This window comes from Caballeronia sp. RCC_10, from assembly GCF_041360715.1.
Taxonomy (GTDB): Bacteria; Pseudomonadota; Gammaproteobacteria; order Burkholderiales; family Burkholderiaceae; genus Caballeronia; species Caballeronia grimmiae.
The window spans coordinates 1-57,671 of the sequence record NZ_JBFUPT010000023.1 but is presented as its reverse complement, the minus strand read 5'-3'; the positions used below and the strand labels follow the sequence as shown (position 1 = coordinate 57,671).

At 65.4% G+C, this 57,671-nt stretch carries 46 protein-coding genes (1 of these 46 running past the window's edge); 28 read left to right on the top strand and 18 right to left on the bottom strand.

Going from position 1 to position 57,671, the window contains the following annotated elements; all coding sequences use genetic code 11:
- Nucleotides 1-364 carry the final stretch of a glutamate/aspartate ABC transporter substrate-binding protein gene (locus tag AB6804_RS26365; protein WP_370888948.1) on the top strand. It extends 542 nt beyond the left edge of the window, so 364 of the gene's 906 nt are visible here — the last part of the coding sequence; its start codon lies off the left edge, out of view; the stop codon is at nucleotides 362-364.
- Between the two features lie 35 nt (nucleotides 365-399).
- On the opposite strand, the gene AB6804_RS26360 is transcribed toward AB6804_RS26365, so the two are convergent.
- The 3 genes from AB6804_RS26360 to AB6804_RS26350 form a co-directional block, all read right to left on the bottom strand.
- Entirely contained in the window at nucleotides 400-954 is a 555-nt protein-coding gene (locus AB6804_RS26360; protein ID WP_370888947.1) for a carboxymuconolactone decarboxylase family protein, read from the bottom strand.
- Nucleotides 955-1,021: 67 nt separating this feature from the next.
- Nucleotides 1,022-2,365, bottom strand: coding sequence for an aspartate aminotransferase family protein (locus AB6804_RS26355; protein WP_370888946.1), 1,344 nt, complete (start codon nucleotides 2,363-2,365; stop codon nucleotides 1,022-1,024).
- Nucleotides 2,366-2,463: 98 nt separating this feature from the next.
- A complete protein-coding gene (locus AB6804_RS26350) occupies nucleotides 2,464-3,363 on the bottom strand; it encodes a MurR/RpiR family transcriptional regulator (RefSeq protein ID WP_370888945.1) in 900 nt (299 codons plus the stop codon).
- 669 nt (nucleotides 3,364-4,032) lie between these two features.
- On the opposite strand from AB6804_RS26350, the gene AB6804_RS26345 reads away from it, so the two are divergent.
- The 4 genes from AB6804_RS26345 (at nucleotide 4,033) to AB6804_RS26330 (ending at nucleotide 6,725) form a co-directional block, all read left to right on the top strand.
- Complete coding sequence (locus AB6804_RS26345; RefSeq protein ID WP_370888950.1) at nucleotides 4,033-4,524, top strand: phosphate-starvation-inducible PsiE family protein; 492 nt, start codon at nucleotides 4,033-4,035, stop codon at nucleotides 4,522-4,524.
- A gap of 496 nt (nucleotides 4,525-5,020) precedes the next feature.
- Nucleotides 5,021-5,596 (top strand): HdeD family acid-resistance protein, encoded by a 576-nt coding sequence (locus tag AB6804_RS26340; RefSeq protein WP_370888944.1) that lies wholly within the window; start codon nucleotides 5,021-5,023, stop codon nucleotides 5,594-5,596.
- A 119-nt stretch (nucleotides 5,597-5,715) separates the two neighbouring features.
- Nucleotides 5,716-6,069 (top strand): PRC-barrel domain-containing protein, encoded by a 354-nt coding sequence (locus tag AB6804_RS26335; protein WP_370888943.1) that lies wholly within the window; start codon nucleotides 5,716-5,718, stop codon nucleotides 6,067-6,069.
- A gap of 77 nt (nucleotides 6,070-6,146) precedes the next feature.
- Nucleotides 6,147-6,725: an Hsp20/alpha crystallin family protein gene (locus AB6804_RS26330; RefSeq protein WP_370888942.1), complete on the top strand. Its 579-nt coding sequence runs from the start codon at nucleotides 6,147-6,149 to the stop codon at nucleotides 6,723-6,725.
- A gap of 36 nt (nucleotides 6,726-6,761) precedes the next feature.
- Here the strand turns inward: AB6804_RS26330 and AB6804_RS26325 are convergent, their stop codons facing one another.
- Nucleotides 6,762-6,905: a hypothetical protein gene (locus AB6804_RS26325; protein WP_370888941.1), complete on the bottom strand. Its 144-nt coding sequence runs from the start codon at nucleotides 6,903-6,905 to the stop codon at nucleotides 6,762-6,764.
- Between the two features lie 457 nt (nucleotides 6,906-7,362).
- Between AB6804_RS26325 and AB6804_RS26320 the strand changes: the two genes are divergently transcribed.
- The 3 genes from AB6804_RS26320 (at nucleotide 7,363) to AB6804_RS26310 (ending at nucleotide 9,427) form a co-directional block, all read left to right on the top strand.
- Entirely contained in the window at nucleotides 7,363-8,577 is a 1,215-nt protein-coding gene (locus AB6804_RS26320; RefSeq protein WP_370888940.1) for an alkene reductase, read from the top strand.
- Between the two features lie 7 nt (nucleotides 8,578-8,584).
- A complete protein-coding gene (locus tag AB6804_RS26315; RefSeq protein ID WP_370888939.1) occupies nucleotides 8,585-9,022 on the top strand; it encodes a host attachment protein in 438 nt (145 codons plus the stop codon).
- Nucleotides 9,023-9,211: 189 nt separating this feature from the next.
- Complete coding sequence (locus AB6804_RS26310) at nucleotides 9,212-9,427, top strand: hypothetical protein (RefSeq protein ID WP_370888938.1); 216 nt, start codon at nucleotides 9,212-9,214, stop codon at nucleotides 9,425-9,427.
- A 479-nt stretch (nucleotides 9,428-9,906) separates the two neighbouring features.
- On the opposite strand, the gene tssC is transcribed toward AB6804_RS26310, so the two are convergent.
- The 8 genes from tssC to AB6804_RS26270 all read right to left on the bottom strand — a co-directional run bounded on the left by tssC (nucleotide 9,907) and on the right by AB6804_RS26270 (nucleotide 24,019).
- On the bottom strand, nucleotides 9,907-11,424 hold the full coding sequence (gene tssC / locus AB6804_RS26305; protein WP_370888937.1) for a type VI secretion system contractile sheath large subunit: 1,518 nt from the start codon (nucleotides 11,422-11,424) through the stop codon (nucleotides 9,907-9,909).
- 19 nt (nucleotides 11,425-11,443) lie between these two features.
- Nucleotides 11,444-11,977 carry a type VI secretion system contractile sheath small subunit gene (tssB, locus tag AB6804_RS26300; protein WP_035966667.1) on the bottom strand — a complete coding sequence of 178 codons (534 nt, stop codon included), beginning with the start codon at nucleotides 11,975-11,977 and terminating at the stop codon, nucleotides 11,444-11,446.
- 60 nt (nucleotides 11,978-12,037) lie between these two features.
- Nucleotides 12,038-12,226 (bottom strand): hypothetical protein, encoded by a 189-nt coding sequence (locus AB6804_RS26295; protein ID WP_370888936.1) that lies wholly within the window; start codon nucleotides 12,224-12,226, stop codon nucleotides 12,038-12,040.
- Between the two features lie 7 nt (nucleotides 12,227-12,233).
- On the bottom strand, nucleotides 12,234-12,701 hold the full coding sequence (locus tag AB6804_RS26290) for a DUF6484 domain-containing protein (RefSeq protein ID WP_370888935.1): 468 nt from the start codon (nucleotides 12,699-12,701) through the stop codon (nucleotides 12,234-12,236).
- A gap of 59 nt (nucleotides 12,702-12,760) precedes the next feature.
- The gene (gene tssA, locus AB6804_RS26285; RefSeq protein ID WP_370888934.1) at nucleotides 12,761-13,786 is read right to left on the bottom strand and encodes a type VI secretion system protein TssA; all 1,026 of its coding nucleotides are present in this window, start codon (nucleotides 13,784-13,786) and stop codon (nucleotides 12,761-12,763) included.
- An 11-nt stretch (nucleotides 13,787-13,797) separates the two neighbouring features.
- Nucleotides 13,798-19,806 (bottom strand): filamentous hemagglutinin N-terminal domain-containing protein, encoded by a 6,009-nt coding sequence (locus AB6804_RS26280; protein WP_370888933.1) that lies wholly within the window; start codon nucleotides 19,804-19,806, stop codon nucleotides 13,798-13,800.
- Between the two features lie 225 nt (nucleotides 19,807-20,031).
- Nucleotides 20,032-21,783: a ShlB/FhaC/HecB family hemolysin secretion/activation protein gene (locus tag AB6804_RS26275; protein ID WP_370888932.1), complete on the bottom strand. Its 1,752-nt coding sequence runs from the start codon at nucleotides 21,781-21,783 to the stop codon at nucleotides 20,032-20,034.
- A 52-nt stretch (nucleotides 21,784-21,835) separates the two neighbouring features.
- Nucleotides 21,836-24,019 (bottom strand): CHAT domain-containing protein, encoded by a 2,184-nt coding sequence (locus AB6804_RS26270; RefSeq protein WP_370888931.1) that lies wholly within the window; start codon nucleotides 24,017-24,019, stop codon nucleotides 21,836-21,838.
- A gap of 151 nt (nucleotides 24,020-24,170) precedes the next feature.
- Between AB6804_RS26270 and tssJ the strand changes: the two genes are divergently transcribed.
- From tssJ to AB6804_RS26230, 8 genes are all read left to right on the top strand, one after another.
- Nucleotides 24,171-24,677, top strand: a complete 507-nt coding sequence (gene tssJ / locus AB6804_RS26265) for a type VI secretion system lipoprotein TssJ (RefSeq protein ID WP_370888930.1) — start codon at nucleotides 24,171-24,173, stop codon at nucleotides 24,675-24,677.
- A 127-nt stretch (nucleotides 24,678-24,804) separates the two neighbouring features.
- Nucleotides 24,805-26,145 (top strand): type VI secretion system baseplate subunit TssK, encoded by a 1,341-nt coding sequence (tssK, locus tag AB6804_RS26260; protein WP_370888929.1) that lies wholly within the window; start codon nucleotides 24,805-24,807, stop codon nucleotides 26,143-26,145.
- 11 nt (nucleotides 26,146-26,156) lie between these two features.
- A complete protein-coding gene (locus AB6804_RS26255; protein WP_370888928.1) occupies nucleotides 26,157-27,479 on the top strand; it encodes a DotU family type VI secretion system protein in 1,323 nt (440 codons plus the stop codon).
- A 2-nt stretch (nucleotides 27,480-27,481) separates the two neighbouring features.
- A complete protein-coding gene (gene tssM, locus AB6804_RS26250) occupies nucleotides 27,482-31,120 on the top strand; it encodes a type VI secretion system membrane subunit TssM (protein ID WP_370888927.1) in 3,639 nt (1,212 codons plus the stop codon).
- A 25-nt stretch (nucleotides 31,121-31,145) separates the two neighbouring features.
- The gene (gene tagF / locus AB6804_RS26245) at nucleotides 31,146-31,928 is read left to right on the top strand and encodes a type VI secretion system-associated protein TagF (protein ID WP_370888926.1); all 783 of its coding nucleotides are present in this window, start codon (nucleotides 31,146-31,148) and stop codon (nucleotides 31,926-31,928) included.
- On the top strand, nucleotides 31,925-33,805 hold the full coding sequence (locus AB6804_RS26240) for a serine/threonine protein kinase (protein WP_370888925.1): 1,881 nt from the start codon (nucleotides 31,925-31,927) through the stop codon (nucleotides 33,803-33,805). Before tagF ends, AB6804_RS26240 begins: the two co-directional genes overlap by 4 nt.
- Before the next feature lie 1,005 nt (nucleotides 33,806-34,810).
- On the top strand, nucleotides 34,811-36,241 hold the full coding sequence (locus AB6804_RS26235) for an MltA domain-containing protein (protein ID WP_370888924.1): 1,431 nt from the start codon (nucleotides 34,811-34,813) through the stop codon (nucleotides 36,239-36,241).
- 60 nt (nucleotides 36,242-36,301) lie between these two features.
- Nucleotides 36,302-37,006: a response regulator transcription factor gene (locus tag AB6804_RS26230; RefSeq protein WP_035966645.1), complete on the top strand. Its 705-nt coding sequence runs from the start codon at nucleotides 36,302-36,304 to the stop codon at nucleotides 37,004-37,006.
- Nucleotides 37,007-37,034: 28 nt separating this feature from the next.
- Here AB6804_RS26230 and AB6804_RS26225 read toward each other — a convergent pair whose 3' ends face one another.
- Nucleotides 37,035-38,810, bottom strand: coding sequence for a hybrid sensor histidine kinase/response regulator (locus AB6804_RS26225; protein ID WP_370888923.1), 1,776 nt, complete (start codon nucleotides 38,808-38,810; stop codon nucleotides 37,035-37,037).
- Between the two features lie 173 nt (nucleotides 38,811-38,983).
- On the opposite strand from AB6804_RS26225, the gene AB6804_RS26220 reads away from it, so the two are divergent.
- From AB6804_RS26220 to AB6804_RS26210, 3 genes are all read left to right on the top strand, one after another.
- Entirely contained in the window at nucleotides 38,984-39,760 is a 777-nt protein-coding gene (locus AB6804_RS26220) for a hypothetical protein (RefSeq protein WP_370888949.1), read from the top strand.
- A gap of 157 nt (nucleotides 39,761-39,917) precedes the next feature.
- On the top strand, nucleotides 39,918-41,879 hold the full coding sequence (locus AB6804_RS26215; RefSeq protein WP_370888922.1) for a PhoX family phosphatase: 1,962 nt from the start codon (nucleotides 39,918-39,920) through the stop codon (nucleotides 41,877-41,879).
- Between the two features lie 501 nt (nucleotides 41,880-42,380).
- A complete protein-coding gene (locus tag AB6804_RS26210) occupies nucleotides 42,381-44,624 on the top strand; it encodes a filamentous hemagglutinin N-terminal domain-containing protein (protein ID WP_370888921.1) in 2,244 nt (747 codons plus the stop codon).
- A gap of 19 nt (nucleotides 44,625-44,643) precedes the next feature.
- Here the strand turns inward: AB6804_RS26210 and AB6804_RS26205 are convergent, their stop codons facing one another.
- On the bottom strand, nucleotides 44,644-46,455 hold the full coding sequence (locus AB6804_RS26205; RefSeq protein ID WP_370888920.1) for a ShlB/FhaC/HecB family hemolysin secretion/activation protein: 1,812 nt from the start codon (nucleotides 46,453-46,455) through the stop codon (nucleotides 44,644-44,646).
- A 316-nt stretch (nucleotides 46,456-46,771) separates the two neighbouring features.
- Here AB6804_RS26205 and mdcA point away from each other — a divergent pair, with 316 nt between their 5' ends.
- From mdcA to mdcH, 9 genes are read left to right on the top strand one after another with little or no spacing between them, the layout of a single operon-like run.
- Entirely contained in the window at nucleotides 46,772-48,433 is a 1,662-nt protein-coding gene (gene mdcA, locus AB6804_RS26200) for a malonate decarboxylase subunit alpha (protein WP_370888919.1), read from the top strand.
- The gene (locus tag AB6804_RS26195) at nucleotides 48,433-49,323 is read left to right on the top strand and encodes a triphosphoribosyl-dephospho-CoA synthase (protein ID WP_370888918.1); all 891 of its coding nucleotides are present in this window, start codon (nucleotides 48,433-48,435) and stop codon (nucleotides 49,321-49,323) included. The genes mdcA and AB6804_RS26195 overlap by 1 nt, the downstream gene beginning before the upstream one ends.
- Before the next feature lie 8 nt (nucleotides 49,324-49,331).
- Nucleotides 49,332-49,640, top strand: coding sequence for a malonate decarboxylase subunit delta (locus AB6804_RS26190; RefSeq protein ID WP_370888917.1), 309 nt, complete (start codon nucleotides 49,332-49,334; stop codon nucleotides 49,638-49,640).
- Nucleotides 49,641-49,643: 3 nt separating this feature from the next.
- Nucleotides 49,644-50,495, top strand: a complete 852-nt coding sequence (locus AB6804_RS26185; protein WP_370888916.1) for a biotin-independent malonate decarboxylase subunit beta — start codon at nucleotides 49,644-49,646, stop codon at nucleotides 50,493-50,495.
- Entirely contained in the window at nucleotides 50,492-51,307 is an 816-nt protein-coding gene (mdcE, locus tag AB6804_RS26180; RefSeq protein ID WP_370888915.1) for a biotin-independent malonate decarboxylase subunit gamma, read from the top strand. The genes AB6804_RS26185 and mdcE overlap by 4 nt, the downstream gene beginning before the upstream one ends.
- A gap of 59 nt (nucleotides 51,308-51,366) precedes the next feature.
- Nucleotides 51,367-51,762, top strand: a complete 396-nt coding sequence (gene madL / locus AB6804_RS26175) for a malonate transporter subunit MadL (RefSeq protein ID WP_035966631.1) — start codon at nucleotides 51,367-51,369, stop codon at nucleotides 51,760-51,762.
- Between the two features lie 14 nt (nucleotides 51,763-51,776).
- Nucleotides 51,777-52,544: a malonate transporter subunit MadM gene (madM, locus tag AB6804_RS26170; protein ID WP_370888914.1), complete on the top strand. Its 768-nt coding sequence runs from the start codon at nucleotides 51,777-51,779 to the stop codon at nucleotides 52,542-52,544.
- A gap of 18 nt (nucleotides 52,545-52,562) precedes the next feature.
- On the top strand, nucleotides 52,563-53,225 hold the full coding sequence (locus tag AB6804_RS26165) for a malonate decarboxylase holo-ACP synthase (RefSeq protein WP_370888913.1): 663 nt from the start codon (nucleotides 52,563-52,565) through the stop codon (nucleotides 53,223-53,225).
- Nucleotides 53,222-54,160, top strand: coding sequence for a malonate decarboxylase subunit epsilon (gene mdcH, locus AB6804_RS26160; protein ID WP_370888912.1), 939 nt, complete (start codon nucleotides 53,222-53,224; stop codon nucleotides 54,158-54,160). Before AB6804_RS26165 ends, mdcH begins: the two co-directional genes overlap by 4 nt.
- Nucleotides 54,161-54,164: 4 nt before the next feature.
- Here mdcH and AB6804_RS26155 read toward each other — a convergent pair whose 3' ends face one another.
- The 4 genes from AB6804_RS26155 to AB6804_RS26140 form a co-directional block, all read right to left on the bottom strand.
- A complete protein-coding gene (locus AB6804_RS26155) occupies nucleotides 54,165-55,076 on the bottom strand; it encodes a LysR family transcriptional regulator (RefSeq protein ID WP_370888911.1) in 912 nt (303 codons plus the stop codon).
- Nucleotides 55,077-55,350: 274 nt separating this feature from the next.
- A complete protein-coding gene (gene tssG, locus AB6804_RS26150; protein ID WP_370888910.1) occupies nucleotides 55,351-56,412 on the bottom strand; it encodes a type VI secretion system baseplate subunit TssG in 1,062 nt (353 codons plus the stop codon).
- Nucleotides 56,413-56,465: 53 nt separating this feature from the next.
- The gene (locus AB6804_RS26145; protein WP_370888909.1) at nucleotides 56,466-56,723 is read right to left on the bottom strand and encodes a PAAR domain-containing protein; all 258 of its coding nucleotides are present in this window, start codon (nucleotides 56,721-56,723) and stop codon (nucleotides 56,466-56,468) included.
- Nucleotides 56,724-56,832: 109 nt separating this feature from the next.
- Nucleotides 56,833-57,591 carry a hypothetical protein gene (locus AB6804_RS26140; protein ID WP_370888908.1) on the bottom strand — a complete coding sequence of 253 codons (759 nt, stop codon included), beginning with the start codon at nucleotides 57,589-57,591 and terminating at the stop codon, nucleotides 56,833-56,835.
- Between the last annotated feature and the right edge of the window lie 80 nt (nucleotides 57,592-57,671).

Genomic DNA, 57,671 nt, shown 5'->3' with positions numbered 1-57,671 from the left:
CAGCGCGAAGGACTACGGCGAAGGGCGCGTGACGCTCGAGACCGGCCGCGCGGTCGCCTACATGATGGACGACGTGCTGCTCGCGGGGACGCGCTCGCTGACGGCAAGGCCTTCGGACCGGGTGCTGGTCGGCACGCCGCAGTCTTCGGAGGCGTACGGTTTCATGTTGAGAAAGGACGATCCGGAGTTCAAAAAGCTCGTAGACGACGCGATGAGCAAGGTGATGAAGAGCCCCGAAATCGCCGCGATGTACGACAAGTGGTTCGTAAAACCCGTGCCGCCGAAGAACATCAACTTCGATTTTCCGATGAGCGACACGGTGAAGAAGCTCTACGCGGACCCGAACGACAAGGCGCTCGAATGATGACCGGGGCGGGCGCGAAGCTGCGCCCGGCTTTTTCAATCCGCGAAAGGCAGTTCCGCTTGTCCTTCCGCGCGCATTCCGAACGTATTGAGCGTCATTGCAACGAGCGCGTAGTACCCGAGCAGTCCGACGAGATTCACCACGACCGTATGACCGAAGCGCGCAACGGCGGCGTCGTAGGTGGCATCGCTTACGCGCTTCGTGTCGTAGAGCTCCGTCGCGAAATCGAAGATGAGCTTGTCGTCGGCGTCGGCGAAAGTCGGCGTCTGACCTGTGCGCAGCGCTTCGGCGACATCGGCGGGCAGGCCCGCATCGAGCGCGATCGGATGATGAATATGCCATTCCGCCTGCGAGCGCCAGCGCGCCGCCGTCACGAGGATGGCAAGTTCCGAAAGCCGCAGCGGCAAGCCCGTCTTGTAGCGGCAGAACGCACCCAGTCGTTGCGCATTCTGTGCAAGTTCCGGACTGAAAATCCAGCCGAGGAACGGGCCATTGAGATTGCCACGCGGACGGTTCAGGATGTCTTGCAACACGGCTTTCTGTTCGTCGGAAGCGGTGGCGATCTGAAAATCGGGAAGTCTCTGGTTCATGATTCGATCGATGTTCGTTGGGTGAGCCGCGCCCCGGCAACGGCGCGGCCTCGTTCGGCAATGACCATCAAGCCGCCTTCACGCCGATGGCCGAGAGCGCGCCTTCGATGGCGTCGGAGAGCCGCTCGACGATCGTTTCTATCTGCGCGCTCGTCGTGATGAACGGCGGCGCGATGAGCACGTGATCGCCCTTCCTGCCGTCGACGGTGCCGCCCATCGGATAGACCATCAGGCCGCGTTTCATCGCCTCGCTTTTGATCACCGCGTGCAGCTTGTGGTTCGGATCGAACGGCATCTTGCTCGCCCGATCCTGCACTAGCTCGACGCCGGTGAAGAGACCGCGCCCGCGCACATCGCCGATGAACGGATGATTCATGTGCCGCTCGCGGAGCGCCGCGCGCAGTTGCTCGCCGCGCGCCTTCACGTTGCCGAGAAGTTTGTCTTCGACGATGACCTTCTGCACCTCGAGCGCGGCCGCACACGCCGTTGCGTGACCGATGTACGTATGACCGTGCTGGAAAAACCCCGAGCCACCGACGATCGTATCGAAGATCTCGTTGCTCACGAGCGTCGCGCCGATCGGCTGGTAGCCTGCGCCGAGTCCCTTTGCGATCGCGAGAATATCGGGCGCCACGCCGTCTTCCTCGCACGCGAAGAGGTAGCCCGTGCGGCCCATGCCGGACATGACTTCGTCGAGAATAAGCAGCACGCCGTACTTGTCGCAGACCGCGCGGATCTTGCGGAAGTATTCGCGCACCGGCGGCACCGCGCCCGCTGTCGCGCCGACGACCGTTTCCGCGACGAATGCTGCAACCGACTCTGCACCGAGTTCGAGGATTTTCGCTTCGAGTTCGTCGGCGAGACGTTGCGCGAAGGCTTCTTCGGTTTCCCCCGCTTGCTGCTCGCGATACGCGAAGCAGGCCGAGACGTGATGCGCTTCGATCAGGATGGGCAGAAACGGCTGCCGGCGCCACGCGTTGCCGCCGATCGCCAGCGCGCCGAGCGTGTTGCCGTGATAGCTCTGCCGGCGCGCGATGTAATGCCGGCGCTCGGGCTGACCTTTTTCGACGAAGTACTGGCGCGCGAGCTTGAGCGCGGCTTCCATTGCCTCCGAGCCGCCGGAAACGAAATACACGTGACCCAGATTCTTCGGCGCGGCTTCGACGAGCAGGTTCGCGAGGTCCTCCGCAGGTTGCGTCGTGAAGAAGGACGTGTGCGCGTAGGGCAACTGCTCCACCTGGCGCTGGATGGCTTCGATCACGCGGGGATGGCTGTGACCGAGGCACGAGACAGCCGCGCCACCGCACGCGTCGATGTAGCGCTTGCCGGTCGAATCGACGATTTCGATGCCCTCGCCCCGCACGGCGATCGGAAGCCTCGCGCGCGGCGCGCGATGAAATACCGTGGTCATGGTCCCTGCCCCGTTGAGTGCGTGCAACACGCGATGTTTTATAATATCACCAAAACAACATATGTTGTGCGTGCATCCGCGCGTTGCGGCGCGGCGGGTCAGCTTGCTGCATAGGCGCCGTGCGAGTGCAGCGCGGCTTCAGCCTGCTCCAGATTCGTGATCGCGTCCTTGCCTTCGAGCGCGAGCAGGTGCGCGACGAGCATCTCGGCGAGCGCCGATGCAGCAACGAGCGACGGGAAGAACGACGGCGATTCATGCGAGAAGATGAGCGTGTGATCCGCGTTCAGGGCGATGGGCGACACGGCGCTATCGGTCAGCGCAATGAGTTTCGCGCCACGCTCGACGGCCGCCTGCGCGACGCGCACCGCTTCGACGGAATACGGCGCGAAGCTGACGACTACGACGGCGTGCTTTTTCTCGATGCCGCGCAACTGCATTTCGAGCGTGCCGGCCTCGCCACTGACGAGGCTCACCGAGGGACGAAAGAGGCGATATCCGTAAAGCAGGCTGAACGCAACCGGATAGCACGACCGGAAACCCGCTACGTGGACTTGCGGCGCCTTCTTCAACGTCTTCGCCGTTTCGACGACACTCGCAGCGTTTTGCGCGAGCGTGAGTCCGAGACTGTGCAATTGCGCCTGCGCGAGATCGCGGCTCAGGTGATTGTCGGCGCCGCCTTTCACTAGAGAGCGCGCTCGCGTCGTCAGCGGTTCGGGACGGGTGCGCACCCGGCTCACGAAAACGTCGCGCAACTCGTTCCAGCCGGGGAAGCCGAGTTGCTGGGAGAGACGGACCATCGCGGCGGGCTGGACCCTGGCGCGCTCGGCGACCTTGCGCATCGAGAGGACGGCGACTTCGTCGGGATAGTCGAGAAGGAACGCGGCGCCGGCCTGGAATTGCGGGCTCAAATCGGGGAAGCGGTCGCGGATGGCGGCGGCGAGTTGGTCGAAGGTGGGCACGTTGCGATCTGAAGGAAGGCAGATTCGATATTTAAGCATGAGTCGGGCGCTGCCTCATGAAGATGAGGCCAGGAACCGCTGGTGTTACGGGCCGCAGGTCACCCTTTCGCTCTACAGTCAGGACCAACTGGAAGCCATCGCGGACAGTCTGAACAATCAACCTTGTACGACTCACAACGTCCATTCACCATTCGAAATCATCGCTGCGACCCTTGCATGGGCAAGGCAAGCTCAACGCTCCAAACATCAATCTCGCTGATGCGCTTCACCCTTGAAACCGCCTATTAAGTATCGCCGTGACCTGGTGTCGGATGGACGCCCGGTCACCGCGTAGATGCGGCGACCATCGCCTCCCTGCGGCGGCAATTTGTATCGCACCAGCCGCATCAGCCGCCCCGGCTGGCGGACGTGGCGGCGCAAGCCGAATCGCCTATGACGCGTTGCGGGCCCATGCCCGCAACGCAGGCGTCAACACGCCGAACAAAACGGACTCTGCGCCTTCTGCGAGTGAGGCGCATTGTGCACAGCAGATAAAGAAAAAGAATCAGCACGAAAGCGAAAGAAACGGCCGCACGCCTGGCTCAACATCACGGGGGCTGAACTGGGCGTTCGTTGCCGCCGCAACTCCGCGTCCACGCCTTTAACGGCGTCACTCCGCGCTCGAGCCTTCCTGCGAACCGTCCCATGAGCAAACCAAGCCCATTTCGCATGAACGTCGACGAGTTCCGGCTGCAATGGCGCGTGCTGACCTTCTACGAACGCTTCGAGCAAATCATCGCCCATATTCTGAGCGTCGTGATCTCGGTGATCATCGTCGTATCGCTGTGGCAGTTGATTCGGGCGGTCGTGGCGCTATTGCTGTCCGGCGCGCTCAGTCCGCTGGATCATGGGATCTTCCAGGCCGTTTTCGGAATGGTGATGACGCTACTGATCGCGATGGAATTCAAACATTCGATTACCCGCGTCATGTTAAGACGCGATCACATCGTGCAAGTCAAGACAGTCATCCTCGTGGCGATGCTCGCGATAGCACGTAAATTCATCATCCTCGATCCCGCCACGGACCCTGCGCGCATTGCCGCGCTCGCGGCCGCGCTGGTCGCGCTTGGCAGCGTTTACTGGTTGATGCGGCAGCGCGACGATCCCGTCGATGCCGCGATCGCTGCGCGCGCCGCGCGGGATCGCGAAGAGCGCGCTTGATTCACCTACTTTCTCTCGGAGAATATCGAGTACTTGCAGGTTCGTGCTCGATCTTCGCGCGGGCCTGCAGGTCCCGGTCCGGCGCAGCCTCGCTCAACGCCTGGTCAACATGCATACCCGCAGATGCGCCCGTCTAATTTTGCGTGGGCCTTTAAGAGCGCGACGGGGCATCCGCCCCACTTCTACCTGACTACCGAAGAGTTGCGGCTAGCGCAGTCGATGCTTTCTGAAGGAAGCCTCTCGGTAACCGGTATCGCGACGCGCGTGGACGTTCAGACGCCGCCGCATTTCACCGCATTGCGCGTTGAGCACCGCCCTTACGACCCGTCGATGCGTTCTCGACCGGATCGACGAGCGACGTACAAACGCAGGAATCCGACGCCTTTGGGCAGGAACTCGAAAGACGAGCGCGCCTCACGGACGTACGCTTGACGAAATATGAAGTGCACGCGCTGTGTTGGCGCACTACCCGCGATCTGGCTGAGGAACCCAACCAATGGACGCACTGCTCGGACGCGCATGGTGGATGCTCGCGCTGCGTGGCGCCGCGGGGATCCTGTTCGGCCTCCTCGCGCTCTTCTGGCCGGGTCTCACGCTGCTGCTTCTCGTCGCGATGTTCGCGGCGTATGCACTCATCGGAGGCATCGCGGCGGTCAGCGCGGCGATACGACATCGTTCCATCCGCACCGACTGGTGGATTCCCTTGCTGCTCGGCCTGTGCATGATCGCTTCGGGCCTAATCGCCCTCGCGGCGCCGGGCGTCACGGCGCTCGTGCTGATCACCTTGATGGGAGCGAACGCAATCGTTACCGGCGTGTTCGACCTCATCGCCTGGGTTCGGCTGAAAAGGCGCGGCCGCACGCAGTGGCTGCTGTTGTGCATCGGTAGCCTGTCCGTTCTGTTCGGCATTTTCGTGCTGGTCTACCCGGGTGCGGGAGCGCTTGCCCTCGTCTGGATGATCGGCACCTACGCGATCGTGACCGGCGCACTTCTGCTCGTCCTGGGGCTCGGCGCACGGAACTGGCGCGGCGCCGACCTTCGCGACAAGCAAAACGCGCCGCTGCACTCATGAGCGTCTGCGCCTGGCGTTCTCGTATCCCGTTGCACATTCTGGAGAACGCTACGAAGACTAACCTCGCATCGGCCGCAAGGCACTCGACATCCATCTTTGCGCCATCCGCTGGCGGCCTCGTGGCCAACAGCGCGACCGCGCAGGATGCGCGCATCGCCGGCAAGGCGACGCTCGGCACGACCATCACCGAAATGCGGGCGGTCGCAACGTGCTGGCGCGCATCGAAGATGATTCACGCTGGTGTCTACAACGAAAAGAACGAAACGATCGGCCGCGTCGACGGCCTGTTCGTCACGCCCGATGGCTCGCTCTCGACCGCGATCATCGACCTCGGAGGCTTTCTCTTGATGAAGGCGCTCCGTGTCGCCATCCCTCATTCAGCAGTTCAAGCAGATAGTGCCGAAGCAAACGTGGTCGGCGCAAACAAGGATGCCCTGAAAAAACTGCCGGAGTCCGAATATGGCAAGGGCTGACATCGGCCGCGGACATCGGCAGGAGTCACTGAAGATTCGGGCCGCTCTGACGGCTCACTGGAGCAAGGAGCATAGCGATGCTACTGGACCTCGAGAAATGGAACCCCTTCCGCTTCCTGCGCAAGAGCCCCGAGGAAAAGGGCGCGGGCGCGGAGCCGAACGCCTCGCCCTCACAGCAAGCCCCCGCGTCCTCGGCCGCGTCCGCATCGCTGGATGCGGCGCGTTGGCCGCTGCCCGACCCCCTGCATCTTCTCACCGACCTGATACGGGATCCGTTCGGCGGGATAGGACCGCTTGGCAACTGGTTCGGCGACTTCAGTCCCAGCCGCTTTGAGCCGCGCGTCGACGTGATCGACGACGGCGACGCGCTTCGCATCGTGGCCGAGTTGCCAGGTCTGTCGCGCGAGGACGTGGAACTCGAAGTCGTCGAGGACATGCTGGTGCTGACCGGCGAGAAGCGCATCGAATCGAAAAGCGACGAGAAGGGCTGCTACCGGGTGGAGCGGGCGTTCGGAGAGTTCCAGCGCGCGATTCCGCTGCCCTCCGGCGTCGATCTCGATCGTGCCGAAGCCAGTTTCGAGAACGGCGTGCTCACCGTGCGGGTGCCCAAAGCGGCGAATGAACCCGCAGCGAAGCGGCGTCTCGACATCAAATAGTGCGGTGCGCACACGGCGACACCGTGAAACTGCTCGTCAGCTCGCTTGGCCCTCGACGATATCCCGCATGAAGGCGTCGAAGACTGGATCGCGGAACGGGGCGCGCATCAATTCAAGCGACACTTGCGGTACTTCGCGACGCACCTCGTCAGGCTGCGCGCGCGTGGCGAGAAAGACCATCCTTTGCCCACCCTATGGAGAACGTCACGCCCGCTTGCAGCGTTTGTGGCAAACGGGCTCGTTCCCGGATCACGGTCGCCGAATACGGCCAGCGCCGGCAGCTGATGCTGTGCGACGAGCATTACATGGAGCTCATGGCCCGCGATCAGGGCGGTCTGTCGCCGCTTGGGCCCCTCTTTCACGGCGGACTATTCGACGGTTTGTCCGGCGACCTGTGGCCGCAGATAGAAAGCGGCCGCGATAGCCGGTCCAATCGGACGCTCACCCCGGCTTGCATCGCCTCCCGATGGCGCGATGGACCGGTAACCGCAGGATCGTGACACAACGGAGCAGCAACCAGAAAGAAACGCGCGCCGGGTCATGGCTAAACTTCGCGAAGAGCGGGGTCTGTTGATGTCATTCGACGTCGACCCCTGGCAGCACTGTTCGGGCCGAGTCACAAGCACAGGGAACGAATATGCCTGATACAGAAATCGCAGCCGGAGAAGCACGGCAGCGCGACGAGCAAGTTCCCCTACGCAAGCTGTTCGAACCCGTAAGGGTGGGACCATACAACCCGCGTCATCGTGTCGTTATGGCGCCGCTGACGCGTTCGCGGGCGAGCCGGCCAGGCAACATTCCGTCGCAGCTCAACGCCTGCTACTACGCGCAACGCGCAGCGGCCGCGCTAATCATCAGCGAGGCGACCCAGGTGTCCATGCAAGGACAGGGCTACGCATGGACGCCTGGGATACACACCCTGGCGCAGGTCGAAGGCTGGCGGCTCGTGGCGGACGCCGTGCACGAGGCGGGCGGGTTGCTGTTCATGCAACTGTGGCACGTAGGACGCATATCGCACCCCTCATTGCAGCCCGATGAAATGCTGCCGGTTGCTCCCTCAGCGGTCCAGCCGAAAGCAGAGGCGTTCATTGAGAACGAGCGGGGCGAAGGCGTCGTCGCGCCTTGCGTCAAGCCTCGCGCGCTGCAGGTGGAAGAGATGCCGTATCTCGTGCGGCAATACTTCAGGGGTGCGCGCAACGCAAAGGCTGCCGGTATGGACGGTGTCGAAGTACATGGCGCGAACGGATATCTGCTCGACCAGTTCCTGTTGTCCGGCACGAACCGCCGCACGGACGAATATGGCGGATCGATCGAGCGTCGGGCCAAGCTGCTGATCGAGGTGATCGAGACGGTTTGCGAAGTGTGGGGGCCAGAGAAGGTCGGCGTACGGATCTCTCCTCTTGGCACCTTCAACGACATGCATGACGACGATCCCGAGGCGACCTTTTCTTACGTCGTCGAGAAGCTCAACCAATACCGACTAGCTTATTTGCATATCGTCAATCCCGCGCTGGCGGCGACCGGTGAGGATGAGGCTTTCCTCGAGCGCGCGAAGCGCATGAGCGAGATGATACGCCGCACTTATCGTGGTGTGCTGATGGTTGCGGGTGGGTTCGACGGCGGCAGTGCGGAAAGATGGCTCGAGGGCGGCAACGCGGACCTGATCGCGTTCGGACGCTTGTTCATCGCCAATCCCGACCTGCCGGAACGCCTGCGGTCGCACGCCCCGCTCAATTCGCCGGACCCCTCCACGTTCTACGGAGGCGGCGAGCGCGGGTACACCGACTATCCATCGCTCGCGCAGGAGCGTGGGGAGACCCCGCGGTCCGTCATCGATGGGCGTTGGAGATAGAGTGTCGTTGACCGGCGAGTTCGCTGAAGTCATGCGACGATTTGCGATGGCCGCCGAGCCGGCGTCCGATCACCCTGAGAGGCGCACCATGGCTGTCACTACCTGGGTTGTCGTTGCCGACGGCAGCCGCGCTCGAATCTTCGAGACACCGGGACTAAAGTTGGAGTTGCGGGAAAGCGAAGACCTCGTCAATGCTGCCCCTAGTGGGCCGGCGCTGAGCGAGAAGGAGCGCGAAAAATTTGCGAAGACCGTCGCCGACCGTGTCGAAGAGGGAAGGCTTCATCATCGGTATCAGCGATTGCGATTGGTGGTGGAGCCGAAATTTCTCGGGATGCTTCGCGAGCGTCTGAGCGAGGAGACGCGTCGAATGATTTACGAAGAGATCAACGAAGATCTCTCGGCCCTCAATACGCGCGAAATCGAAGCGCACCTGCAAAGGCATTGACGGCGGACTGGCCGGTCGTGGCCCGCGTCAAATGTGTCGCCCGCCGCTCCCTAGCAATTCAGGCTGACGAACCGCAGTAGTCAACTTTGCTCGCAGTCGAATTAAATGAAACCGTCGGCAGCAAAAAACCGTCGGGGTCGCGCCGGTGAGCGTCGAGATATCTGTCAGGGCGCATCATCGGCGGGGAACATGGTCAGATTCAAATGCTTGGATGCTGGCGACGACAAGCGGTGGCGTGGTCGCAATAACGCGTCGGGTATTGTGTGCCGTGACAAGGCGAACGATTGGACGCCTGATGAAGACGCAAGACTAAGTCAGTTTGAAACCACAAGCAGAGCAAAGGACAAGAACAACAGCGGGAATAAGAACAGCAACAGCACCGATGAGGGCAACAGCCGCGAATGACAAACGAATGCGGCCTGTTTGCGGGCGAGAAAAATCGTTGGCGACTGCATGAGTTTGTCGCGTGCCGTCGAAGGTCTCTTGTGGGCTTTCCTTTTGCGTGGCGCGCAGTGCTCCACTGGTGTTAACGAGCCAAGGGGCTCGCAGGACGTTAGTAGTCAGTGGGCGCGGAAGGTGATTCAAGGCTGTGTCAAGCTGAGTGCCACTGATGTTCTACGAAGTGGCCACACGAGTCAGTGCTTCGGGCCTAAAAAAGCTGCTTTCTTTGGTTACTTTCTTTGCAGCGGCAAAGAAAGTGACCCCCGCCCCGGGGAGGGGCGCACTAATAGACCGACACGAATTGAAGCAAAGCGATGCAAAGACACTAAAGCGCAAACATCGCCAAACCGCCGAGCGAGTCGCTCGCCCCGCGCAGGGGCGAGCAAACAAACCACCGCGAATAAAAGCCGAACAAAAACGCACCCCTACCGCAAGCGCAACACTCATGCAGCCTGCTTAGCAGAAGGCAACCGCGAGACCAACCGCAAAGAAACCGTCAACCCTTCCAACTGATAATGCGGGCGCAAGAAGAACTGCGAAGTGTAGTACCCGGGCGCCCCGGGCACTTCCTGCACCTTGACTTCCGCCGCAGCGAGAGGCTTCTGCGCCTTGGTGTGCTCGGACGAATTGGCCGGATCGCCATCCACGTACTGTGTGATCCACTTGTTGAGCCAGCTCTCCATGTCCGAGCGTTCCTTGAACGTCCCGATCTTGTCCCGCACGATGCACTTCAGATAGTGCGCAAAGCGATTGCACGCAAATAGATACGGCAGACGCGCGGCCAAAGCAGCATTCGCCGTAGCATCAGGATCTTCGTATTCGAACGGCTTCTGCAAAGACTGCGCCCCAATGAAAGCCGCGAAATCCGAGTTCTTGCGATGTATCAACGGCATGAAACCGTTCTTCGCGAGTTCGGCCTCGCGCCGATCGGAAATCGCGATCTCAGTCGGACACTTCATATCGACGCCGCCATCGTCGGTAGGAAAGCTATGCACGGGCAAACCTTCGACAGCACCGCCCGACTCCACGCCGCGAATGCGCGAGCACCAGCTATACAGCTTGAACGAGCGATTGATATTCACGGCCATCGCGTATGCCGAATTCGCCCACGTATAGCGCGTATGATCGGCAGAACCGGTGTCCTCCTCGAAGTCGAATTCATCGACGGGTTCGGTCCGCGCCCCATACGGCACGCGCGCCAGAAAGCGCGGCATCGCAAGGCCGATGTATCGCGAATCTTCCGACGCGCGCAGCGAACGCCAGCTCGCATATTCCGGCGTGCCAAATATCTTGGTCAGATCGCGCGGATTGGCAAGTTCCTGCCACGAGTCCATCTGTAGAAGACTCGGATCGGCGGCGGCGATGAACGGTGCATGCGCCGACGCCGCAATCTTCGATATCTCGCCGAGCAATTCCACATCGGGCGGCGTCTGGTTGAAGTAGTAATCGCCGATCATCACGCCAAACGGCTCGCCGCCGAGCTGGCCGTACTCGTGCTCGTAAATCTGCTTGAAGAGCGGGCTCTGGTCCCACGCAATGCCCTTGAAACGCTTGAGCGTCTTGCCGAGATCCTTCTTCGAGATGTTCATCACGCGAATCTTGAGCATCTCGTCGGTTTCGGTGTTGTTGATCAGATAATGCAGCCCGCGCCACGAACCTTCGAGCTTCTGAAAGTCCGGGTGATGAATCACTTCGTTAACCTGATCGGTCAGTTTCGTGTCGATCTCGGCGATCATCGCCTGAATCGAGCGGATGGCGTCGCCGGAAATGATCTGCGTCTGCGCGAGCGCCTGCTGCGCAAGCGTCTGCACGGCCGTCTGCACGGCGGTCTTCGCCTCGTCGCTCTTCGGACGAAACTCGCGGTTCAGGAGCGCGGCGAGGTCGTCGCCTTCGAGCGTCGCGCCTTGCAATGCGGACGGCGCTTCCCCTGACGACGCGGCGGTTTGCGGAATATCGGACATGGTCGTTTCCTTTCAGGGCTCATTCAGCGGCTGCGGCGGCCGGCGGCGTGACGGCTGCATCAACGGGCGGCGTGGCCTTGGCGAGCGTGCTGAGCAACGCGGGATCGTCGAGCACGCGTGCGATCAGTTCTTCCGCGCCATTCTTGCCGTCCATGAAGATGACGAGATTGGCGAGCTGCGTGCGCGCTTCGAGCAGTTTGGCGAGCGCATCGACCTTGCGGGCGACGGCGGCTGGCGAGAAGTCGTCCATATTTTCGAACGTGATGTCGACGCTCAGATTGCCCTCGCCCGTCAGCCTGTTCGGCACCTGGAACGAGACGCGCGGATGCATCGCCTTCATGCGGCTGTCGAAATTGTCGACGTCGATTTCCTGAAACTTGCGCTGTTCGACGGGCGGAAGGGCCTCGGCCGGCTTGCCCGACAGATCGGCCAGCACGCCCATGACGAACGGAAGCTGGATTTTCTTCTCGCTGCCGTAGGTCTCGACGTCGTATTCGATCTGCACGCGCGGTGCGCGATTGCGGCCGATGAACTTCTGACTGCTGGTTGCCATGACGACTCCTTCGCGTGAGCATGAGATCACGCTTTCAAGACGATCCAGCGATGCGCAGATTTAAAGCATCGCGAGACTGCGTTGCTGCCGCCACGAGGGCGCGGCGCAGTTGAAGAGCGCCGTGCCCGGATCGAGCAGACAGAGATGGCGCGCGGCGGCCATGCGCTGACGTCGATAGCCGTCCTTCAGCACGCCGATGCAATGCACCTTCGTGGCCATGCGGGTGGCGTCGATCAGTTCCGTCGTCATCGGCCGGTCAATTGAGCTGCACCGATCCGCCCTTGATGCGGTTCACGCCCGACGACCGGCTCGACACATACGTGCCGCGTATCAGCACCTTGCCGGCCTTCGTCAGCGTGATGCTGGCCTGCCCGCATCGCAGCACGATCTCCTCCTTCGCGGTCACGACGAGCCGCTCGCCATCGGCATCCGCTTCGACTTGCGCGGGCGCTTCATCGAGCGGCCACGCGCGGTCTTCACGCAAACACCCGATGATGACTGGCCGCTCGGGATCGCCGCCATCGAACATCAGGAGCACGTCGCTTCCGATATGCGCGCCGCGCACATCGGGAATCGTGCGCGCGGGCAACGCCGCGCCGCCGGGCTGGCCGGGATAGACGACGAGCGGGCGCGCGCCGTCGCCGCTGAAGCCGATCAGCGCCCCGATCCGCACGCCATCGATGACCTGCATCGGCGCAGGCTGGAGGAAATCTCGTCCGCTCATCGCGTTCTCCTTCTCTCTGACGTTGGAAAGACGAACGGCGCGCGTGCGGTTTCAACGCGTCACTGCGGCCTCGTTCCGGCGATGAGATGAATCTGCGCAAGGCTGTCGGGCGCAAGGTCCTGCATCACCGCGAGAAAGTCCTTGCCGATGAGCCCGCGCGCGCGGCGAATCAGCAGCGGCGCGGGACTCGTGGGCTCGGTGCGTTCAAGGAACGCGCACACGGCGTCGAGCGCCGCGACGGCCTGCTCGCGCGTGGCGATCTCGCCGGGGCTCGCCACACCGCGATGCATCGCCGGGGCGGGCGAAGCCTGCGCAATCGTCACGGCGGGTTCGTCATGGGCATCCACCGGTGCGACGGCGCGGAACTGCGCGGCGATCTGGCGCGCGGCCATCGTCAGCGCGGTCATCGACGGGGCGCGCTCGGAGCCGAGCTTCTGCGCGGTGCAGTCGGCGAGCGCCTGCACCGCTTGGGCTAAATCGAGCGCATCGGCGAGCATCGCGGGATCGTGCGCAATTGCGTTCGCCAGCATGCCTTCGACACGCGGCAAACTCGCCGCAGCCGCGCCTTCCTGCGGCGCGAGCCTGCCCTGCGCGACGAGGATGTCCCGCACGGTCAGCCGCTCGCCATGCACGCGGCAGACTTCGCATTCGCGCAGATCGTGCAGGAGCGTCTCGGCTTCCGCAAACGGCGTGTAGGCGTCCGCGAGCGGGGCAAGCGCGTTGATGCGCAGCGCGGCATCGTTGTCATCGTCGGGATCGAGTTGCGGGTACAGGCCGTCCCAATACCGTTCCAGCAAGCCGGTCAGCAGGCGCATGCCCGCGAGAAAGCCGCCAAGACCGTGCACATGCGACGCGGCCCGCGTCCACGCAACGGCCACCCGCACGTCCTTGGAACGCGCGAGCAGCGCCTGCGCCTGTTCGAGCACGTCGGTCCACGGTGGCGGCTCGGCGGGCGCGTCGAACTGGCGCGTGGGGCCTTCGCGCGCAAGGGCTTCGAAGGCGAGGAACGCGGCGTCGTATTCCAGATCGATGCCTACGGGCGGCATCGATTCGGTCGGCGCGAGCAGCGGTTCGATGTCGATCATCGCGGCCCCGCTCAGAATTCGCCGCAACCGTGCTGCCCGTTCACGACGAGGCAGTTGTTGAGATTCGGCCGCGAGCGCACGCGCTTCCATTCCGCCGCGAGCGTGTCCGCTTCGCTCTCGGCTTGCTGCATCGCGAGGATCGGCTCGTTCGTGCCGACGCAAATATTGATGCCGCCCAGATTGCTCTCGTAGACGAAGGTCTGCTCCTGCGCCGTGAAAAGCGGCTGCAGGCCGCTGCGATTGAAAACGGCGCCCTGAAGCTGCATCGGCGTGACGGTGAGCGTGCCCGGCTGCACGACGACCTCGTAGCCCACTGGCGACGAAAACGCGCCGTCGATCGGATACTTGCCCGCCGGAGAACTGGGCGTCGCGGGTGAGCCGTGCACGCCGCCGGCAAGGCTCGAGCCGCGCGAATCGCCACCGAGCAGGCCGGTCACGTCGAACGTGAACGGGCCGTTCGGTGTGCCTTCGATGCGCGCCTGATCGCCGATCGTGACGGTCACTGTTGGCCGATCGGCATACACGAAGTGATTGCCGGTCGCCGGGACGACGTTTTGCGATAGTTGGCCGTTCCAGCTGCAGGTCCCGCCGTAGACACAGCCGTAGAAGTTCGGCAGCGCGCCGCCCGGGTCGATGCCGTTGCGGTTCTCGCCATTGCGCGTCGCGGCCCATATGCGCCATGCGTTGCCGGCGGCCAGCGTACCGCCCGCATCGTTCTGAAATACGCCCTGTTGCATCACGAGGTCGATGTCGCCGCCCGCGCTCAGTTGCGAAGGCGCGCCGGGTGTGCCGAGCGCGATCGCGCCGGTATCGGCGATGGCGGTCAGGTTGCGCGTCACGTTGGGTTGCTGTGCGCCGATCGCGGCGACGCTGCCCGCCACGCCATCGAAGCCGTTCGCGCTCGCCGTGCCGATGATGAATCCGTGCGAGTTGGAGACCCGGACATCGTGCGCCCCGGCGAGCGCGACCACGCCGACGTCGTTGCCCGCATCGACGAGCTGGAAGTCGCCGTTGCCGCCTCCGAGCAACAACGTCTGCGCTTGAATGCCGCCCGGATCGGTGACAGGACCGGAAGACAGGAGCGCGAGCGTCTTCCCGGGCAATGCGATGCCGGACGGAAGGTCGATGCCCTGGCTTCCCGCACCCGTGTTCTGAAGCGTGAGATTCGTCGCGACGGCGGGACGCGGCACGCAGCCCGTGCCGCCCGCGCACGCGCCTTGTACCGTGATGCGCCCGCTCTGCGTCGACGATCCGAGCACGAGTGTCGAAATCGCGGGCGAGAACGCCTGATAGCTCGTGGCGTCGATCGAGAGGCCCGGTGTCGCGCTCGTGCCGAAGAGCGTAATCGGGATGCTGACCTGCGCGATCACGGCGAAGCTCGACGGATCGACCGAGCCCGGCGCGATGGCGAGCGTGCCGCCCGGCGCGGCGATGGACGCAGGTCCGCTGCGCACGGCGAGACTGCTGTCCGTGCCGTTGTTCGCCGGACGAAGGATCACGGCGCCGCCCGTGCCTGCATTGATTGCAAATCCCGGCGCGGCGAGCTGCGCGTTCGGCGGCAGGCTCACCCCGCCGATGCCGATGCCCGGCGTGTCCGTACTGGTCGACCCGGCGACGCGCACGTTCGCCGCCGCGATCGATCCGGACCACAGCAGCGCGCCATAGCCATCGGCGGCCGCGCCGGTCGTCGCGCCGCGTACATCGACGGTCCCGTTCGGCGCTTCGATCGACGCGCCGTCGAGGACCGCGACGCCGTGGTTGCCCGCGCCGCTGCCCGTGCCGTAGATGCGTATCGCGCCGCCGCTCGCGGAGTCGGCCGCCAGCGAGACGAGCCGCGTCGGGCCGGGCGTCACGCTGGCGGGGTTGCCCGCATTGCGAAGGATCACGCCGCCGCCCGCGTTCGCTGCGGGATTCAGGCTCTGGCCTTGCACCTCGATGCTTCCCGTGCCCGATGAAACCGTCGCGTCGTTCAGGTCGACGCCGTAAGGCGTGCCGAAGGCCGGGAACGATCCGACGCCATCGCCGAGAGAAATCTGCTGCGGCGCGACGCCATGCAGCGTGACATTGCCGCCGCCCGCGCCGCCGCGCGTGTCGATGTCCGTGGACCGGATTTGCAGCGTCGCGCCGTCGAAACCGGTGGCGCCGCCGTCGAGCGTGCCCATCGTGACGTTGCCGCCGCTGGTCGCGAAGCGGATGCGATACTCCGCGCCCTCGCCCGCATTGCCGAGCGCGATGATCGCGTTGCGCGCATCGGCGACGATGTCGAGCGGCCCGCCCGTCGACGTGATGTCGTTCTGCAGGTTCAGCACATCGCTCGAATGAAAAGCGAGCGTGGAAGCGCCGCTTGCGGTTTCGACGATCGGCACCGGCACGAAGATGGCGCCCGGACCGCTTTCGCCGCCATCGGTCGTGCGCAGATCGACACTGCCCGCCAGCGTCGCGCCGGCGCCGCCGGGCGGCACGACGCGCGCCGTTGCGCCATCGAACGTGTAACCGCTCGGATCGGCGATGCTGATGTTCCCTGCGCTCGTAAGCCTGACGTCGCGCGTGCCGGAGAAGCTGACCGAGCCGACGCTGTTGGGCGCGGTCGCCAGTTCGAAGACGCCCGGCCCGACCAGATTGAGCGTCGACGCCTGGATGCCCGCGCCGTTTTCCGTCACCGTGCCGGCTGAATGCAAGGTCAGCGTATCGCCCGAAAAGCCGACCGGCAGCGCGATCCCCTGACTGCCGTTGCCGCCGTTCGCGAGCGTCAGCGCCTCTGCACCCGTCGTCGGCGCGTTCACGTTGAGCGTGATCGGCCCGGTATGCGTCGACGATCCGACGATCACGTTCGAGACATTCGGCGAAATCTGGCCGAGCACGGGCTGCGTGACCGTGAAGCCGTTGCCCGCGCCGCCGACGCTGATCGGTGTGTCGTTCCGGGCGACGAGGTCGAACGTGTCCGGCGCGAGTCCGCCCGGTACGAACACGAGGTTGCCGCCCGGCGCGAACAGCGACGATGCCGCAGCGGTCGACACCGTCGTGATCGTGATGGGCACGGCCGCGCCGCTCGTCGCGCGCAACACGAGCGTGCCGCCCGTGTCGGAAATTTCATAGGCGTCCGGGTCGCGTCCCGCCGAGACGACCGCGTCGTTGAGCGCGATGGCCGGCGAGACGCTGGGCGTCTGCCCGGTGATCGACAGCAGATGGCCGTTGCCCTGCGCGGTCACGGACGCGTTGTTTATTTGCACGCCGGGAAAGAGCACGCCGTCGTCGGGCTGATTCGTCGTGTAACCGCGAATGTCGATATCGCCGTTGGCCGCGCGGACATCGACCTGCCGCACGTTGCCGCCGCCGGGCCCGCCCTGCAACGACACGCCCGGCAGCGCGTTGCCGCCGCCGTAGATGCGTATGTCCGCGTTGGCCGAGGTGATCGTCGTCGATGCACTCGCGCCACCGGTGACCGAAACGCCCGTTCCCGGCACGCCGGCAGGCACGCCTGGCGCGGGCTGAACCGTGCCTTGCACGAGCATGCGCCCGCCCGCCGCGAGATTCGCACTGACCACTTCGACGCCGTCGACGAGACTCGTCCCGGTGTTCACGTTCGCCGGATACGCGGGCGCGCGGCCCGTGACCGATACATCGCCGCTCGCGGTGCTGATCGTCGCGCGTTCGAGGCGCACGCCCGCGCCATTGACCGCTGTCGATGCCTGCACGTTGGGCGCGGTGCCGTCGATGACGATATTGCCCGAACCCGCCAGCACGCTCGGCGCTACGGTGCTGCCCGACGTTGGAATCAGCGCGACGCCGACAGCCGATACGCCCGTCGACAAACTCGGCGACGAACCCGGCACGGTCTGCGCGACGCCCCGGATGCCGATATTCCCGCTGCCGGAACTGATGGCGGTGTTGTCCATGATCCGCACGCCGCCCAGCGCGAGCGGCGGCGCGTTGCCGCTCTCGCCGTTGATCGCAATCGCGCCGACGGAGGTCGCGAGCGTCGAATCGATCATGTTGACGGCGGCGAGCGGCGTGCTGGTCGGGAATTGCGTCGGCGTCTGGCCCGAGCCGTCCGGCGGAATCGGGATGGTCAGCGCGCCGCGACCGTTGATCGTGACGGAGCCGGTCTGCGTTCCCGGCGATGCAATCTGCACGGTCGTATCGATGGTCGCGCCGGACAAACCGATGGCCGCGCCATCGAAAGCGGTCGCGGCGGCGGGCGTGCTCGCGAGCGCGGCTGGCACGCCGATCGTCACGAAACCGCCGTTGGTGCTGATCGACGCGCCGGACAGCACGACCCGGTTCGCGCCGTCCGCCGCCCTGCTTTGATTCGCGTCGAGCACGACGTTCAGGCGTCCCGCGGGCGACGCTTGCCCCGCATCGCCGCCGATCTGCCCCGACACGATGATCGACCCGGCCGCGCTCAGCGTGAGCGTCGCATCGGGAACGGGCGTCGGTCCCGCCTTCGTGATGACGACGCCACGGTTCATCGTGATGTCGCCGTTGCCGGGCGTCGGGTCAGTGGCCGTGGTCGAGACCGTCACCGAGACGCCCCCGCTCAACTGGTCGCTGACGGTGTTCGCGAGCACGTAGCTGTTGCCGGTGCCCGGCGTGAAGGTAACGGTGTTCGTCCCGGCATCCACGCTGGACTGCGGCGCACTGAGCGTCGACGGCGCGGTGGTGACGATCTCGATGTTCGCGGGATCGAGCAGCCATTGCCCGCCGTGGCCCATCGGTGCGCCGAGATGAATTTGCGCGCCGTCCGTGTCGAGATACTTTCCGGACGTTTCCACGAGTCCGCCGTTCCCGCCTTGCGCACCGCCTCGCGCCGACAACGTTCCGTAGACGCGCGCCGCCTCGGTCCCGTACATGACGATGTTGCCGCCGTCGCCGGCGACGAGCGCATCGGCCAGCACGTGCGCATTCGGGCTCATCCACAGCGCATCGGCGTTGCGGATATCCGTCTCCTGTCCCGCCGCGCCGCCGCCCACGCGCACGCGCCCGCCGCCCGCCGCGCCGCTCGCGTCGATGCGCGCGCCATCGTTCACCGCGACGTGGTGTCCTGTCACGTCGATACGCCCGCCCGCTCCGCTATTCGGCGCGCTGGCGTCGATAGTGCCGGCGATGCCGGTCACGCCCGACGTCCCGCCATCGAGCACGATGCGTCCGTTGCGCGCCTCGATGCTTCTCGCGCGCACCGTGCCCGTCTGGTTCAGCACGCTCGCGGCGGCTTCGTCGGCGGCGCGCACCGACATCACGATCTGCCCGCCGTCCGCCTCGAGCACGCCCGAGTTCTGAACCAGCGCGTTGGCCACCTTGTCGTTCACCTTCAGCATCGTGAGGCCGTCGCCGGCGAAGTCGAGCGTGATGTCGCTGCCCGCGCCGAGCGCGATCTTGCCGAGCGTCGCGCTGACGCGGCCGCTGTTGTCGACCTGCGCGCCGAGCAGCGCCACCGCGCCGCCCGGCGCTGCGTTGATCGTCGCTTCGTTCGTTACCTTGCCTGCACTCGAGCCTTGCTGCGCGAAGTGGTATTTGCCGGCGAGAAACGCGTCGTTCGAGATGCCGAGCGTCGATGCAACGAGCGATCCCACGTTGATCGACGCGCCGCGTGCGAACACCACGCCCGCCGGGTTGACGAGGAACACCTGCCCGTTGGCATTAAGCTGCCCGGCGATGCGGCTCGCGTCATTGCCGACGACGCGATTGAGCAGCACCGCCTGCGCCGACGGCTGCGAAATATCGACGCGCTCGTTGCCCTGAATCGAGAATCCGTTCCAGTTGACGATGCCTTTTTGCGAACCTTGCGTGATCGTCATTGCGTGCGGGTTCGGCCGGTTGACCGCGACATTGCCGGCGACGACGTTTTCGCCAACGGGCAGCGCGAATGCGCCCGGAGCCGCGACCAGCACGAGCAGCGGCAGCAGCGCCGACGCCCGCACGTCGAGCCCGGCGCAGCGCGCGGCGCGCTTCGCCAGCCGCCTGACCGCGCGCTCCCATTCCCGGCGATGCCTGCGGGCCCGGAGACAAGTGATGTCGTTCATTGCGCGCTCCTAGGGTCTGTTCACGGATGAAACGGCCATGCGTTGCCGCATGAAGTGCCGCTCGTCGCGGCAACGTCCACGTCGAATTCAGAGTTGGCGGGCGCGCTAGATCGTCTGCATCGCGGTGTCGCGCGTCGTTTGTTTCTGATAGCTAAAGGGCGCGATGCGAGCTTTGCACTGCCGCCGGTTTCGAAGATTCGCATGGCCGTTTCCACGTGGATCGGCCTAAAACGACTTGGAAACCTGCACGTACACGCGCGGCAGCTTGTCGTCGCCGGTCGTGTCGGGGCCGGTCGTCCGCCACGCGATGCTGCCGTCCACCGTGATGCCGTACGGGCCGGTCCAGAACGCGCCGATGCCCGCGCCGCTGCGCGTCACCGTGTTCGCGCCTTGCCCCGGAATCGAGCGCGCGTTGTATCGTCCGACGCCGATATCGAAGAATGCGGACAGCGTCAGCGACGGAATCACCGCATAGCGAAGTTGGGCCGTGCCGATCAGGCCTTCGTCGACGACCGCTTCGGACGGCGAATACGCCCGCACCGCGCGTGGCCCGCCGAGCGTGATGCGCGACGAACTGTCGAGGTTCTGGTTGGCCCATTGCCCCGACACGCCGAGGAAAAAGCTCGTCTCCTGGGTGATCGCGTTGAGGCGGTTCGCCTGCATCGTCAGGCGCACGCTATTGCCCTGCGTGTGGCGTCCGAACGGCCCCTGATCGATCTGCTCGGCAAGCGCCGAATCGATGTTCAGGTGCGCGAACGAAAGCTGCACGTCCGCGCTGTTGAAGCCGCCGCCGAGAAAGCTGTCGCGGCTTTCGTACGACAGCCCGACGCTCGCGACATACAGCTTTTGCGGATTCTCGAAGCTCACGCTGCCGATCTTGTCCGTCAGCGAGCGATACTCCAGCGCGCCGCGCAGCAACAGGTTCTGGCTGCGCGAGCGGATCAGCGGATGCGAGATCGACGCGGTCACGACATCGGCATCGCCGTGGGCGTCGAGCGCCGAGAAGTTCTTGCCGAGGTAGTAGTACAGATGCGAATACGCGATGCCCGCACGCGTGCCGTACGCGTTGACCGGCGCGTCGTAGCCGATGCGCCCGTACACGGTATCGGCGCGCTCCGCCGCGAGCAGATTGATGTCGAGGTTGTCGCCGATGCCGAACGGCGATGCGAGCCGCCCGACTGCGCCGAGCCGCCAGCGTCCGGCGGGCGCGGCGCCGTAGTCATCGACGGCGACCGCGAAGTTCCATCGGCGCACGGGCTCGACCGTCACGCTCAGATCGACGGTGCCAGGTGCGCTGCCCGTCTCCAGCGCCGAACTCACGCGGATGCCGGGCAGGTCCGACAGCAGCAGCATCGTGCGTTCGAGTTCCGCCTGCCTGAGCGGCTTGCCGGGCTGGATCGCGGCGAGCCGCGCGCGCACCATCGATTCCCTGATCGGCGCACCCGGCGCGACCGTCAGCCTCACGCGGCCAATCTTGCCTTCGAGCACGGTGAAGGTCAGTTCGCCGCTCGTCACGTCCTGCGGCGGAATCACGACTTGCGCGAGCGGGTAGCCGCGCTCGCGATACGCCTGCGCAATACGCGCGGCGATCGCGTTGAGATCGTTCATCGACACTTGCTGACCGATGCTGCCGGCGGCCAGCGCGAGCAGCACGTCGGACGGCACGGCCTCGTTGCCCACGAAGCGAATGCTTTTCAACGTGAACATCGTGCCTTCCGGCGCGGCCGGCGCGGCGGCGGGCGGCGCAGGCAGCGCGTTGGCGCCACCGGGCGGCGGCGCGGCTGTCGACGGACGCGGTTGCTCGTTGAGCAGCGTCCCCGCGCTCGGCGTCTGCTGCGTGCCGGGAAGCGGGACCTGCTGCGCCCGTGCGTCCGGCGCGCCGAGCGCACCCAGCGCGCCCGCGCACGCGAGGCTCGCGCAGGCTGCGCGCACGATTCCGCGCGGGCGCTGATTGATACGGATAGCGAAGGATTTCATGGCATCGTTCACTGCTGCGTCGTTATCGAAACGAATCGGGCCTTGCGCGACTTCACCGCGCAACCGTCAGCCGCCAGTTGCCCATCAGGTCGAAGGGCGCCCAGTAGAACGGATGGGCGAACTTGCTGTTGGCGAGCACGGCGAGCTGCGCGTCACGCATCGCGTCGATGGCCTCCGCGCCTTTCGTGAGCGAGCCGTAGAACGTTCGCATGGTGAGCGCGGTCGATTCATCGGCGACGGGCCACATCGACACCAGCAGCGCCGATGCGCCCGCATAGAAGAACGCGCGCGTGAAGCCCATGATTTCGTCGCCGCGCTCGATGCGCCCGAGCGCCGTCTCGCACGCGGACAAGGTGACGAGCGCGACCGAATCGAACTTGAGGTTGTAGATGTCCTGCGCGAGCATCGGGTCGGGGCCGTCGGCGGGCTGCGTCGCGGGCGCGAGGAGCACGCGCGAGTGCAGCGGATCGATGGTGTCGGCTTGCGCGTGTGTCGCCACATGCACGATGCGGCCCGCCGGCGCGTTGTCGCTGAAGGTCTTGCGGGTCACATCGCCCTGCAGGAAGGCTTCGCGTTTGGCGAACAGCGGACTGATCGCGCGGACTTCGGCTTCCGCGCCCGGCAGATCGAACTCCGGCGCGATGCGCGGATTGCCGAACGCGACGAGATCGCTCGCGATGCGCTGCGGCCGCCGCACGAGCTGAACCGCGATGCTCGCCGATGGCGCGAGCGCGAGCGCATGCCGCTGAATCAGGAAACCGTTCGCATTGCGCAGCGCCTGGAACGGCATGTAGTGCAGCGCCCCGTTCGGCACGATGACGAGCCGCTCGCCCGGACGCAAACCGAGCGGCGCGATCAGAAGTGCATCGAGTTTCGCGCCATACGTCAGCGCCTGCGGACGCCCGCGCACGATCGCGCTGCGAAAGTCGTTGACGGCGAGCGCCATGTCCTTGCGCGCGATCGGCAGCGTGAACCCCTGGATGCCGTCGGCGCGCACGACCCACGCGATCATCCGGTCGGTGAGGCCGTGAAATTCGACGATCGCCTCGCCGGGTTTCAGCGCAGCGCGCACGTCGTCGAGCGAAAGCGCGCGGCCATTGAGTTGCGTCTCGTCGACGTTCGCGGCGAGCCGGTTGCGCACGACATCGAGCAGCGCGCGGCTGCGGCTTTTTTCCGACAGCGTCCATGCTTGCGCGTAGTCGCCGTCTTCGACGACGAGCGCGATCGTTTCCTCGAAGACCGTCTGCGTATCGGAGAAGAGACCGGTCTTGAACTCGTCGCTGCGAAAACGCGCACGGATCGATTCCGATTCGTCGAGCGCGGCGAGCCACGCATCCCGCGCCTTGCGCCGATCGCCGAGCGCGAGATACGCGCGGCCCATGCCTTCCTGCGCCCAGAGCTTGTCGTAGCTCGCGTCGGAGCCGCCTTTCGCGGCGCTCGCGGCGAAAGCGTCGAGCGCGGCTTGCGGCTTGTTTTCGGCGAGCAGCAGATTGCCTTCGATGCGCTTTCTCAACGGCGCGAGCAGGCTGTCGTCGACGCCCGCCGTCTGCTCGAAGGTCGCGCGCGCGCCAGCGGCGTCGCCGGTTGCGATCTGCGCGTTCGTGATCGACAGCAGCACCATCGGGCGATAACGCGGCGACGCCGCCGCGAGCGCCGCCTGGTACTCGCCGAGCGCGCCCGCCGGATCGCCACGCCGCGCCGCGATATCGCCGAGGACTTTGTGCGACGGCGCGAGCACTTGCTGCGGATTGCCCGCGCCCGCCGCGATGGCTTCCTTCGCGTAGCGTTCGGCATCGGGAAGATCGCCGGCATAGCTATAGGCGATGGCCAGATCGCGGCGAGAGAGCGCGGCGAGATTGGCGTTGTCCGTCTGCGCCGCGACGACGAGCGCGCGCGAGGCCGCCTCGATGCTCTCGCGAAAATCGCCGCGCTCCGCCGCCGCCACCGACATGCTGCAGTACGCGTAGCCGTCGAGCTTCACCTGATCGCGTGAGAGCAGCAGCCGTCCTTCCTGCGACAGCGTCGCGATGGTCTCGGCGTCGCGCACGCGGGCTTCGGCCTGACGCGCGGCGGGCGTGGGAGCTTCGTCGCGCGCCGCCTGCGCATCGGCGGGCGGTGCGATGCCGAGCGCGCCTAGCAGCGCAATCGCCGTGACGACCCGCCTTGCCGCGTCGCCGGCGGCCACGCGCATACCGTCCCCGGCAAGGGCCGGCGCCATCCGTTGAGTCGGTTTCACGAATGCGCTCCTCGATGACCGTCGCTCTGCACTCGCCGCCGACGCGCTGCCGGCGCGGTGCCACGATTAGACGAAACACCGCAGCCGATTTGAAAAACGCGGCGGCATGGTTCGTCTGCTGCTGTGTCGCAAGTCACCTACCGGGTCACACATGAACCGCGTGCGTTTCCTCGCCGTGCCGCTGTGCACGCTGGCGCTCGCCGCGTGCAAGTCCGCGCCGCCTCCGCCACCCGCACCGACCATCGTGCGGATCACCGTGAACGCGCTCGATACCGCGAATCCCGATCGCACGGGGCGGCCATCGCCCGTCGTCGTGCGCGTGTACGAACTCAAGACGACCGCCGCGTTCGACAGCGCCGACTTCTTCACGCTCTACGGCAAGGATCAGGCGACGCTCGGCGGCGATCTCAATGCGAAGAACGAATTCCTGCTGCGTCCCGGCGACAGCCGCAGCGTCGAGCAAACCGTGCAGCCGGGCACGAAGTTCGTGGCGGTCGTGGCGGCGTATCGCGATATCGAACGATCGCGCTGGCGCGTGACCGAGCCCGTGCCGCCGAACCAGACGACGGTGATGAACGTGCGCGTCGATGCCGCCGACGTGACCATCGCCGCGCAGCCCGCGCCGCCGCCATCGGGCAAGAAGAAGCCCGCGAAGTGACAGCGCCGGAGCGCCGGGCGCGCTGGCGGCGGCTTCCAAAATCGTTCCGCTCAATCGTTCTTTGACCGGAGCGTCCGGGGCAGTGAAAGCGCCGGACGCAAGGCAACGCGTGAGACTTCGAGCCACCATGACCTGGCACCAACGCATGATCTGGTCCGAGGGCCTGTTCCTCGAACCGCAGCACTTTCAGCAACACGACCGCTTCATCGAGCATCTCGTGCGTTCCCATGCACGGGCGACGGAAGCCTGGTCGTGGGGCTGGGCTGACGTGAAGATCGACGACATCGCGCTCGGGCTCGGCAAGATCGCGCTGTCGTCGGCGTTCGGCGTGCTGCCCGACGGCGCGGCGTTCTCGTTTCCCGACGATGCGCCCGCGCCGCCGCCGCTCGACATTCCGCCCGGCACGCGCGATGAGCTTGTTCTGCTCGCACTGCCCCTCGTGCGCGCCGGAGGCAAGGAGTTCGACTCCGACGGCATCGCCGATGGCCGCGCCGATGCGTTGCGCTATCGCACGAGCGACACGTCCGTCGCCGACATCACGACGAGCACGGATCGCGTCGCACAGATTCGCGTCGGCGCGCCGAACCTGCGGCTGATGCTCGGGCGCGACGCCACCGACGCCTTCGCGACCATCGGCCTGGCGCGCGTGCTGGAGCGGCGCGCGGACAATCGCGTGCTGCTCGACCCCGCCTATGTCCCGCCGATGCTCCACGCACTCGCCGACCCGCGTCTGCTCGGCTATGCGCAAGAGCTTGCCGGGCTCGCGCATCAGCATGCGGACCGGCTCGCGAGCCGGCTGGCGAATCCGGGGCGCGGGGGCGTCGCGGAAATCGCGGATTTTCTGCTGCTGCAAACGCTCAACCGCTTCGAGCCGCAGTACGCCCATCTGCTGCACTCGCCGCTGCTGCATCCTGAGCGCCTTTATCAGACGACGCTCGCGTTCGCCGGCGATCTGGCGGCCTTCGACGAACGGCGGCGCGTGCCGGCGTATCCGCCATATCGGCATGACGACATCGCCACGTCGTTCGAGCCGGTCATGCGAGACGTGCGGCAACTGCTCGCGCAAGTGCGGGAGCCGGATGCGGTCGCGATCGAATTGCAAAGCCGCAAGCCCGGCGTGCGCGTCGCGATGATCAACGACCTCGAACTCGTGCGAACGGCGGGCTTCGTGCTGGCCGCGAACGCGCAGATGCCCGGCGAGGCGCTGCGCACGCGCTTCCCGACTCAGGTGAAAGTCGCGCCTGCCGAGAAGCTGCGCGATCTCGTCAATCTCGCGCTGCCGGGCATCGGGCTGCGCGCGATGCCGGTCGCGCCGCGCCAGATTCCGTTTCACGCGGGCTTTTCGTACTTCGAACTGGATCGCGGCGGCGAACTGTGGAAGGAGCTGGAGCAGACCGGCAACCTGGCGATGTACATCGCGGGCGAGTTTCCGGGGCTGGAGCTCGAGTTCTGGGCCATCCGACACTGAGCATCGATGACATGACGAACCACGACGATCCGTTCGCCGGATTCGAATCCGACCAGACGATGATCAAGCCGAACCCGGGCGCGCGGCGGCGCGTTCCGGGCGCGAGCGAATCGCGCGCAAGCGGCGGGACCGACGGCCCCTTCGCATCCGACGCGGACCCGCGCGCCTTCGATGCCGCCTTCGTTCGCGGCGGCGCGGTCAATCCGCTGGTCGCCGCGTGTTCGCCGCTGCTGCAACTCGCGCCGCGCATCCGGGCGATGAGCGCGTGCGCCGACCCCGCCGCGCTTCGCGATTCGCTTGCCGCCGGCGTGCGGCGCTTCGAGGCGGAGGCCCGTGCGGCGGGCGTTCCCGCCGAGCAGGTGACGGCGGCGCGCTACATGATCTGCACGATGCTCGACGAAGCCGCGTCGGGCACGCCGTGGGGCGCGGGCGTGTGGGCGCGGCAAAGCCTGCTGGTGACGTTTCATAACGAAGCGTGGGGCGGCGAGAAAGTCTTCCAGTTGCTCGCGGGCCTCGCACAAAAGCCCGCGGTGCATCTGCATTTGCTGGAGTTGTCGAACATCGTGCTCGCGCTCGGCTTCGAGGGGCGCTATCGCGTGGCGGCGCAAGGCAGGCAGACGCTCGACGCGATCCGCGTGCGGGTGCATCAACTGATCCGCAAGGAGCGCGGCGAGCCGGAGCGTGCGCTGTCGCCGCACTGGGAAGGCGTGCCCGCCACGCGGCGCCGCGCGACCGACGTGCTGCCCGTGTGGGTCGCCGGCGCGCTCGCGCTGCTGCTGCTCGCGGCCGCCTATCTCGCGATGAGCTTCCAGCTTGGCCGCCTTTCCGATCCGGCGTTCGCGACGCTTGCGTCGATCCGGGCGGGCGCGCAGCGGCCGCTCGTCGTCACGCAGGCGGCGAAGCCGCGTCTCGCCGAATTCCTCGCGCAGGACATCCGCGATGGACTCGTCAATGTCGATGACCGCGTCGATCGCTCCGTCATCACGCTGCATGGCGACAACGTCTTCAGTCCGGGCAGCGCGCAGGTATCGGCGCAGACGAAGCCGCTCATCCAGCGCATCGCGGCGGCGCTCGGCGCGGTGCCGGGCAACGTGCTCGTCACCGGCCACACCGACGACCGGCCGATCCGCTCGGCGCGCTATCCGTCGAACTGGGAGTTGTCGCAGGAGCGCGCGGCGAACGTGCGCGACCTGCTCGCGGCGAAGGTGCCGGCCGCGCGCCTGAAGGCCGAAGGCCAGGGCGACGCCGATCCCGTCGCGCCCAACGACTCGCCCGCCGGCCGCGCGCGCAACCGGCGTGTCGAAGTGACGCTGTTCGCCAGGCCGGGTTCGTGACCATGAAGAAGATTCTGTCGATCCTGTTCCATCCGGTGCTGCTGACGATCATCGGATTCCTGCTGACTGCCGGCGCGATCTGGATCGCGGGGCCGCTGCTTTCGTTCGCGGGCAACTATCCGCTCGAACCGGAGATGGCGCGCTTCGTCGCCATTGGCTGCGTCGCGCTATTGCTGCTGTTGCGGCGGCTGTACGTTGCGTGGCGGGCGCGGCGCACGCAGGCCGCGTTGGCGGCGGGCCTCGCGCGTCACGACGCGCCGCCTCCCGCCCGCGCCGCCGCGCCGAGCGCGGGCGAAGCCGAAGTCGCGACGCTCGCGCAACGCTTCGACGAAGCGCTCGCCGTGCTGCGCGAAGCGCGCCTCACCGCGTCGGGCGGCAAGCCCGGCTGGCGCGACTGGATGACGTTCTCAGGACGGCAATACCTGTATCAGTTGCCGTGGTACATGTTCATCGGCGCGCCGGGCGCGGGCAAGACGACGGCGCTGGTCCACTCGGGGCTGCGCTTTCCGCTCGCCGAGCGATTCGGCACCGACAAGATTCGCGGCGTCGGCGGCACGCGCAACTGCGACTGGTGGTTCACCGACGAAGCCGTGCTGATCGACACGGCGGGCCGCTACACCACGCAGGAAAGCGACCGCGACACCGATCACGCCGCGTGGCAGGGCTTCCTCGCGCTGCTCAGGAAGACACGCCCGCGCCAGCCGATCAACGGCGTGCTGCTCACCCTCGCCGTCCCCGACCTGCTCGCGGCCACGCACGCGAGCGCCGGCGACATGGCCTCGACCTTGCGCGCCCGCATGCGCGAACTGATCCAGGCGTTCGGCACGCGCTTTCCGGTCTACGTGCTCGTCACCAAGGCGGACCTGCTCGCGGGTTTCACCGAATTCTTCGCGGATATGTCGAAGGAAGAGCGCGCGCAGGTCTTCGGCTTCACGTTTCCGTACGAGCCGGGCCGCCCCACGACCGATGCGGAGTTCGCCGCACGCGTCGACGCCGAACTCGATGCGCTCGAAGCGCGGCTCGTCGCGCGCCTGCCCGATCGTCTGCACGCGGAAAGCGGGCTTGCCGAGCGCGCGGCGATCATCGGCTTTCCACAGCAGTTCGCGGCGCTCAAGCCGCTGCTGGCCGAAGCGCTCAGCGCGACCTTCATGCAGTCGAAGCACGACGAGTTGCCGTTTTTGCGCGGCGTCTATTTCACGAGCGGCACCCAGGAAGGCACGCCGATCGACCGCGTGATGGGCGCGCTCGCGCGCGCCTTCCGGATGGACCGCATCGAGCGCGGCATGCAGCCGCCGCGTCCGTCGAGCGGGCGCAGCTATTTCATCGAACGGCTGCTGAAGCAGGTCGTGTTCGCCGAGCAAGGGCTCGCCGGATCGAACCTGCAATGGGCGCGGCGACGTCATGTGCGGCGTTTGTCGGCGTATGCGGGCATCGCGGCGGTGAGCGCGTGCGTGCTGTCGCTGTGGGGCACGAGTTATCTGCGCAACCGCGCCTATGTCGAGAACGTGGAGCGGACCGCGCGGACAGCGAAGGAAGCGGTGGCGGGGACATCGGCGGCGAATACGAGTCTCGTCGCACTGTTGCCGTTGCTGTCGGCGGTGCAAAAGCTCGGCTCCACGCCACAAGTCGATGCCGCACATCCGCCGCTCGCGATGCAATGGGGCCTGTGGCAAGGCGCGAAGCTCGACGCGGCCGCGAACGGCGCTTACGAGCGGCTTCTGACCGATCTGTTCCTGCCGAAGCTGGCCGCGCGCATCGAGGAGCAGGCGCGCAGCGCGAACGCGTCGAATCCGGGCTACGCGTACGAGGCGCTCAAGGCGTATCTGATGCTCAATCAGCCGGAGCATCAGGACCCCGATGCGCTCAAGGTGTGGATCGTCACCGACTGGGACCGCTCGCTGCCGCGCGAAGTCGGCAACGCGGAGCGCGCGGCGCTTAGCCGTCATCTCGATGCGCTGCTGTCGCGCGGCGTCGTGCATCCGAATCTGCCGTTCGACGAACGTCTGGTCGCGAGCGTGCGTTCGATGCTCGCCGCCAGCACGCTCGCGCAGCGCGTCTACGGTCGCGTGAAGCAGCAAGGCGTCGGCGCGGAGTATCCCGAGTTCACCGTCGCGCGGGCGGGCGGGCCGAATGCGCAGCTCGTCTTCGTGCGGGCGAGCGGCGCGCCGCTCACGCGCGGCGTGCCGGGCCTTTATTCGTTCGACGGCTATCACAAGGCGTTTCTCAAAGCCGTCGACGATACCGCCGCGCAACTCGCCGCCGAAGAGCCGTGGGTGCTCGGCATCCGCGATCAGAGCGGCCTGCCGCGCGGCGATCCCGCAGCGATGCAGCGCCTGACGCAGGACGTGCGGCTTCTGTATTTGCAGGACTACGCGCGCACGTGGAGCGAGTTCCTGAACGACATTCGCATCGTGCGGGCGGACAGCCTGTCGCAATCGGCGCAGATCGCGCGCATTCTCTCCGCGCCCGATTCGCCGCTCGCGATGCTGGTGCGGGCGGCATCGCGCGAAACGACGCTGGCCGCGAAGCCGCAGGACGAGACGAGCGTGGTCGACAAGGCGAACGACAAGATCAGCGCGGCGCGCGAGCGGCTGGAGAAGATCATCCGCGGACCGGACCCGACGAAGATCGCGCCGGTCGCGCCCGGCACGCGGCTGGAGAGCATCGTCGACGACCGCTTTGCGGCGCTGCATGCGCTCGCGACGAGTCCCGGCGCCGGGCAGCCCGCGCCGATCGTGCAGACGCTCGCGCTCATCAACGATGTCTACGCGTACCTGAGCGCCACCGACGAAGCCTTGCAGCAAAAAACCGCGCCGCCCGCCTCCGACGCGCCCGCGAAGCTGCGTTCGCAGGCCGCGCGGATGCCCGAACCGATCCGCACGGCGCTGCTCGATCTCGGCAGCCAGGGCGCGGCGGAAACGCTGCAGGCGCGGCGCGTGAATCTGTCGGCGGATCTGAAGGAATCGATCTCGGCTTTCTGCGATCGCGCGGTGGGCGGCCGTTATCCGTTCGTGCCGGCGTCGGGACGCGACGTGCTGCCCGAGGATTTCGGCGCGCTCTTCGCGCCGGGCGGCAAGTTCGACGATTTCTTCCAGAAGCACCTCGCGCAGGACGTCGATGTATCCGCGAAACCGTGGGCCTTCAAAAAGTCCGATTCGGGCGCGACGCAGATCAGCCCCGCCGGGCTCGCGCAGTTCGAGCGCGCGGCGACGATTCGCGGCGTGTTCTTCCGCAGCGGCGGCAAGACGCCCGCGCTCGCGCTGCAGTTCAAGCCGCTCGACATGGACCCGACGATCCTTTCCTTCACGCTCGACATCGACGGGCAGATTCTCACCTACGCGCACGGCCCGCAGGTTCCGGCGGCGATCCAGTGGCCCGGCTCGCGCAACTCGGGCCGCGTGAGCCTGCAACTGACGCCGCCGCCGTCGAACAGGGCGAGTAATCTGGTCTTTGAAGGACCGTGGGCGCTGTTTCGCATGTTCGACCGGCTCGACGTGCAGGCGACCGGCCAGCCGGAGCGTTTCATCGTGACCTTCGACGTGGAGGGGCGCAAGGCGCGCTTCGAAGTGACGGCGAACAGCGTCGAAAACCCGTTCCGCCTCGCCGATTTGCGCGCGTTCTCGTGTCCCGAACGCCTTTGAACGCCATGAACGCCGATGAACGCCGATGAGCGACGATCCCGCCCACGCCCTCGCCGATGAAAGCCCGGCCATTCCCGGCTGGTACGGCAAGCTGCCTTCGCTCGGCGATTTCGCGGCGCGGCGCTTGTCGGATGCGTTCGTCGCGCCGTGGGATGCGTGGCTTGCGCAGCGCGTCGCCGAGACGCAACTGGCGCTCGGCGCGGACTGGCTGGCGTCTTATCTGACGTGTCCGGTATGGCGCTTCTTCGCGATGCCCGGTGCGATCGCTCCGGCGCTCACGCAGTGCTGGACGGGCGTGGTGATGGCGTCGGTGGATCGCGTGGGCCGGCATTTCCCGCTGACGATCGCGGCGTCGCTGCCGTGCGCGCCCGCGCGGGGCGGCGAGATCGTCGCACTGTGGGAATGGCTGTCGGCGATCGAAGGCGTCGCGCTCGCCGCGCTGGACTTCGACCACAGTATCGAGCGGCTCGATGCGCAGCTCGCCGCGCTTCCCGCGCCGGCGCCGGCGCCGCCATGCGACAACGCGCGGGCAGCGGTGTTCAGCGAGCCGTGGATCGTGCAGTCGGCGGCCACGCTGCCCGATGCGCTCGCGCGCACCTTCGCGCCGATCTGGCAGACGGAGCTTTACGGCATGAGCATGTGGACGTCGGCGCAGTCCGCGCCGGACGAAGCGGAGGAAAGCGAGGCCGCCGCAGAGCCGAAAGAAGCCGCGCCGCCCGCGACGCCCAGGCCGTTCACGATCTGGCCGGTGTACGGCCTGCCTGATACGGCGCTCTTTACGACGCTGTTGCGGGAGCGTCCATCATGAACGCGACCGGCAGGCGTCCGGGCGAGCCGGCTCAGGACGGCGGTGACGAAGGCAAGACCGAGGTCAACATCGAGGCCAGCGCCGGGGACGACAAGACCGTGATCGTGAGCGGCGCGCGTGCGCCGATGCAGGGCATGGCCGCCACCAATGGCGTATTGCCGCCCGGCACGCGGCTGGGCGAGTTCGAGATTCTCGGGCTGATTGGCGAAGGCGGCTTCGGCATTGTGTATCGCGCGCTCGATACGTCGCTGGATCGCGAGGTCGCGCTGAAGGAATACATGCCGTCGGCGCTGGCGGCGCGCGTCGGTGCAACGCAGGTGCAGGTGAAGTCGTCGCGATACGAGAGCATGTTTCGCGCGGGGCTGAAGAGTTTCATCAACGACGAGGCGCGGCTGCTGGCGCGCTTCGATCATCAGTCGCTCGTGAAGGTGTACCGCTTCTGGGAGGCGAACGGAACCGCGTACATGGTGATGCCGTACTACCGGGGCGTGACGCTTAAGGAAGCGCTGAAGTCGATGCAGCGGCCGCCCGACGAAGCGTGGCTGCGCGCGCTGCTGACGCCGCTCGTCGATGCGCTCGCGGTGCTGCATGCGTCGAACTGCTTTCACCGCGATATCGCGCCGGACAACATCATTTTGCTGGAGGACAGTCATCGGCCGGTGCTGCTGGATTTTGGCGCGGCGCGTCGCGTGATCGGCGACATGACGCAGGCGTTGACGGTCATTCTGAAGCCGGGCTATGCGCCGATCGAGCAGTATGCGGAGGTGTCGTCGCTGAGGCAGGGGCCGTGGACGGATCACTACGCGCTTGCTGCGCTGGTCTATTTTGCGATTACAGGCAGAACGCCGCCGCCGTCGGTGGGGCGCATGGTGAGCGACAGTTATCAGCCGGTCGCGAAGCTGGCGGCGGGACGCTATTCGGATCGCTTTCTGAGAGCTATCGATCATGCGCTGGCCGTGGTGCCCGCCGATCGTCCGCAGACGGACCGGCAATTCGCTGACGAACTGGGGATTAAGCTCGACGCGGCATCGGCGGAGCGGGCGGCGGGCGTCGCCGATGGAGCGGATGCGCGGCGCGCGGGTGCGACGGCGCGGCGTCGTGTGCGCTGGGTCGTGGGTGCGGGATGCGTGCTGGCGGCGGCGGCCGGGATCGGATGGTTCGTGCCGAAGATGATGTCGCATCGGCCGGCGGCGCTGCATGTTCAGCGCGCGGCAAGTGGGCCGGATGCGGCGGGGTCGGCGGGGTCGGCGGCGATTGCGGCATCGGCATCGGCGGTGGTGACGGCGAGCGGGGCGGCGCCGGTGGCGGCGAGTCGGCCTGCGATGGTTGTGCCGCCGCCGGCGTTGCCGCCTTTTACGCCTGCAGGAGAGTTTGCGCGTATTGCGTCGTTGGCGGATCCATCGGTTGTGGTGAAGGTGGAGGTGCCGCTCGAGCGTGCGGTGGTGGATCGGGACAGGTTGCGTTTCATTGTGACGAGTAATCGCGCGGGTTACTTGTATGTGTTTGCGGTTGATCCGGCGAACCAGTACTTGCAGCTTTTCCCGAACGAGTTGGACCGTGACAACCGTATCGTGGCGGGCAAGCGCGTGGTGTTGCCGCGAGCGGCGTGGCCGATGCAGGCGGGCGAGCCGATTGGCGAGAATCATTTCATGGCGATTGTGTCGCTGGCGCCGCGCGATTTTTCGTCGCTGGACATGGCGCATGACTCGGTGTTCGGGAGTCTTTCTTCTGCGGCGCAGGCTGCGGCGGCGGCGCAACGGACGCTGAGCGCATCGCCGTTTGCGGGAGTGCCGTCGTGCGGCAGTGAAGCGCCGTCGTGTCCGGTGGCGTATGGCGCGGCGACGTTCAAAATCGATGTGGTTGGATCGTCAAAGTAAGGAGAAAGCGCGGGCGCACGAAGGGGCGCAGAGCTACGACGAGCGTTGATAAGGCGTTGGTGACGAGCCAAGAGGCTTGGAGGACGTGGCGCTCAGCGGGCGCGGAAGGTGATTCAGGGCTGTCTACAAGCTGAGTGCCACTGATGTTCTACGAAGTGGCCACACGGAAGCTGCTTCAGCCAAAGAGCGCTGCTTCCTTTGATGCGTTCTTCGCGTGGGAGCAGATAAGGCGCTAGAGCGCCAAGTTTCGGCGACAGCCAAGAACGTGACCCGCCCGCGGAGGGGAAGTTATTTGCTTGGATGGTCAAAGGAAGGAAAGAAGAGATCGGCGTTAACGAGCCAAGGGGCTCGGAGGACGTGGCGCTCAGCGGGCGCGGAAGTTGATTCAGGGCTGTCTACAAGCTGAGTGCCACTGATGTTCTCCGAAGTGGCCACACGAGTCATTGCTTCGGGCCAAAAAAAGCTGCTTTCTTTGGTTACTTTCTTTGCATGGGACCAAATTTAGGCGCTAAAGCGCCAACTCTGGTCGACAGCCAAGAAAGTGGCCTCCGCCCCGGGGAGGGGCACACTAATAGACCGACACGAAAAATAAGCATCCCAAATGAAAATAGACGCACCGCCAACTCGAGAAAGATCATGTCAGAACGAGCATCGACCGCCCGGTCCGCATCGATAGCTGCAGCAGCGGCACTGCTACTAGCGACCGGCTGCACGACCGCGCCCCCGCCGCAGGCACAAGCCGCAGCGCAACAAATCCAGACCGATCAAGACCAATCCAAAGAACAAGACCAAGAACAATCCCGCATGATCCCCGCAACGCCGACAGGCCCGGAACCTGGCATAACGAATCCCCTGCCAGCGAGCCCATCGGCATCGATAACCGGCACCGCGACCCCTTTCGCGACAAAGAACGCGCTCTATACGCCGGTATCGTTCGCAACCCTCCCCGGCTGGACCAACGACGACGTATCCGAATCCTGGGAAGCATTCAAAAGAAGCTGCTCCGTGCTAGGAGCCAAACCCGCCTGGGCGTCCCCGTGCGCCGCTTCGCGCGGCATCCTCGCAACCGACCGCACTGCCGTCAGGCGCTTCTTCGAGGACAACTTCACCGTCTACCAGATCCGCAACGTAGACCGCACGTCGCGCGGCGTGCTGACCGGCTACTACGAACCGGTGATGCGCGGCAGCCGCCGCTACGATCCGCCCTACGTGTACCCGGTCTACGGTGTGCCCCGCGACATGCTCTTCCTCGATTCGCGCAAGCTCCCGCCGGGCGCCCGTTCCGAACCGATGATGGCGCGCATCGAAGGGCGCACGGTGGTGCCGCTGACCGCGCTGTCGATGAGCCGCGCCAAGGGCGTATACGCGCTCGACCTCGGCAACAGCGTCCCGGACATTCGCGACAAGAAGCTGCGCTTGCGGCTCGTGGGCGGCCGCATCGTGCCGTATCTGTCGCGCGCGCAGATCGAACGCGGCCGCATCGACGCGCCCGTACTGGCCTATGTCGCGGACCCCGCGATGCTCTACTCGATGCAACTGCAAGGCGCAGGCAAGATCGTCCTGCCCGACGGCGTGAGCGTCATACGGCTCGCCTACGCGGAACAGAACGGCTACGCGTTCAATCCGCCGGTCGCGAGCGCGCAGAGCAAGGGCCGCAGGATTCTCGTGCGCGGTGTCGAAATCGCGCTGGAAGAAGGCGCGGTTACCGTCGAAAACAAGCCAGATACGGTCACTTCCGACGACACGCCGCAATCCCCGCTGCTGCGCGGCGCGCAGGACGAACCCGTTGCCGACGAAGACGCCTCCCCCGACTCCCCGCTGCTGCGCGGCTTCAACCTGGCCAAAGGCGCGACGCCCGCGGTGCGCCCGTCCCGCGTGAGCACGCCATCGCCGGCGGGGAAGACAGGAAATGCAGGCCCCGCCCCGATCGATTTGCCCCGGGCAACGAACCCGCCCGTCGCGCCGCTGGCGACCGCCGCGCCCATCGCCTATACGTTCGCGGCATCGGACCCGAGCTACGTCTTCTTCCGCCCCATTCCGGATTCGGCGGCGGGTCCCATCGGCGCGCTCGGCGTGCCGTTGTCGCCGGAGCGCTCCGCCGCGATCGATCCACGCACGACGCCGCTCGGCGCACCCGTATTCGTTGATGCCAGCGAGGGCGGATCGGGGGCATCCATCACGCGGCTTTTGATGGCGCAGGACGCGGGCGGCGCCATTCGCGGCGCGGTCCGCGCCGACTATTTCTTCGGCACCGGCGCACAGGCGCAGCAGAAGGCGAGCAGAATGAAGCAGCCGGCGCAGATGTGGGTCCTGCTGCCGAAAGGACTGCGCATATCCGCGAAGGAATCGGGCGTGCGCGTGCGTGGCGGGCCGGCGATGCCGAGCGCCGATTGCGTCGTGAGCGATCCGGACTTGTGCGTCGACGATACACAGTGAATGATGCGGTGACGCGCACGCAATTCATCGCGCGTCACGCCATCTGAGCCGGGAGACAGCATGAGGTTCCTCGTCGCCGACGACCACGAACTGATCCGTCAGGCTGTCAAGTCGCTGTTGCGCGGAATCGATCCCGACGCGCAATTCGACGATGCCGATAGCTGGGACACGCTCGCCGCCGCCGCCCGGCCCGAAGCGAATCACGATCTTGCGATCGTCGATCTGCACATGTCGGGCATGGCGGGCGCGTCGTCGCTGACGGCTCTGCTGAAGGCGAACCCCGCGCTGCCGCTCGTCGTGCTGTCGGCGGAAGAATCCGTCGACGAAATGCGCGCCGTGCTCGCCGCGGGCGCGCTTGGCTTCGTGCCCAAGCGCGAGCCTGCCAATGTGATGCTCAAGGCAATCGAACTCGTGCTCTCCGGCGGCGCGTACGTGCCGATCGAGGCGCTGAGTCTCATCGGGGGATCGCGTGTTGCTCCACCGCGCACGGCTGCCCCTTCACCGAACACGTCCTGCAGCGGTCCCGCCGTCACGCTTGCGCCGCATCATCTGCATCTGATGGAAAACCTGTCGCCACGCCAGCGCGAAATCATGCGGCTCGTCCACCAGGGCTGCACGAACAAGATGATCGCCCGCGAACTGCAAGTGGCCGAAGGCACGGTGAAGGTCCATCTGTCCGTGATTTTCCGGGCGCTCGGCGTGCATAACCGCTCGTCTGCGATCGCGGTCATCAACGGCTGGCTCCAGGCCGGGCGCGAACTCTGAGCGCGGCGTGCATCGACGCCACGCGCCGTCACGCCGCCTCGTCCTGGCCGCTTTCCTGCAGCAGCAGATCGAGCGTGCGGCGCAGGCGCGTCGGCGTCACCGGCTTGCGCAGGACCGGCACGCCATCGGCGGCGAGCGCGGACAGTTCGGGCGACGCCATGTCGCCGGTGATCATCACGCACGCAAGCTGATTGTGACCGCGCCGCCGCAGCGTTTCGCGCACCGCGCTGATCGCATCGACGCCCGTCTGCTGGCGGCCGATCTGGTAGTCGCATAAGAACGCGTCCGGCACGAAGCCCTCGGCGATTGCGCGTACCGCCGAGAGTTCGTCGCGGCAGCCGCGCACGATGCAGCCCCAGCGCGTGAGCAACGTGCTGAGGGCATCGAGATTGGCGGGATCGTCGTCGACGCACAGGATATGGCGGCCTTCGATCAGCGCGCCCACGGAAGGCGGCGCAGTCAGGCTCGCGGTGATCAGGCTCGCTTCGCCCAGTTTCACGGGAACGCGCACGGTGGTGCCGCGTCCGAGGTCGGAGCGCAGCGTGAGTTCGTCGCCGAGCAGCCGAATCAGGCGGCGCACCGTCGACAGGCCGAGCCCGTGGCCCTGCCGCATCGCATGCTGCGGCAGCGGCACCTGATAGAACTCTTCGAATACCAGTTCGTGTTCGTGCGGCGCAATGCCGATGCCCGAGTCGCGCACTTCGATATGGCAGCGCTCGGGATCGTTGCCATGCCGCACGCCGATCCAGATCGCGCCTCGCTCCGTGTAACGCACTGCGTTGGATACGAGATTGATCAGGATGCGTTCGAGCAGCACGGGGTCGGTCTTCGCGATACACGCGGTCGGCGCGATGCGGAACGCCAGCCCTTTCGCCGCGGCGGCAGGACGGAACTGCTTGTCGATGCGCGCGAGCAGTTCCGACAAGTGGAAGTGCTGCGGAATGACCTGCGTGACGCCGCTCTCGATGCGCGCCAGATCGAGCACCTGATTGAAAAGGTGATTCAACGCCTCGACATTGGCGATGATGTTGCGGGCGGTTTCATCGCGCTCCTCGGGCTTCGCGCCGCGCTCGCACAGCGCTTGTGCGAGCAGGCCGATTGCATGAAGCGGCTGCCTCAGGTCGTGACTTGCGGCGGCGAAGAAGCGGGTCTTCGCGCGGCTCGCGTCTTCGATCAGGCACTTCTGGCGCGTGATGGTTTCGGCGAGCCTTTGCTGGTCGACGAGCGCCGCAACGATGCACCGATGACGCCGCCGGTACTGCGCCGCCACGAGGCACAGCGCGACGCCGAACGCCGCGAGCAGCAGGCCCGTCGTCACAGGGCCATGCGCGGGCTGCACGAGATGCATGGCGATGGCCGGCGTCATCAGCGCCACGACAGCTGCGCACAGGTTCATCGAGCACAGGAAGTTCGACGCATAGGCAAGCCCGGCCAGCGCCACGATCAGGACGATATGAACGGCGACGGCATCGCTGGAATCAATCTGCGATGCCAACCATATCGACAGACCGGGTCCACCATAAAGGACGGCGTTTCCGAGCGCATGCAGGCGGACCCACTCACGCGCATCGAGCGCGAACGGACGATGACGGCGCCATGCCCACAGGCACAGCGCCGCGAGGTCCGCGATGCCATAGACAGACATGCAGACAAGGGCGATTCGCCTGTCGACTTCGCGGGGTAAGTAGATGGCACTCAGAAGGACGAGTGCGCAGCCGTGTGCGACGAAGGCAACGGGATCCGCGGCGTACAGCGTATTCGCGAGATCGGTATCGATCTCTTTCTGCTCACGATCGCCATGCATGCTCTCATCCCCTTGTCGCGGCGCAACGCTCGGTAACGGCGGCAAGCGGCGGAAGTCTCCGTGCTCGACCGGTTTACCCGAGGGTTTAGGCGACGGCTATCACTTAATCCATATTGGACGATCGGTACGAAAAAACCATACTCCTCGCGTAGCCACCGATATGGGGGGACATGATGGATACCTTGACGATGAACGCCGCGGCGGACGCCGGTCCTGTATCGACGTTGGCCGCGCTCTGGCGGCGCAGAACGCATCTGTCGCACGACGAAATGGTTTCCATCTATACGCTCGTGAAAAGCGCGTTGCGCAGCTACCATCCGCCCGAATTGCAGTCGCTGAGAGAAGACAAGGAAGAGCTGATCGCGCAGTTCATCTATTCGAAGGTGTTGAGGCTCGAACCGGGGCACACGGAATCGCATTCGGGCGAACAGAGCGCGCCATCCACCCGCTACGCCGTATGCGCCTATTTCAGGCGCTTCCTGATCGATTGCCTGCGCAGCGCGAGTTATCAGCGCGACGTGTCGATCGAACTGGACGGCATCGGCCAGCAAGTCGACGAGCATGCGCATGCGGTCGCCGATCCGGTCGAATCGGTGCTCGTGCAATACGGGCTGAGCGAGGCGCGCGTGCGGCTGCTTGCGCGCGATTTCGTCGATGGCCTCGACAAGTACGAGCGGCTCGTGCTGGCCGGCACGCTCGGATGGTCGTCGGGCGGCAAGGGCGGACTGTCGGGCGTCGCGGCGCGGCATCATATTCCGTCGTATCACTATCGCGCGGTGAAGCTCGGCGTCACGGTCAGGAAGTCAGCGCAAAGCGACGACTTCGCGGCCACGAAGATCGGCCGATGGATCAGCGCGACGCTGGGCATCGCGATCAGCGTCGACAATCAGCCGGCGATCTTCATCGTGCTGAACCTGCTCGCTGTCGAGTCCGGTCCTGGGATGGAGTAACGGAGAGACGCCGGGAAAAAATTACAACGCGCTGTCAAACGCATTTCACATTCATTTCCTACAGTGTTGCGTCATCCGGCATCCGCGAGTCGCGCAGGCTCGCGGACACGAACTCGATTCGCCGGGGACAACCCACAACAAGGAACTGAATCCGCACATGGCGCAGCCCCACGACCTCTCCCGCCGCAAAGCCCTGAAGATTCTTGCTGGCGCACCGATGCTGCCGCTCGGCCTCGCATCCACGTCGCTGCTCGCCGCGTGTGGCGGCAGCGATGTCACCACGGCCACGCCGGCGCCGGCAGCGGCCGCCGCGTTCACGACGGCTTCGTTCGGCAGCATGGCCGCGCCGTCGCTTGCGAATCCGAATGCGATGGCGACGACCACGGTCGCATCGACGATGACGGCCAGCTCCGCCGATAGCAGCACGCGCAGCTACAAGCTCGCGTATCAGCCGTTCTTCGTCACGGGCGACGTGGTGCCGAATACGGCGGGCGGCAGCATCGTCGCGGGCGGATACTTCGACATCGGCAATCAGCCGATCATCGACCGTTCGGTGGCGGGCAGCGAGCGCCAGTTTTTCTCGGATTGCCCGGACGGGACGTCGCTCATCCGGCTCGACAACCCGACGGTCAAGGGCGTCAAGGGCAACGCGGTGTTCGCGGTCGTGCAGTTCGAATACGCCACGCGCGACCGTGCGAGCGAGGACATGTACGGCAGGCTGCCGTCGCCGATCGCCGTGCTGACGCTCGATCAGGACCCGTCGACGGGCAAGCTCTCGCTCGTGAGCTACGCGAACGTCGATACATCGAAGGCCAACGGTTTGTGGATCACGTGCGGGGCGAGCCTGTCGCCCTGGAACACGCACTTGTCGAGCGAAGAGTACGAGCCGGATGCGGCCACGCTCGCGACCAACACGCAGTTCAAGGCCTACAGCCAGAATCTTTACGGCGATGCAGCGAAGGCCCGCGCGTATCACTATGGTCACCTTCCCGAAGTGACGGTTCATCCGGACGGCACGGGCACCATCAAGAAGCACTACTGTCTTGGACGCATCTCGCACGAACTGATTCAGGTGATGCCCGACAAGCGCACCGTGCTGATGGGCGACGACGCCACGAACGGCGGCCTCTTCATGTTCGTCGCGGACAAGCAAGCGGACCTCTCGGCCGGCACGCTGTACGTGGCGAAGTGGACGCAGACTTCATCGGCGGGCGCGGGCTCGGCGACGCTGACGTGGCTCAATCTCGGCCACGCCACGAGCGATGAGATCGAGGCGCTCGCCAACACGCTGACGATCGCCGACATCATGGACATCGTCACCGACGAGAAGAATCCGCCGAGCGATGCGAGCTACACGCGCATCCATTACAGCGGCAAGTACAACTGGATTCGCATCAAGCCGGGCATGGAGAAGGCGGCGGCGTTTCTGGAAACGCATCGGTATGCGGCGCTGCGCGGCGCGAGTCTCGGCTTCACGAAGCTCGAAGGCACGACGGTCAACGCGAAGGACAAGGTGCTGTACACGGCGATGTCGCAGATCGTATCGTCGATGGTCAAGGGCAATGCGCATAACGTGGATATCGCCGTCGACCGCGCGATCAACTCGGGCGCCGTGTATGCGCTGAACATGAAGAGCGGCCAGCGCGATCTGACGGGCGCGGCGATCGACAGCGAATGGGTGCCGGTGGATATGAGCGCGCCGGCTGCGCTCGTCGGCGAGGACATGGCCGCCGATGCGCTCGGCAATACGGCCAATCCGGAGAAGATCGCCAATCCCGACAACATCAAGTTTTCGGAGAAGCTGCGCACGCTGTTTATCGGCGAGGACAGCAGCATGCACGTCAACAACTTCCTGTGGGCGTATAACGTCGATACGAAGACGCTGTCACGCATTCTCTCGGCTCCGGCGGGCGCGGAATCGACGGGGCTGCATGCCGTCGACGAGATCAATGGCTGGACCTACATCATGAGCAACTTCCAGCACGCGGGTGATTGGGGCAGCGTCCACGCCAAGGTGCAGGCGACGCTCGATCCGCTGGTGCGCGCGAACTATAAGGACCGGTATGGCGCGGCGGTGGGGTATTTGACGGCGGACGCGAGTTCGATTCGGTTGGGGTAGGTTCTGCAGTTCAGATGGGCTTGGCGGGTGTCCGAAGTCCGGCGCCCGGCCATGTTCATCCTGGCGTTTTTTCAAGCCCTGCAGCGCCTTGCACGCACGCTTCGCCATGCTGCTTCACGCCGAATTACGCCTGCGCAAATTGAGGTGCCCAGACGCTAAAGCAGGCTCGTTAGCAAACCACAGGCCGCAACAAGACGCCAGCTTGTTTCGACGCAGAGTCCTGTTAGCGTCTACCCCATTGCTGCAAGTGTCCGACGAATGCGTCGATCGACAACGCATTCATCAGCAGACCATCGTGCTTGCGTAATCTGCGCGACTTCCATCCCACTGCGCTCGACCGACCATTCGCCCTTCCCTCCTCTTACTCCTCATTGAATTTATCCGTTCGGGTTATATTCTGGATACTTCACCGATTCGGTGTGCCACGCAACGGGAGGCGTCATGCGCAATGGGTCGTCTGTTCACGGCTGGCTGGTAAAACCAGCCGCGATCGTTTTCTTAATGGGCGTCTCACTGCCAGTCGCCTTCGCCGCCGGGCCGCTGCCGCAAAACGGCCAGTTCGTCGCAGGCTCAGGCAGCATCACCTCCACCGCTAACCAGGTGAACATCACCCAGGGCACGGCGCGCGGAGTCATCGACTGGAACAGCTTCTCCATCGGCGCGGGCAACAGCGTCAACGTCAACAACGGCTCCGGCGCCACGCTCTCGCGCGTCACCGGGCCGACCGCCTCCGCCATCGACGGCGCGCTCAACACCACCGGCAGCTTTTATCTCATCAATCCGCAAGGCGTCGTGATCGGACGAGGCGGCATCGTGACGACCGGCGGCCGCTTCGTCGCCGCCACGCTCGATACGCCCAACGACGCATTCATGGCGGGCGGACCGCTGACCTTCTCCGGCACGAGCAACGCTTCAGTCGTCAATCTGGGCAAGATCAGTTCGACAGGCGGCGACGTGTTGCTCATCTCGCTCGCTCACACCGAGAACGCAGGTTATATCGGCGCGCCCAACGGGACGGCCGAACTCGTCACCGGCAACCAGGTATTGCTCAAGGATTCCGCGAGCGGCACGCAGGTCTTCGTGCAGCCGGGCACGCACGGCGATGTCGTGAACAAAGGCTTTATCCGCGCCGCACAAATTCATCTCGAAGCCGCCGACGGAAACGTCTATGCGCTCGCAGGCCGCCACGCGGGACTGCGCGCAACCGGCACCGCCACTCGCGATGGCCACGTATGGCTCGTCGCGCGTGAGGGCGACGTGCAACAGCACGAAAGGATCAGCGCAAAGAACAGCGACGGCACGGGCGGCATCGTCGATACCCTCGCGAAAACCACGGAACTCGAAGACACCACGGTGACCGCCGCGAAGTGGAACATCGGCGTGAGCGAGCTGAACGCCGGGCCTCACAACGCGGCGGCGCTGTCGCAAAGCCTGTCGAACGGCACGTCGGTGAGAGTGAATGCCGACAACGACATCAACATGCTGTCGACACTGCGATGGACCGGCAATGCATCGCTCGTGCTCGCCGCCGGGCATTCGATTCTGCTCGGACCGATCACGACGATCTCCAACAGCGGCGCGGGCAATCTGTACCTGCGCGCCGATGCAAAAAGCGTCGACAACAACGGCAGCGTGACCAACGCGGGAACCATTGACTGGTCGCAGAGCACGGGTGTCGTTGCAGCGTTCTATGATTACAACGGCGCGTTCACGCCCGGCACCTTGCGCAGCAACGCGTCATGGAGCGCCGCGCCGTTCAGCGGCCTGAAGACGCAAGTGACGGCGTATCAGCTCGTCAATTCGGTCGCTGAACTCGAGAACATCTCGCAGAACCTGAGCGGGAACTACGCGCTGGGCAAGGACTTGTCCGCGACCGGTTCGTTCACGCCGATCGCCCTCAACGCCACGACCGGCTTCACCGGCCAGTTCGACGGCTTCGGACACACCATCGACGGCATCTCGTTCAGCACGACGCCCGACTCCGGCTCGCCTCCGCTCGGCATGTTCGCCACGATCGGGGCATCGGGCATCGTGCGCAATGTCACTCTGACGAATGCGTATGCGTCGCCGTGGGCCACGCTTGCAGGACTGCTCGCGGGCAGCAACGCCGGGTTGATCGCCAACGTGCACGTTTCAGGCGAGATGAGCACCGAGGAGATCGGCGCGGGCGCGATCGGCGGCGTCGTCGGCGAGAACTCGGGGACGATTTCGCGCGCCACGAGCAACGTGTCGATGTATGCGCAAGGCTCGATGGGCGGCATCGCGCTGTCGAACTCCGGGCTGATCGTGCAATCGTGGTCGGCCGGAGACTACGGCGGCGGCACGCACGCGCACGTAGGCGGCATCGCCGCGGGGAACGGCACGACCGGCATCATCAGGCAGTCGTATTCGACCGCGAGCGCGGGCGGCGTGACCGACGGCGGGCTGACTGACTACAACTCGGGCAGGATCGAGGAATCGTTCGCGGCGGTGCCCTCGCCCGGCTTGCCGCCCGGATACGTCGGCGGCATTACGTCGACGAACGTGGGCAACATCGCCAAGGACGTGTACTGGGATCGCGAAGTGTCGGGCCAAAGCGTCGGCGCGGCCACCGGCACGCCGATCCCCGCCGCGAACGGGCTCACGACCGCGCAAATGGGCATGGCGTCGAGCTTCGCGCCTACGTGGAACTTCGCGCCGGGCGGAACGTGGACGTTCATCGAAGGCGTGTCGCATCCGGTCTTGCAGTGGCAAGTGACCAAATAGCGCGATGTGACACGCACCGTCACGAGCCGAGCACGATGTACAGCATCCCGACCGGGGCTTTGGAACCGGCGGGCACGGCGGCGTGCAGCGGAAAGCCGAAGGTTCCGCGCACGTTGATGAAGCGGCTGACCTGAAAGCGGAAGCCGCCGCCGATGCCGACGAGCGATCCGTTGTTCGGCTCCGTCGGCTGATCGATGCGATTCCACACGCGGCCCGCATCGACGAACACGAAAGGTTGGATCGCGACGCCGCTCGTGCCGATGCTCCACGGCGGCGTGCGTACCTCCGTCTGCACGTTCCAGCCGCGATCGCCCTGCACGACATAGGGCAAGTAACCGCGCACGCTGCCGTCGCCGCCCAGTCCCATCTCTTCGCTCGGCAACAGGGTGTCGGGCGTCCATTGCAGCATCGCCCGTCCCGATGCGATGAATCCGCCGCCCAGCGCAAGATCGCGCTGCGCCGATAGCTGCGCGTACATGTAGCGCGGCGTCGCGCCATGCCGCGCGCTTTCGAACGCGGCGTCGCGATTGTCGGCATCGAGCCGGCCGGGACTGAGCACGACCGTCGCGTTGGCGCGCGTCTGACCCGCGGTATCGCTGCGGCTCAGTTCGTACGCGAGCAGGAACTGATGAATATGCGTGTTCGAGTTAAACACCTGAAACCCGCCGAACTCCAGATTGTTGTTCGACCGCTTGTAGTCGTAACCGAACTGCGCCTGTTGCTGCCAGCCCGAGAACGGCGTGAGCCGCCAGTCATAGCGGATGCTGGCTTGAGCCGAAATGCCGGTCTGCCCGTAGCTATCGGGCAGGCGCGGCGTGCTCTGGGCATAGACGCCGAACAGTTCGATGCGATCGTGCCACGGCAGCGGCGCCGAATAATTCAACGCGTGCGCGACGAAGCGCGGACGGTTCGGGCGCCCTTCGATATCCGGATTGCCGCTCAGCGCGTCGTTGCTGGCGGTGACCTGATAGGCGATCTGCTGATCCAGCCCGAAGAGATTGCCGTAGTCGATGCCCGCGAAGAACCGGTCGCGGCCGAGCTGCGGCACGCCCGCGTTGTCGTAGCCGGCCGAGACGCGCATCGGGAAGCGGTCGGCGGTCTGGAGGATCACGTCGGTGGTGCCGTCGGCCTCGCCGGGGGCGTAGATCACATCGACCGCGCGGTAGGGATTCGCGTTGAGCAGCGCAAGCCCGGTGGCGACGTCCGATTCGCGGACCGCATCGCCGGCGGTGAGCGGCATGTCGCCGGTGAGGAGCGTGTCCGAGAAGTAGCGATTGCCGCGCGGAATCACGCGGCCCAGCCGATAACTCGCCACCGCGATACGCACGACGCCGTCCGTGACGTCCTGCTCGGGCACGTAGACATCGACGAGCGGCAGCCCGGCTTCGCGATATTGCGCGACCACTGCCCGGCGTATCTCGGCGAGCCGCGCGAACGTGAGCGGGCGATCGAGGTCGGCGGCGAAGCCTTGCAGGAACGCGTCGTCGAGCGGTGCGAGGCCACGCGCGACGATGCGTCCGTCGCCTGCGCGCGCGACGGCGGTCGTCGGCGGCGACGCCCCTGACGCCGACGCCTCGATGATCAGTCCGCGAAGCGTCGCCACCGCGACTTCCGGCGATCCGCTTTGCGGCTCGGGCGGCGGGGGCGGCGCGGAAGGACGAGGGGCGGCGGGCGGCGGCGTGGGACTGACATCGCGATAAGCCTGCGCGTGAGCCAGTGCACTGGAGAGCAGCAGCGTCGCGAGGCCGAGGCGTGCCAGCCGGCGCGGCGGTGCGGGATGACGAACGCCCGCGAAAATGCGAGCGCGATATAGCGTGAACGGATTGCGCATCTGGCTCCAATGAGGTCGGGCACGCTCGACGATCGAATCGGCGTGCTTTGGGTCGAAGCAGCGGCGCGGGTGCGCAGTCAGCGATGTTAAGGGGGAAACGGGATGGGCGCTAGAAGCGGGGTTGGGCGGGCTGGCCGCACCCCGCCGCCTCATCCCGAGGGAAAACCCTCCTTTCCCGGTCCGCCCCCGGCCCGTCTGGCCGCCAGGCCGCGGCGAAAACAATCATTACCCTCCGGATAACGATCGCATACCCAAGGTGATTGAACCGGCATTTCCTGCTCTCTAGACTCGTCTCATGTCCTCAGCGAGAGCATCCATGTCCGACCAAACTCAAACCCCGTCCCGCTGGGCCACGCGCCGGGCGGACAAGCATCGCCGGCTCGCGCGCGTCGCATCGATCGCGGACGGTATGGTGCTGCCCACCGACCGCATCGTCGACGTATTGCAGGCGCTCGTCGCTCCCGGCGATCGCGTCGTCGTCGAAGGCAACAACCAGAAGCAGGCGGATTTCCTCTCGCGCTCGCTCGCGAAAGTCGATGCCGGCATCGTCCACGACCTGCACCTCATCATTCCCAGCGTAAGCCGCGCCGAGCACCTCGATCTCTTCGAGCGCGGCATCGCCCGAAAGCTCGACTTCGCCTACGCCGGCGCGCAAAGCCTGCGCATCTCGCAGTTCCTGCAGGACGGCATCCTCGAAGTCGGCGCGATCCACACCTACATCGAACTGTACGCGCGGCTCTACGTCGATCTGACGCCGAACGTCGTGCTGTGCGCCGGCTACAAGGCCGATCGCCAGGGCAATCTCTACACCGGCCCCAGCACCGAAGACACGCCCTCGCTCGTCGAAGCAGCCGCGTTTCGCGACGGCATCGTGATCGCGCAGGTCAACGAAATCGTCGACGATCCGAAAGACCTGCCGCGTGTCGATATCCCCGGTTCGTGGATCGACTTCGTCGTGCAGTCGGACAAGCCGTTCTTCATCGAGCCGCTCTTCACGCGCGACCCGCGCCTCATCACGCCGATGCAGGTCTTGATGGCGATGATGGCCATTCGCGGCATCTACGAAAAGCATCAGGTGCAGTCGCTCAATCACGGCATCGGCTTCAACACGGCCGCGATCGAACTGATCCTGCCGACCTACGGCGAAAAGCTCGGGCTCAAGGGCAAGATCTGCCGCCACTGGACGCTCAATCCGCATCCGACGCTCATCCCCGCCATCGAGACCGGCTGGGTCGACAGCGTCCACTGCTTCGGCGGCGAACTCGGCATGGAAGCCTATGTCGCCGCGCGGCCCGACATCTTCTTCACCGGCCGCGACGGGTCCATGCGTTCGAACCGCACGATGTGCCAGCTCGCCGGGCAATACGCGGTGGACATGTTCATCGGCTCGACGCTGCAGATGGACGGCGAAGGCAATTCGTCGACGGTCACGCACGGGCGGCTCACCGGCTTCGGCGGTGCGCCGAACATGGGCCACGATCCGCACGGCCGCCGTCATGCGACGCCCGCGTGGCTCGATCTGCTGCAAACGGACAGCCCGCTCGAACGCGGCCGCAAGCTCGTCGTGCAGATGGTCGAGACGTTCCAGGCAGGCGGGCAGCCGACCATCGTCGAATCGATCGATGCCGTCGATGTGGGCCGCGAATCGGGCATGGCGCTCGCGCCCGTGATGATCTACGGCGACGACGTCACGCACGTGCTGACCGAGGAAGGCATCGCGTATCTGTACAAGGCGCGCTCGCTGGAGCATCGCAAGGAGATGATCGCGGCGGTGTCCGGCGTCACGCCGATCGGTCTTAGAAGCGACAAGAGCAAGCTCCCGGCGCTGCGCCGCGACGGCTTCGTCGCGCTGCCCGAAGACCTCGGCATTCATCGCAGTGAAGCGAGCCGCTCGCTGCTCGCCGCCAAAAGCATGGCCGATCTCGTCGACTGGTCCGACGGGCTGTACGACCCGCCCGCGCGCTTCCGGAGCTGGTGATGCGCGATGAACTTGCCATCCGCGCCGCGCGGCCGCTGCGCCCTTCGCCGGAACGCGCCGATCGCCTCGCCTCCTACGTTGTCGAAGCGCTGATCGACGAGGTGACGCTCGCCCCGAAGCCCGGCCTCGTCGATATCCGCAGCCGTGGCGCGCATCACGATCTCGACTGGACGCTCATGTGCGTATCGGCGCTGGCGTTGCAGCCGGCGTTCGTCGAGATGGCGCGCGCGGGCATCGACATCGGATCGATGCTCGCGCTGCGCGAACGCATCGGCGCAATCGGGCGTGACGGCGAAGCGCGCATGCTCGATGCAACCGGCGGCGTCAACACGCATCGCGGCGCGATCTGGGCGCTCGGGCTGCTCGTGACCGCCGCCGCACGCGAGCCGTCGAACGTTGCGCCTGAGGCGGTCGCCGCGCTAGCCGGATCCATCGCGCGCATTCAGGATCGTCACGCGCCCATTCGCACGGGCAACAAGGGCGAACAGGCGTGCATCGACTACGACGTCGGCGGCGCACGCGGACAGGCGCAGGCGGGCTTTCCGCACGTCGTGCACGTCGCGCTGCCGGAACTCGCGCGGTCGCGTTCGCGCGGCGACAGCGAAACGTCGGCGCGTCTCAACGCACTGCTCGCGATCATGGCGAGCCTCGACGATACCTGCGTGCTCGCACGCGGCAAACGCGCGGCGCTCGCCGAGATGCAGGACGGCGCGCAGCGCGTGCTCGACGAAGGCGGCGCCGCCACGCTCGCGGGACGCCGTCATCTTCGTGCGCTCGACCGGCGTCTCGTCGAACTTCACGTATCGCCTGGCGGCGCCGCCGATCTGCTCGCCGCCGCGCTCTTTCTCGACCGGCTTCAAGGCGAAGCAATCGAATCGCCGAACACTTAGGAACGCATATGGAAAACATCGTCCTCGAATTCCCGGCGGGACAGCCCGCGCAAGGCCGCGCGCTGGTGGGCGTGGTCGCGTCGGGAGACCTCGAAGTCCTGCTCGAAGCGAACACCGCGCATCGCACGGTGGTGAAGATCGCGACGTCCGTCGATGGCAAGGGCCGCCTGTGGGAAGCCGTGCTCGAACGCATCTTCGGCGACGGCTCGCTGCCCGCCGCCAAGCTCGAAATCAACGATGCGGGCGCGACGCCCGGTGTCGTGCAACTGCGCATCGGGCAAGTGTTCGAACAACTGAAATCCAACGGCGGAGCATGAATCATGGACGCACAGCAATTGCTCGAACGCCAGAGCTTCATCGAACTCGATGCACGCAGCCGCGCGAAAAAGCTGCTCGATGAAGGCACGTTCACCGAACTGCTCGATCCGTTCGAGCGCGTCACGTCGCCGTGGCTGGCGCGGCAGAACATCGTCACGCAGTCGGATGACGGCGCGGTCGTCGCGAAGGGAACCATCGACGGTCAGCCCTCCGTGGTGCTCGGCATCGACGGCGGCTTTCAGGGCGGCAGCATGGGCGAGGTGTCGGCGGCGAAGATCGCGGGCAGCCTCGAACTCGCCGCCGAAGACAACCGCAACGGCATCCCGACGCGGGCCGTGATTCTCTTCGAGACGGGCGGCGTGCGCTTGCAGGAAGCCAATCTCGGACTCGCGGGCATCGCGGATATTCACGCGGCCATCGTCGATTTGCGGCGCTATCAGCCGGTGATCGGCATCACGGCGGGACCTATCGGATGCTACGGCGGCATGTCGATCGCGGCGGGGCTGTGCAGCTATCTGATCGGCACGCGGGAAGCGCGGCTCGGGCTCAACGGGCCGGCCGTGATCGAGCAGGAAGCGGGCATCGCCGAATTCGATTCGCGCGACCGTCCGATGATCTGGAGCTTCACCGGTTGCGAGCAGCGGCATCGCACCGGACTGATCGACGTCTTCACCGCCGACGACGCCGATGCGATCCGCGCCGCCGTCATCGACCTGTTGCGCGCCGGACGCCCCGAAGCCTGCCGCAGCGAACGCGTGGCCGGCTTCCTCAAGCGGCTCTCCGAAATCGATACGACGGCGCAAGCCACGCCGCAACAGGCAGCCGCCATCTATGGCAAGGGATTCGAATCATGAGCACACGAGAGCTTTCGAAACGCGGCGCGGTCTGGCTCGACGCGCTGACCTACAGCGCGCCGTTGCAGCCGGACTTTCCGCCGTCGGTGCGGGTGGCGGATGCGCGCATCGGCGATGATCCGGCGCGTTTCATCGCGGTGGTGCCGGACCCGGACAACCCGTTCCCGCGCGCACGCAACGGCGAAGTGGGCCTGATCGAAGGATGGGAACTCGCGCGCGCGGTGCGTGAAGTCATCGATGCGGACGCGAAGCGCGATACCAAGCGCGCGATCGTCGCCGTCATTGATGTCGCGAGCCAGGCGTACGGGCGTCGCGAGGAAGCGTACGGCATTCATCAGGCGCTCGCCGCCGCCGCCGATGCCTACGCAAGCGCGCGCCTCGCCGGGCATCCGGTGATCGGGCTGATCGTCGGCCGCGCGATGTCCGGTGCGTTTCTCGCGCACGGCTATCAGGCGAACCGGCTGATCGCGCTCGCCGACCCGCAAGTGATGGTTCACGCGATGGGCAAGGAATCCGCCGCACGCGTGACGCTGCGCACCGTCGCCGATCTCGAAGCCTTCACCGCGCACGTGCCGCCGATGGCCTATGACATCGACAACTTCGCCTCGCTCGGCTTGCTGTGGAAGCTGCTTTCGCCCGCCAACGCCGATGCCCCCGCCGCCGCCGATCAGTCGATGGTCGAAACCGCGTTGAAAGCCGCCCTCGACGACATTCGCGCCGATTCGTCGCGCGGACTGGAAAGCCGGCTCGGCAGCCCGCATCGCGCGGCTTCGGCCACGGTTCGCCGCAAGCTGCGCGAGGCATGGCGCTAACGCTTCGCCCTTGAACATCGGCTCGTCAGAAGCCAACCCGCACATCTCAGGAGACGGTAATGATCATCTATGGAACTGCATTGCTCGCGTTCTGCCATCTGGCGGGACTCTTTCTGGGCGATCTGCTCGGCACCGCAATAGGCGTTAAAACAAACGTGGGCGGCGTCGGCATCGCGATGCTGCTGCTCATCTTCCTGCGGCTCTATCTGCACAAGAAAGGCTGGTTGCCGAAGGAAACCGAAGCGGGCGTCGGCTTCTGGGGCGCGATGTACATCCCGGTCGTCGTCGCGATGGCGGCCAATCAGAACGTCGTCGCCGCGCTCAAGGGCGGGCCGGTCGCGCTGTTGTCGGCACTCGGCGCGGTCATCGCGTGCGCGGGCTGCATCGCCGTACTTTCACGCACGGGCCGCGACAGCACGTCGTTCGCCAATGCCCCGAAGCTCGAAGAAATCTGAACGCGGAGACTGCCATGTTCCAAATGATCGATAAGGTTCTGATACAAAACGGCCTCGTCACCGCGTTCGCGCTGGTCGGGCTCATCATGTGGGTGTCGTCGGTGATCTCGAAGAAGCTGACGTTCGGGCGCGTGCATGGCTCGGCGATCGCCATCGTGATCGGCCTCGTGCTCGCTTACCTGGGCGGCGCTTTCACGGCCGGTCAGAAAGGACTCGCCGATCTGCCGCTGTTCGCGGGCGTCGGCCTGATGGGCGGCGCGATGCTGCGAGACTTCGCCATCGTCGCGACCGCTTTCGAAGTGCAGGCGACCGAAGCGCGCAAGGCCGGGATGATCGGCGTCGTGTCGCTGCTGCTCGGGACGGTGCTGCCGTTCATCGTGGGCGCGAGCATTGCGCACGCGTTCGGCTACACCGACGCCGTCAGCATGACGACGATCGGCGCGGGCGCGGTCACGTATATCGTCGGTCCGGTGACGGGCGCGGCGATCGGGGCGAGTTCGGACGTGATCGCGCTCAGCATCGCGACGGGCCTCATCAAGGCGATCATCGTGATGATCGGCACGCCGCTCGCCGCCGGCTTCATGGGCCTGCGCACGCCCCGCTCCGCGATGATCTTCGGCGGGCTGGCCGGCACAGTGAGCGGCGTGAGCGCGGGACTGGCTGCGACGGATCGCCGGCTCGTGCCTTATGGCGCGCTGATCGCGACGTTCCATACGGGCGTGGGCTGCCTGCTCGGACCGTCGCTGCTGTTCTTCGCGACCAAAGCGCTGATGGGCGCGTGAGGCGCCGGGAGACTCGTTGTGTCGATCGATCGTGAAGCGCCCCGCCCGCACGACCTCGTGTGGATCGAAGACCCGGAGGACATCGTGTCCGTATCGGCGATGCCTGCGTGGGCCACGAGCGAGTGGCTGTCGATTGCGCCGGCCGTCGTGCGGCGCGAGACGGTCGAGCGCGGCGTCGTGCCGATCGGTCTGCGCGGGCGCGCGCGCAACGAGCGGTGCGCGGCCTTCGTGAATGTCGAGCGCATCGTGCGATGCGTGACGCCTGAAGCGCTCGCCGAGTCGCGCGGATGGCTTGCTGCAGACGATGCGCTCGCGAATTTGCCCTGCATGCGCGCGCTTGCCTTCATCGCGCCCGAACTCGACGCGTTGCAGTTGACGTGGGGCGTAACGGGCAGCGTCGGCTTCGCGCTGGCGAGCGGCGTAAGCACCTTGAGGCAGGACAGCGACCTCGATCTGCTGCTCCGTGCCGATCGGCCGCTGCCGCGTGATGGTGCGCACGCGCTGCTGCAGTCGCTGCTGTCGCTATTGCAGGCCGCGCCCGCACGCATCGACATGCAGGTGGACACGGGCCACGGCGGCTTCGCGCTGGCGGAGTGGGCCGGGCAATCGGGGCGCGTGATGCTGAAGACGGGGCGCGGCCCGTTGCTCGTCGCGGACCCGTGGGCGGCGCGCGCATCATGAGCGTGCTCTTTACGTTCCCCGGTCAGGGCTCGCAACGCGCCGGCATGCTGCACGCGTTGCCGGGCCATTCCGAAGCAGCGCGCACGCTCGAAGAAGCAAGCGATACGCTCGGCTACGATGCGCGCACGCTCGACGACGCCACCGCGCTGCGCTCCACCGTGTCCGTGCAGCTTTGCCTGCTGATCGCGGGCGTCGCGCAGGCGCGGGTGATTCAGGCTCAGGGTCACGAACCCGATATGGTGTCCGGACTGTCGATCGGCGCGTATCCCGCCGCGGTGACGGCCGGTGCGCTCCCTTATGCCGACGCGCTCAGGCTCGTCGCGTTGCGCGGCCATCTGATGGAGGATGCGTATCCGCGCGGATTCGGGATGACGGCGATCGTCGGCCTGACCCAGCGCGCGCTCGAACCGCTGATCGCGCAAGTGAACGGCGACGCGGAGCCGGTCTTCCTAGCGAACATCAATACGCCGACGCAGATGGTCGTCGCCGGCAGCGATGCCGCGATGCATCGTCTCGCGGTCATCGCAACCGAACACGGCGCGCAACGCTGCGAGCGTCTGGATGTCGCGGTGCCGTCGCATTCCGCCTTGCTGGATGCGCCCGCCGCCACGCTCGCCGATGCGTTCGGATCGGTCGATGTGCGCGCGCCGCGCATCGTGTACCTCAGCAGTAGCGCAGCGCGGCCGCTTTTCGATGGCGGGCGCATCGCTGCCGATCTGGCCGGCAACATGGCGCGGCAGGTGCGCTGGCACGACACGATGAGACTCGCGTGGGAGCGCGGCGCGCGACTGGCCGTCGAGATGCCGCCCGCGAACGTGTTGACGCGCCTTGCCAGCGATGTGTTCGCGCAGGGCATCGCGGTGAGTTGCAGCGAGACATCGCTGGAGGATGTGGGCGCGCTCATCGACAGGGAGCGCGCGCAAGACCAGCCTTGAAGCGTCAATCGATGTTGCGCGTGCGCAAGCGGCAGACGGCCATCAGCGCGAGCAGGTTCGGGTCGCGTTCCCGCGCGCGCAGGAAGCTGACGCCGATGGTCTGCCGCATCAGATATTGCGGCTTGAGCGGGATGAATTGCACCTTGTCGCCGAAGACGCCGCGAACGCGTCCGGGCAGCAGCGTGTATCCGACGCCGCCGCTCACGAGGTTCATCAGCGAGAAGATGTCGCCGGTTCGCACGGTGACATTCGGCTCAAAGCCCGCGACGCGAAACGCCTCGACGAAGCCGTGATAGGTCGCGAAGCCTTCGCCGAGCGAGACGAAGTTTTCTTCGCGGCAGTCGCGCAAATCGACGGCTTCCTGGTTGGCGTAGGGCGAATTGGCGGGCGCGGCGAAGAAGATGTCGTCTTCGAAGAGCGGGATGGATTCGACTTCCGGCTCGGCATCGGGCAGGGCCATCAAGGCGGCGTCGATTTCGCTGCGCTTGAGTTTGTCGATCAGCAATTCATTGGACCCGAGCACGAGTTCGACTTGCAGCGTCGGCCTGCGCACCTTGATATCGACGACGATGCCCGGCACCGTGCGGATGGTCAGCGAATAGAGCGAGCCGATTTTCAGCCGGTCGGAGGAATAGCCGGCGGCTTCACGCGTCGCGCGGATGCCGTCGGTCATCAGCGTGATGACTTCCTGCGCGACATCGGCGAGCATTTGGGCGGCTTCGGTCGATTTGAGATTGCGGCCCTCATGACGAAAGAGCGCGCACCGCACGCCCTGCTCGAGCGAATGCAACGCGCGATGCACGCTGACCGTGCTCACGTTCAGCGCCTCGGCCGCCTTCGCGAGATTGCCGGTCTCCATGAAAGCGAGCAGGACTTCGAGCTTGCGGAAGGTGATTTCGTCGTCGATTCGGGGCATGGGGGTGGCGGGAGCGGAATGGCTAGCAGGCGAGAAAGCAAGACGCAACGTTAATCCGCACATGGTACAGAAATCGGGGGATTCGGTTGTTTGTGGCGAAGCTTCTACGATTGCCACACGTCGCTGGAACGACGCCGAAGCTTATGACCGGAAATGCATGCTATGGACGCAGCGAACAATTGATGACGGCAGATAGCGCATTCCAGACTATTCCGCGAAGGTCGTTTGAGCGATCCGCGCCAAGCGCAAGATGGCACTGCTTCGCCGCTGCGCTTTACATCGCCATGCCACCGCGTTGGCTTTCACGCTCGAGTGCGTCCTTCCGCAACTGCCGCATATATCGCTCCGGTTCGAAGCGCATGCCCACGATCGGCGCGTCCGCGGATGGCTGACCTAGCCAACTCGACCAACCCAACTGTTCGGCGGCGCCAAGCGCGGCGCTAGGAACGCTTTGCGGCTCGATTTGCAGTTCCAACAACCACTCGAACTCCAAACCGAGGTAGATGCGGACTAATTCGACCAGCCGCAACAAATCGGCTCCGCGCGGGGTGAAACCCTGATAGTGCATCAGATTCAGCGGTCCGATCACCATGCAGAAGCGATGGCGTCGATCGAGCACTTGCTCACCCAGAATCGCCCCTGCGCCCATACTCGCTGACACGCCCAGCTGACCCAAGCGGCAGTGACGTTCTGACGGCAATGTCACCCAACTGCTGGTGAATTCATCGATCATTACAGGCACGCCGAAATGGTGAGCCACTGCGTGGACAAGCGCTTGCGGATCGCGCGATTCACTCACCAGATGTGGCGTCGCCGACAGGCGCGCGTGTTCGGGAAAAGACGAGACCCGGTCCTTCCTCTGAAGATGTCCCGACAAACTGGAGGCATAGCCGGAAAAAATATCTTCCTCGGGCCGATCGAGACTGCCAGTCGACTGCGCGGACGCCCACGCACGGTAGAGCAAAGTGAGCGAGCGATGCTGAAAGATGTCAAGAAAGCTGCTTAACGTCCGGTCGCCCCGCTGCTCCTCTCGCTCGCGGGCGATCTCCGTTACGTGAATGGGAAGTGGCCCATTCGGACCGAGCATGCCAAGACCATAAAGCCGAATGTGCAGTTTTCCATTTCTGAGTTGCGCCTCCGCTACCTCGCTCGGAGCGAAAATCAGACTTGGCTTCTGGCCTAGGCTAAAAGCCTCCGCATTCGGCAACTGAGCTGCACCTACCGCAGTGCCAGCCGGGTTCGCGCTTATCCGTCGCATAAGCGCTAAGAAACCATAGCGCCACGGCGCGTCTCGCAAACGCTCGACAAGTTGCTCGGCGACGATCGTAGTGGGCAATGTCCCCTCCATGGCTCACCTGTATTCAGCAGACTGCAATGCCATCGAAAATCTCATTCGACGCTTGAAATCAGGCTGCATCCGCACGTCGCCCGGTGCCCGTGGCGAGCAACCGGTACACCGCGGTCACGTATCTTCTCATCGCCATCGATGATCACGTTAGGATCAACCTCCGGATGCAATGGGCAACTGACCTTATCGCCCTTACGGGCAACCTTTCGACCTCTAAAGTTCATGGTCTCCGATGCAGTGATCACTTTACCGCCGTGATCAGTGCAATCATCCAGGCGAACGATATCGATGCTTCTCATGGCTCAAGCCTCGTGATACGAAAGATTTATAGGAACCCGAGAGTCGGCTTCCCGCTTGCTGACGTGTTGGCCCACATACTGTACGAAATGGCCGGACTCTCGACCGTGGCTAATCGTACTGAGGGTCCTTCTCTTGCATGGGATACGACGGATATCTGGACGAAACCTTTTTCTTGAAGAAGTCGACCCCGTCTCGGTAAACCTTCTCAAGGCATTCGACGTTCGCGCATTTGTTGCGCACGTTCCGTATCCATTGGATCTGTTCCAGTCGGACTGGATCTTCGTATGAGATCTCCTTCGAATAAATGTCTTGCATTTCCACAAAACCGAGATTGACCGACGCATCAAGCTCGACGAGATGAGAATTCGCACAGACGCTACGGTCAAGCGCAGATGTCGCTTTCAAGCAATTCAGAGCTTGAGTCGCATCCCTCGGTGGAGTAGCGTAGGATCGGAACATGTACATCCAGTCCCCACCCCAAACGATGACAGCATCTTTCGATTGATATATCTTCGAATATCGAAATGCACGACAGTCCGCTGACGGGCTATCACCGAGCAGAATTGAAGATGACAAATCGCTGTACGCCGCTCTGAATTTTTTTGATAGGAACTGCTCTAACTTATCAGGCGTTCCAAACGTCTTTGCAGCGATAATGTCGAAGCTAAACGGGCCTTGCTTATCAATCGCAAGCTTGCACGTCGTATCACCGAAATCGTTCCGATAGAGAAATTCGTTTTGCCTGATCGACACAAATCCCGAAAACGCTGGGTTCGATGGGAAAAACAAAGCTGGTGAATCGGCAGTCTGCTCCACCTTAGCTACACCGACATACGCGTACTTCTCTTCGGCTTGTGTGAACGGCAAATATGGGCAGCCTCAAATCTGAAGTGCAACACCCGTTTCGTATAAGGTGTTGCGATGCACGAAAGAACTCAGTATCAGCA

Bases quoted from the DNA above. Each gene is read 5' to 3' on its own strand.
- AB6804_RS26360 (WP_370888947.1), bottom strand. From the start codon at position 954: ATGAACCAGAGACTTCCCGATTTTCAGATCGCCACCGCTTCCGACGAA.
- AB6804_RS26355 (WP_370888946.1), bottom strand. From the start codon at position 2,365: ATGACCACGGTATTTCATCGCGCGCCGCGCGCGAGGCTTCCGATCGCC.
- AB6804_RS26350 (WP_370888945.1), bottom strand. From the start codon at position 3,363: ATGCTTAAATATCGAATCTGCCTTCCTTCAGATCGCAACGTGCCCACC.
- AB6804_RS26345 (WP_370888950.1), top strand. From the start codon at position 4,033: ATGAACGTCGACGAGTTCCGGCTGCAATGGCGCGTGCTGACCTTCTAC.
- AB6804_RS26340 (WP_370888944.1), top strand. From the start codon at position 5,021: ATGGACGCACTGCTCGGACGCGCATGGTGGATGCTCGCGCTGCGTGGC.
- AB6804_RS26330 (WP_370888942.1), top strand. From the start codon at position 6,147: ATGCTACTGGACCTCGAGAAATGGAACCCCTTCCGCTTCCTGCGCAAG.
- AB6804_RS26325 (WP_370888941.1), bottom strand. From the start codon at position 6,905: ATGGTCTTTCTCGCCACGCGCGCGCAGCCTGACGAGGTGCGTCGCGAA.
- AB6804_RS26320 (WP_370888940.1), top strand. From the start codon at position 7,363: ATGCCTGATACAGAAATCGCAGCCGGAGAAGCACGGCAGCGCGACGAG.
- AB6804_RS26310 (WP_370888938.1), top strand. From the start codon at position 9,212: ATGGTCAGATTCAAATGCTTGGATGCTGGCGACGACAAGCGGTGGCGT.
- tssC (WP_370888937.1), bottom strand. From the start codon at position 11,424: ATGTCCGATATTCCGCAAACCGCCGCGTCGTCAGGGGAAGCGCCGTCC.
- tssB (WP_035966667.1), bottom strand. From the start codon at position 11,977: ATGGCAACCAGCAGTCAGAAGTTCATCGGCCGCAATCGCGCACCGCGC.
- AB6804_RS26295 (WP_370888936.1), bottom strand. From the start codon at position 12,226: ATGACGACGGAACTGATCGACGCCACCCGCATGGCCACGAAGGTGCAT.
- AB6804_RS26290 (WP_370888935.1), bottom strand. From the start codon at position 12,701: ATGAGCGGACGAGATTTCCTCCAGCCTGCGCCGATGCAGGTCATCGAT.
- tssA (WP_370888934.1), bottom strand. From the start codon at position 13,786: ATGATCGACATCGAACCGCTGCTCGCGCCGACCGAATCGATGCCGCCC.
- AB6804_RS26280 (WP_370888933.1), bottom strand. From the start codon at position 19,806: ATGAACGACATCACTTGTCTCCGGGCCCGCAGGCATCGCCGGGAATGG.
- AB6804_RS26275 (WP_370888932.1), bottom strand. From the start codon at position 21,783: ATGAAATCCTTCGCTATCCGTATCAATCAGCGCCCGCGCGGAATCGTG.
- tssJ (WP_370888930.1), top strand. From the start codon at position 24,171: ATGAACCGCGTGCGTTTCCTCGCCGTGCCGCTGTGCACGCTGGCGCTC.
- tssK (WP_370888929.1), top strand. From the start codon at position 24,805: ATGACCTGGCACCAACGCATGATCTGGTCCGAGGGCCTGTTCCTCGAA.
- AB6804_RS26255 (WP_370888928.1), top strand. From the start codon at position 26,157: ATGACGAACCACGACGATCCGTTCGCCGGATTCGAATCCGACCAGACG.
- tssM (WP_370888927.1), top strand. From the start codon at position 27,482: ATGAAGAAGATTCTGTCGATCCTGTTCCATCCGGTGCTGCTGACGATC.
- tagF (WP_370888926.1), top strand. From the start codon at position 31,146: ATGAGCGACGATCCCGCCCACGCCCTCGCCGATGAAAGCCCGGCCATT.
- AB6804_RS26240 (WP_370888925.1), top strand. From the start codon at position 31,925: ATGAACGCGACCGGCAGGCGTCCGGGCGAGCCGGCTCAGGACGGCGGT.
- AB6804_RS26230 (WP_035966645.1), top strand. From the start codon at position 36,302: ATGAGGTTCCTCGTCGCCGACGACCACGAACTGATCCGTCAGGCTGTC.
- AB6804_RS26225 (WP_370888923.1), bottom strand. From the start codon at position 38,810: ATGCATGGCGATCGTGAGCAGAAAGAGATCGATACCGATCTCGCGAAT.
- AB6804_RS26220 (WP_370888949.1), top strand. From the start codon at position 38,984: ATGGATACCTTGACGATGAACGCCGCGGCGGACGCCGGTCCTGTATCG.
- AB6804_RS26215 (WP_370888922.1), top strand. From the start codon at position 39,918: ATGGCGCAGCCCCACGACCTCTCCCGCCGCAAAGCCCTGAAGATTCTT.
- AB6804_RS26210 (WP_370888921.1), top strand. From the start codon at position 42,381: ATGGGCGTCTCACTGCCAGTCGCCTTCGCCGCCGGGCCGCTGCCGCAA.
- AB6804_RS26205 (WP_370888920.1), bottom strand. From the start codon at position 46,455: ATGCGCAATCCGTTCACGCTATATCGCGCTCGCATTTTCGCGGGCGTT.
- mdcA (WP_370888919.1), top strand. From the start codon at position 46,772: ATGTCCGACCAAACTCAAACCCCGTCCCGCTGGGCCACGCGCCGGGCG.
- AB6804_RS26195 (WP_370888918.1), top strand. From the start codon at position 48,433: ATGCGCGATGAACTTGCCATCCGCGCCGCGCGGCCGCTGCGCCCTTCG.
- AB6804_RS26190 (WP_370888917.1), top strand. From the start codon at position 49,332: ATGGAAAACATCGTCCTCGAATTCCCGGCGGGACAGCCCGCGCAAGGC.
- AB6804_RS26185 (WP_370888916.1), top strand. From the start codon at position 49,644: ATGGACGCACAGCAATTGCTCGAACGCCAGAGCTTCATCGAACTCGAT.
- mdcE (WP_370888915.1), top strand. From the start codon at position 50,492: ATGAGCACACGAGAGCTTTCGAAACGCGGCGCGGTCTGGCTCGACGCG.
- madL (WP_035966631.1), top strand. From the start codon at position 51,367: ATGATCATCTATGGAACTGCATTGCTCGCGTTCTGCCATCTGGCGGGA.
- madM (WP_370888914.1), top strand. From the start codon at position 51,777: ATGTTCCAAATGATCGATAAGGTTCTGATACAAAACGGCCTCGTCACC.
- mdcH (WP_370888912.1), top strand. From the start codon at position 53,222: ATGAGCGTGCTCTTTACGTTCCCCGGTCAGGGCTCGCAACGCGCCGGC.
- AB6804_RS26155 (WP_370888911.1), bottom strand. From the start codon at position 55,076: ATGCCCCGAATCGACGACGAAATCACCTTCCGCAAGCTCGAAGTCCTG.
- AB6804_RS26145 (WP_370888909.1), bottom strand. From the start codon at position 56,723: ATGAGAAGCATCGATATCGTTCGCCTGGATGATTGCACTGATCACGGC.